At 60.4% G+C, this 54231-nt stretch carries 60 protein-coding genes (2 of these 60 cut by a window edge); 32 read left to right on the forward strand and 28 right to left on the reverse strand.

The window, feature by feature from the left end:
• The 4 genes from rng to tldD form a co-directional block, all read left to right on the forward strand.
• A protein-coding gene (rng, locus tag ACOYXI_RS23660) for a ribonuclease G (RefSeq protein ID WP_007961585.1) crosses the window boundary here: on the forward strand, positions 1 to 24 show its 3' end. The gene continues 1434 nt to the left of window position 1, outside the view; only the last 24 of its 1458 coding nucleotides appear in the window; its start codon lies off the left edge, out of view; its stop codon occupies positions 22 to 24.
• Between the two features lie 75 nt (positions 25 to 99).
• Positions 100 to 3903: a YhdP family protein gene (locus ACOYXI_RS23665; protein WP_461675358.1), complete on the forward strand. Its 3804-nt coding sequence runs from the start codon at positions 100 to 102 to the stop codon at positions 3901 to 3903.
• A 58-nt stretch (positions 3904 to 3961) separates the two neighbouring features.
• Positions 3962 to 4822 (forward strand): carbon-nitrogen hydrolase family protein, encoded by an 861-nt coding sequence (locus ACOYXI_RS23670; protein ID WP_461675359.1) that lies wholly within the window; start codon positions 3962 to 3964, stop codon positions 4820 to 4822.
• Between the two features lie 4 nt (positions 4823 to 4826).
• Positions 4827 to 6269, forward strand: coding sequence for a metalloprotease TldD (tldD, locus tag ACOYXI_RS23675; protein ID WP_461675360.1), 1443 nt, complete (start codon positions 4827 to 4829; stop codon positions 6267 to 6269).
• 51 nt (positions 6270 to 6320) lie between these two features.
• On the opposite strand, the gene yjgA is transcribed toward tldD, so the two are convergent.
• Positions 6321 to 6845: a ribosome biogenesis factor YjgA gene (gene yjgA / locus ACOYXI_RS23680; protein ID WP_252144503.1), complete on the reverse strand. Its 525-nt coding sequence runs from the start codon at positions 6843 to 6845 to the stop codon at positions 6321 to 6323.
• 108 nt (positions 6846 to 6953) lie between these two features.
• On the opposite strand from yjgA, the gene pmbA reads away from it, so the two are divergent.
• The 6 genes from pmbA to ACOYXI_RS23710 all read left to right on the forward strand — a co-directional run bounded on the left by pmbA (position 6954) and on the right by ACOYXI_RS23710 (position 12318).
• Positions 6954 to 8300 carry a metalloprotease PmbA gene (pmbA, locus tag ACOYXI_RS23685; protein ID WP_045122292.1) on the forward strand — a complete coding sequence of 449 codons (1347 nt, stop codon included), beginning with the start codon at positions 6954 to 6956 and terminating at the stop codon, positions 8298 to 8300.
• A 248-nt stretch (positions 8301 to 8548) separates the two neighbouring features.
• On the forward strand, positions 8549 to 8956 hold the full coding sequence (locus ACOYXI_RS23690) for a hypothetical protein (protein WP_027610839.1): 408 nt from the start codon (positions 8549 to 8551) through the stop codon (positions 8954 to 8956).
• Positions 8937 to 10313 (forward strand): class II fumarate hydratase, encoded by a 1377-nt coding sequence (locus ACOYXI_RS23695; protein WP_134785441.1) that lies wholly within the window; start codon positions 8937 to 8939, stop codon positions 10311 to 10313. The genes ACOYXI_RS23690 and ACOYXI_RS23695 overlap by 20 nt, the downstream gene beginning before the upstream one ends.
• A 27-nt stretch (positions 10314 to 10340) precedes the next feature.
• Positions 10341 to 10781, forward strand: a complete 441-nt coding sequence (locus tag ACOYXI_RS23700; protein ID WP_139053851.1) for a hypothetical protein — start codon at positions 10341 to 10343, stop codon at positions 10779 to 10781.
• A gap of 1 nt (position 10782) precedes the next feature.
• Complete coding sequence (locus ACOYXI_RS23705; protein ID WP_115986705.1) at positions 10783 to 11394, forward strand: superoxide dismutase; 612 nt, start codon at positions 10783 to 10785, stop codon at positions 11392 to 11394.
• 30 nt (positions 11395 to 11424) lie between these two features.
• A complete protein-coding gene (locus ACOYXI_RS23710) occupies positions 11425 to 12318 on the forward strand; it encodes a ZIP family metal transporter (RefSeq protein ID WP_225137548.1) in 894 nt (297 codons plus the stop codon).
• 51 nt (positions 12319 to 12369) lie between these two features.
• Here the strand turns inward: ACOYXI_RS23710 and ACOYXI_RS23715 are convergent, their stop codons facing one another.
• The 10 genes from ACOYXI_RS23715 to ACOYXI_RS23760 form a co-directional block, all read right to left on the reverse strand.
• Positions 12370 to 12645, reverse strand: coding sequence for an HPr family phosphocarrier protein (locus ACOYXI_RS23715; protein ID WP_003221684.1), 276 nt, complete (start codon positions 12643 to 12645; stop codon positions 12370 to 12372).
• Between the two features lie 15 nt (positions 12646 to 12660).
• A complete protein-coding gene (rapZ, locus tag ACOYXI_RS23720; protein WP_027610844.1) occupies positions 12661 to 13518 on the reverse strand; it encodes an RNase adapter RapZ in 858 nt (285 codons plus the stop codon).
• Positions 13519 to 13520: 2 nt separating this feature from the next.
• On the reverse strand, positions 13521 to 13985 hold the full coding sequence (ptsN, locus tag ACOYXI_RS23725; RefSeq protein ID WP_027610845.1) for a PTS IIA-like nitrogen regulatory protein PtsN: 465 nt from the start codon (positions 13983 to 13985) through the stop codon (positions 13521 to 13523).
• A 12-nt stretch (positions 13986 to 13997) separates the two neighbouring features.
• Positions 13998 to 14306: a ribosome hibernation-promoting factor, HPF/YfiA family gene (gene hpf, locus ACOYXI_RS23730; RefSeq protein ID WP_025109458.1), complete on the reverse strand. Its 309-nt coding sequence runs from the start codon at positions 14304 to 14306 to the stop codon at positions 13998 to 14000.
• A gap of 73 nt (positions 14307 to 14379) precedes the next feature.
• Entirely contained in the window at positions 14380 to 15873 is a 1494-nt protein-coding gene (locus ACOYXI_RS23735) for an RNA polymerase factor sigma-54 (RefSeq protein WP_027610846.1), read from the reverse strand.
• A 187-nt stretch (positions 15874 to 16060) separates the two neighbouring features.
• Entirely contained in the window at positions 16061 to 16786 is a 726-nt protein-coding gene (gene lptB / locus ACOYXI_RS23740) for an LPS export ABC transporter ATP-binding protein (RefSeq protein WP_007967211.1), read from the reverse strand.
• A complete protein-coding gene (lptA, locus tag ACOYXI_RS23745; RefSeq protein ID WP_096795357.1) occupies positions 16786 to 17331 on the reverse strand; it encodes a lipopolysaccharide transport periplasmic protein LptA in 546 nt (181 codons plus the stop codon). Before lptA ends, lptB begins: the two co-directional genes overlap by 1 nt.
• Complete coding sequence (gene lptC, locus ACOYXI_RS23750) at positions 17318 to 17890, reverse strand: LPS export ABC transporter periplasmic protein LptC (protein WP_027610848.1); 573 nt, start codon at positions 17888 to 17890, stop codon at positions 17318 to 17320. Before lptC ends, lptA begins: the two co-directional genes overlap by 14 nt.
• Positions 17891 to 17898: 8 nt before the next feature.
• The gene (locus ACOYXI_RS23755; protein ID WP_007967216.1) at positions 17899 to 18423 is read right to left on the reverse strand and encodes a KdsC family phosphatase; all 525 of its coding nucleotides are present in this window, start codon (positions 18421 to 18423) and stop codon (positions 17899 to 17901) included.
• Positions 18423 to 19397, reverse strand: coding sequence for a KpsF/GutQ family sugar-phosphate isomerase (locus ACOYXI_RS23760; RefSeq protein ID WP_027610849.1), 975 nt, complete (start codon positions 19395 to 19397; stop codon positions 18423 to 18425). The genes ACOYXI_RS23755 and ACOYXI_RS23760 overlap by 1 nt, the downstream gene beginning before the upstream one ends.
• Before the next feature lie 275 nt (positions 19398 to 19672).
• Between ACOYXI_RS23760 and ACOYXI_RS23765 the strand changes: the two genes are divergently transcribed.
• From ACOYXI_RS23765 to hisC, 10 genes are all read left to right on the forward strand, one after another.
• Positions 19673 to 20482: an ATP-binding cassette domain-containing protein gene (locus ACOYXI_RS23765; protein ID WP_003221703.1), complete on the forward strand. Its 810-nt coding sequence runs from the start codon at positions 19673 to 19675 to the stop codon at positions 20480 to 20482.
• A complete protein-coding gene (mlaE, locus tag ACOYXI_RS23770) occupies positions 20482 to 21279 on the forward strand; it encodes a lipid asymmetry maintenance ABC transporter permease subunit MlaE (RefSeq protein WP_134785443.1) in 798 nt (265 codons plus the stop codon). The genes ACOYXI_RS23765 and mlaE overlap by 1 nt, the downstream gene beginning before the upstream one ends.
• Positions 21279 to 21746 (forward strand): outer membrane lipid asymmetry maintenance protein MlaD, encoded by a 468-nt coding sequence (gene mlaD, locus ACOYXI_RS23775; RefSeq protein ID WP_007967220.1) that lies wholly within the window; start codon positions 21279 to 21281, stop codon positions 21744 to 21746. Before mlaE ends, mlaD begins: the two co-directional genes overlap by 1 nt.
• 11 nt (positions 21747 to 21757) lie before the next feature.
• Complete coding sequence (locus ACOYXI_RS23780; protein ID WP_027610852.1) at positions 21758 to 22411, forward strand: MlaC/ttg2D family ABC transporter substrate-binding protein; 654 nt, start codon at positions 21758 to 21760, stop codon at positions 22409 to 22411.
• Positions 22408 to 22713 (forward strand): STAS domain-containing protein, encoded by a 306-nt coding sequence (locus tag ACOYXI_RS23785; protein WP_027610853.1) that lies wholly within the window; start codon positions 22408 to 22410, stop codon positions 22711 to 22713. Before ACOYXI_RS23780 ends, ACOYXI_RS23785 begins: the two co-directional genes overlap by 4 nt.
• Positions 22714 to 22829: 116 nt before the next feature.
• A complete protein-coding gene (locus tag ACOYXI_RS23790; protein WP_003221710.1) occupies positions 22830 to 23069 on the forward strand; it encodes a BolA family protein in 240 nt (79 codons plus the stop codon).
• 22 nt (positions 23070 to 23091) lie between these two features.
• Positions 23092 to 24357 carry a UDP-N-acetylglucosamine 1-carboxyvinyltransferase gene (gene murA / locus ACOYXI_RS23795; RefSeq protein ID WP_045122295.1) on the forward strand — a complete coding sequence of 422 codons (1266 nt, stop codon included), beginning with the start codon at positions 23092 to 23094 and terminating at the stop codon, positions 24355 to 24357.
• Positions 24358 to 24484: 127 nt separating this feature from the next.
• The gene (gene hisG, locus ACOYXI_RS23800) at positions 24485 to 25120 is read left to right on the forward strand and encodes an ATP phosphoribosyltransferase (RefSeq protein ID WP_007967226.1); all 636 of its coding nucleotides are present in this window, start codon (positions 24485 to 24487) and stop codon (positions 25118 to 25120) included.
• A 125-nt stretch (positions 25121 to 25245) separates the two neighbouring features.
• Positions 25246 to 26571 (forward strand): histidinol dehydrogenase, encoded by a 1326-nt coding sequence (gene hisD, locus ACOYXI_RS23805; RefSeq protein ID WP_027610855.1) that lies wholly within the window; start codon positions 25246 to 25248, stop codon positions 26569 to 26571.
• A gap of 2 nt (positions 26572 to 26573) precedes the next feature.
• A complete protein-coding gene (gene hisC / locus ACOYXI_RS23810; RefSeq protein WP_135294965.1) occupies positions 26574 to 27626 on the forward strand; it encodes a histidinol-phosphate transaminase in 1053 nt (350 codons plus the stop codon).
• A gap of 193 nt (positions 27627 to 27819) precedes the next feature.
• On the opposite strand, the gene ACOYXI_RS23815 is transcribed toward hisC, so the two are convergent.
• The 3 genes from ACOYXI_RS23815 to algW all read right to left on the reverse strand — a co-directional run bounded on the left by ACOYXI_RS23815 (position 27820) and on the right by algW (position 31899).
• Entirely contained in the window at positions 27820 to 28539 is a 720-nt protein-coding gene (locus ACOYXI_RS23815; protein ID WP_461675361.1) for a DUF4198 domain-containing protein, read from the reverse strand.
• A gap of 12 nt (positions 28540 to 28551) precedes the next feature.
• Positions 28552 to 30657: a TonB-dependent siderophore receptor gene (locus ACOYXI_RS23820; protein WP_461675362.1), complete on the reverse strand. Its 2106-nt coding sequence runs from the start codon at positions 30655 to 30657 to the stop codon at positions 28552 to 28554.
• An 87-nt stretch (positions 30658 to 30744) separates the two neighbouring features.
• Complete coding sequence (algW, locus tag ACOYXI_RS23825) at positions 30745 to 31899, reverse strand: Do family serine endopeptidase AlgW (protein ID WP_096795365.1); 1155 nt, start codon at positions 31897 to 31899, stop codon at positions 30745 to 30747.
• A 103-nt stretch (positions 31900 to 32002) separates the two neighbouring features.
• Between algW and ACOYXI_RS23830 the strand changes: the two genes are divergently transcribed.
• The 3 genes from ACOYXI_RS23830 to cysN all read left to right on the forward strand — a co-directional run bounded on the left by ACOYXI_RS23830 (position 32003) and on the right by cysN (position 35836).
• Positions 32003 to 32761, forward strand: coding sequence for a Nif3-like dinuclear metal center hexameric protein (locus ACOYXI_RS23830; RefSeq protein WP_097090396.1), 759 nt, complete (start codon positions 32003 to 32005; stop codon positions 32759 to 32761).
• Positions 32762 to 33010: 249 nt separating this feature from the next.
• Positions 33011 to 33928: a sulfate adenylyltransferase subunit CysD gene (gene cysD / locus ACOYXI_RS23835; protein WP_098967227.1), complete on the forward strand. Its 918-nt coding sequence runs from the start codon at positions 33011 to 33013 to the stop codon at positions 33926 to 33928.
• 9 nt (positions 33929 to 33937) lie between these two features.
• Complete coding sequence (cysN, locus tag ACOYXI_RS23840; RefSeq protein ID WP_098967229.1) at positions 33938 to 35836, forward strand: sulfate adenylyltransferase subunit CysN; 1899 nt, start codon at positions 33938 to 33940, stop codon at positions 35834 to 35836.
• Between the two features lie 785 nt (positions 35837 to 36621).
• Here the strand turns inward: cysN and ACOYXI_RS23845 are convergent.
• The 3 genes from ACOYXI_RS23845 to ACOYXI_RS23855 are packed head-to-tail and all read right to left on the reverse strand — an operon-like array spanning position 36622 to position 40014.
• Positions 36622 to 37527, reverse strand: a complete 906-nt coding sequence (locus ACOYXI_RS23845; protein ID WP_282412728.1) for an acyltransferase — start codon at positions 37525 to 37527, stop codon at positions 36622 to 36624.
• A complete protein-coding gene (pta, locus tag ACOYXI_RS23850) occupies positions 37528 to 39627 on the reverse strand; it encodes a phosphate acetyltransferase (protein ID WP_098967230.1) in 2100 nt (699 codons plus the stop codon).
• Between the two features lie 60 nt (positions 39628 to 39687).
• A complete protein-coding gene (locus tag ACOYXI_RS23855; protein ID WP_461675363.1) occupies positions 39688 to 40014 on the reverse strand; it encodes a DUF3565 domain-containing protein in 327 nt (108 codons plus the stop codon).
• Between ACOYXI_RS23855 and ACOYXI_RS23860 the strand changes: the two genes are divergently transcribed.
• The 3 genes from ACOYXI_RS23860 (at position 39983) to ACOYXI_RS23870 (ending at position 42318) form a co-directional block, all read left to right on the forward strand.
• Entirely contained in the window at positions 39983 to 40468 is a 486-nt protein-coding gene (locus ACOYXI_RS23860) for an FKBP-type peptidyl-prolyl cis-trans isomerase (protein WP_007968032.1), read from the forward strand. The two genes, ACOYXI_RS23855 and ACOYXI_RS23860, sit on opposite strands and share 32 nt — an antisense overlap.
• A gap of 122 nt (positions 40469 to 40590) precedes the next feature.
• Entirely contained in the window at positions 40591 to 41073 is a 483-nt protein-coding gene (locus ACOYXI_RS23865; RefSeq protein ID WP_027610864.1) for a glutathione peroxidase, read from the forward strand.
• A gap of 141 nt (positions 41074 to 41214) precedes the next feature.
• Positions 41215 to 42318 carry an NADH:flavin oxidoreductase gene (locus ACOYXI_RS23870; protein ID WP_461675364.1) on the forward strand — a complete coding sequence of 368 codons (1104 nt, stop codon included), beginning with the start codon at positions 41215 to 41217 and terminating at the stop codon, positions 42316 to 42318.
• A gap of 111 nt (positions 42319 to 42429) precedes the next feature.
• On the opposite strand, the gene ACOYXI_RS23875 is transcribed toward ACOYXI_RS23870, so the two are convergent.
• Complete coding sequence (locus tag ACOYXI_RS23875; RefSeq protein WP_461675579.1) at positions 42430 to 43629, reverse strand: glycosyltransferase family 4 protein; 1200 nt, start codon at positions 43627 to 43629, stop codon at positions 42430 to 42432.
• Between the two features lie 114 nt (positions 43630 to 43743).
• On the opposite strand from ACOYXI_RS23875, the gene ACOYXI_RS23880 reads away from it, so the two are divergent.
• Complete coding sequence (locus ACOYXI_RS23880) at positions 43744 to 44319, forward strand: hypothetical protein (protein ID WP_127646215.1); 576 nt, start codon at positions 43744 to 43746, stop codon at positions 44317 to 44319.
• Positions 44320 to 44347: 28 nt separating this feature from the next.
• Here the strand turns inward: ACOYXI_RS23880 and cysZ are convergent, their stop codons facing one another.
• Positions 44348 to 45103, reverse strand: coding sequence for a sulfate transporter CysZ (gene cysZ / locus ACOYXI_RS23885; protein ID WP_027610866.1), 756 nt, complete (start codon positions 45101 to 45103; stop codon positions 44348 to 44350).
• Positions 45104 to 45414: 311 nt separating this feature from the next.
• Between cysZ and trxB the strand changes: the two genes are divergently transcribed.
• Positions 45415 to 46377, forward strand: a complete 963-nt coding sequence (gene trxB / locus ACOYXI_RS23890) for a thioredoxin-disulfide reductase (RefSeq protein WP_003221727.1) — start codon at positions 45415 to 45417, stop codon at positions 46375 to 46377.
• A gap of 182 nt (positions 46378 to 46559) precedes the next feature.
• On the opposite strand, the gene ACOYXI_RS23895 is transcribed toward trxB, so the two are convergent.
• From ACOYXI_RS23895 to ACOYXI_RS23920, 6 genes are all read right to left on the reverse strand, one after another.
• A complete protein-coding gene (locus ACOYXI_RS23895) occupies positions 46560 to 46898 on the reverse strand; it encodes a HopJ type III effector protein (RefSeq protein ID WP_003221728.1) in 339 nt (112 codons plus the stop codon).
• Positions 46891 to 47187 (reverse strand): DUF1244 domain-containing protein, encoded by a 297-nt coding sequence (locus ACOYXI_RS23900; RefSeq protein ID WP_003221730.1) that lies wholly within the window; start codon positions 47185 to 47187, stop codon positions 46891 to 46893. The genes ACOYXI_RS23895 and ACOYXI_RS23900 overlap by 8 nt, the downstream gene beginning before the upstream one ends.
• 96 nt (positions 47188 to 47283) lie before the next feature.
• The gene (gene folX, locus ACOYXI_RS23905) at positions 47284 to 47655 is read right to left on the reverse strand and encodes a dihydroneopterin triphosphate 2'-epimerase (RefSeq protein WP_007968040.1); all 372 of its coding nucleotides are present in this window, start codon (positions 47653 to 47655) and stop codon (positions 47284 to 47286) included.
• Entirely contained in the window at positions 47656 to 48216 is a 561-nt protein-coding gene (gene folE, locus ACOYXI_RS23910) for a GTP cyclohydrolase I FolE (RefSeq protein WP_097090401.1), read from the reverse strand.
• 21 nt (positions 48217 to 48237) lie between these two features.
• Positions 48238 to 48948, reverse strand: a complete 711-nt coding sequence (folM, locus tag ACOYXI_RS23915) for a dihydromonapterin reductase (RefSeq protein ID WP_461675365.1) — start codon at positions 48946 to 48948, stop codon at positions 48238 to 48240.
• 179 nt (positions 48949 to 49127) lie between these two features.
• Positions 49128 to 49697: an antibiotic biosynthesis monooxygenase gene (locus ACOYXI_RS23920; RefSeq protein WP_461675366.1), complete on the reverse strand. Its 570-nt coding sequence runs from the start codon at positions 49695 to 49697 to the stop codon at positions 49128 to 49130.
• Between the two features lie 212 nt (positions 49698 to 49909).
• Here ACOYXI_RS23920 and ACOYXI_RS23925 point away from each other — a divergent pair, with 212 nt between their 5' ends.
• Positions 49910 to 50869 carry a MerR family transcriptional regulator gene (locus tag ACOYXI_RS23925; protein ID WP_096795375.1) on the forward strand — a complete coding sequence of 320 codons (960 nt, stop codon included), beginning with the start codon at positions 49910 to 49912 and terminating at the stop codon, positions 50867 to 50869.
• Between the two features lie 3 nt (positions 50870 to 50872).
• On the opposite strand, the gene ACOYXI_RS23930 is transcribed toward ACOYXI_RS23925, so the two are convergent.
• Both ACOYXI_RS23930 and ACOYXI_RS23935 read right to left on the reverse strand, forming a co-directional pair.
• Positions 50873 to 51478 carry a hypothetical protein gene (locus ACOYXI_RS23930; RefSeq protein WP_027610872.1) on the reverse strand — a complete coding sequence of 202 codons (606 nt, stop codon included), beginning with the start codon at positions 51476 to 51478 and terminating at the stop codon, positions 50873 to 50875.
• Between the two features lie 55 nt (positions 51479 to 51533).
• Positions 51534 to 52010, reverse strand: coding sequence for a PAS domain-containing protein (locus ACOYXI_RS23935; protein WP_210558909.1), 477 nt, complete (start codon positions 52008 to 52010; stop codon positions 51534 to 51536).
• 152 nt (positions 52011 to 52162) lie between these two features.
• On the opposite strand from ACOYXI_RS23935, the gene ACOYXI_RS23940 reads away from it, so the two are divergent.
• Positions 52163 to 52618 (forward strand): flavodoxin, encoded by a 456-nt coding sequence (locus ACOYXI_RS23940; protein ID WP_461675367.1) that lies wholly within the window; start codon positions 52163 to 52165, stop codon positions 52616 to 52618.
• Here the strand turns inward: ACOYXI_RS23940 and ACOYXI_RS23945 are convergent.
• Positions 52608 to 53495 carry a LysR family transcriptional regulator gene (locus ACOYXI_RS23945; protein WP_134785455.1) on the reverse strand — a complete coding sequence of 296 codons (888 nt, stop codon included), beginning with the start codon at positions 53493 to 53495 and terminating at the stop codon, positions 52608 to 52610. The two genes, ACOYXI_RS23940 and ACOYXI_RS23945, sit on opposite strands and share 11 nt — an antisense overlap.
• Before the next feature lie 92 nt (positions 53496 to 53587).
• On the opposite strand from ACOYXI_RS23945, the gene ACOYXI_RS23950 reads away from it, so the two are divergent.
• Positions 53588 to 53974 carry a CidA/LrgA family protein gene (locus ACOYXI_RS23950; protein ID WP_027610876.1) on the forward strand — a complete coding sequence of 129 codons (387 nt, stop codon included), beginning with the start codon at positions 53588 to 53590 and terminating at the stop codon, positions 53972 to 53974.
• Positions 53964 to 54231, forward strand: the 5' portion of a protein-coding gene (locus tag ACOYXI_RS23955) for an LrgB family protein (RefSeq protein WP_097090405.1). Its footprint extends 419 nt past the window's final position; 268 of the gene's 687 nt are visible here — the first part of the coding sequence; it begins with the start codon at positions 53964 to 53966; its stop codon lies beyond the right edge, outside the window. Before ACOYXI_RS23950 ends, ACOYXI_RS23955 begins: the two co-directional genes overlap by 11 nt.

Below are 54231 nucleotides of genomic sequence, written 5' to 3' on the forward strand. Positions count from 1 at the left end.
CAATATGACGTGGTGCTGCTCTGAACCCCTGCAGCACATTTAATCCACAACGGCTGGCCTCAGCTTTCAGTAGTTTTTTTGCCATGGGAGCCAACTGACATGGAGCGTCTGACACGCATTTTGGCCGCACTGACCCGCTGGGGGCTGGGCCTGTGCGCGTTGGTTCTGGTGTTGATGGCGTTGTACGTCAGCCTCGGTCGGGAACTGACGCCACTGGTGGCGGAATACCGCACCGATATCGAAGACAAGGCCACGGCTGCGCTCGGCATGCCGTTGCAGATCGGCGAACTGGAAGGCAACTGGAGCGGCTTCGCGCCGATTCTGCTGGCCCACGATGTGATGGTCGGTGACGGCGCCAATGCCTTGCGTCTGGATCGGGTGCGCGTGGTGCCTGACCTTTGGGCCAGTCTGCTGGCGCGCGAAGTGCGTATCGCCCATCTGGAATTGAACGGCCTGAAGATCAGTGTCAAAGAAGCACAGGACGGCACCTGGGCGCTGGAAGGCCTGCCGGTGCAGAACGATCAGCCGCTGGATCCCGAGCAATTGTTCCAACGCTCGCAGATGGTTCAGCAACTGTCGGTGCTCGACAGTCAGGTGACCGTGCAGCCGCTGGATCAGGCGCCGATGACCTTTACGTATGTCGGCCTCAATCTGAAAACCGGCAGCAGCCGTCAGCGTCTTGATGCTCGTCTGACCTTGCCCGACGGGCAACCGGTGGCGATGAGCCTGCGTACACGGATTCGCCCCTCTCAATTGCCGGACAGTTCGCTGGAGGGTTATGTCAGCCTGCCGCAAAGCGATTGGTCGAAGTGGCTGCCGGAGCGTTTGACCCAACAGTGGAATTTTTCCGAGATCAAGGCTGGCGGCGAGCTGTGGGTGAACTGGAACGACGGCGCTCTGCAAAGCGCCGCCATCCGTTTGAACGCACCACAGGTGACCGGCGCTTATGCCGAGCGCAAGCCGATCAAGATCAGCAATCTGGCGCTCAACGGCTATTACCAGCGCGATGACGAGGGCGCGATTGTCACTCTCGATTCGCTGGCGATGAACTTCGGCGAGACCCGCTGGGAATCCCATGTGCAGCTCAAGCAGACGGTGGCCACCGATAAAACCGATGAGTTGTGGCACTTGCAGGCCGACCGCCTCGACCTGACACCGATCACGCCGTTGCTCAATGCGCTGGGGCCGTTGCCCGAAAACGTCGCTACGGTCGTCGACCACCTGAAGGTGACGGGTGGACTGCGCAACGTGCTGCTGGATTTTCGTCCCAATGCCACCGACGGCTCGAAATTCGGCTTTGCGGCCAACCTCGATAATGTCGGTTTCGATGCCTATCACGGTGCCCCGGCGGCGCGAAACGTCAGTGGCAGCCTCAGCGGCAACCTCGACGGTGGCGAGTTGCGCCTGGACAGCAAGGATTTCGTCCTGCACCTCGACCCGATCTTCGCCAAGCCATGGCAATACATCCAGGCCAATGCCCGACTGACCTGGAAGCTCGATAAAGAAGGTTTCACCCTGATCGCGCCGTACCTGAAAGTGCTGGGCGAAGAGGGCAAGATTGCCGGCGACTTCCTGATCCGCCTGCACTTCGACCATAGCCAGGAAGACTACATGGACCTGCGCGTCGGGCTGGTCGATGGCGATGGTCGCTACACCGCCAAATACCTGCCCGAAGTCTTGAGCCCGGCCCTCGACGAGTGGCTGCGTACAGCGATCCTCAAGGGCGCCGTGGATCAGGGCTTCTTCCAGTACCAGGGTTCGCTGAGCAAAAACGCCAAGGACGTGGATCGCAGCATCAGCCTGTTCTTCAAGGTGCATGACGCCGAGCTGGCGTTCCAGCCGGGCTGGCCGCACGTGAGCAAGGTCAGCGGCGATGTGTTCATCGAGGACAGCGGCGTGCGCATCGTGGCCGACAAGGGCCAGTTGCTCGACACCCAGGTCAGCGACGTTTTCGTCAACATTCCCCATGTGCCGGCCGGGCAACCTACCCATCTGTTGCTCGACGGCGGATTTGCCGGCGGGCTGGGCGATGGCCTGAAAATTCTCCAGACCGCGCCGATCGGTACCGGCGAAACCTTTGCCGGCTGGGAAGGCGAGGGCGATTTGCAGGGCAAGGTCAAACTCGACATTCCGCTGGAAAAGGGCGATCTGCCGAAGATCCTCGTCGATTTCAAAACCGCCAATGCGCGCCTGAAACTGGCCGAGCCGAAGCTGGAACTGAGCCAGCTCAAGGGCGATTTCCGTTTTGACAGCGCCAAGGGGCTGAGCGGGCAGAACATCGCCGCCAGGGCCTTCGACAAGCCGGTGACCGCGCAGATTTTCGCTGATGGCAGCCCGAACAAGCTCAAGACTCGGGTCGCGGCTTCCGGGCAGGTCGAGGTCAAGAAGCTCACTGACTGGCTGGGCGTGACTCAGCCGTTGCCGGTGTCCGGGACCCTTCCGTATCAGTTGCAGGTCAACCTTGACGGCACTGACAGTCAGCTCACTGTCAGCTCCAGCATGAAAGGTGTGGCAGTGGATCTGCCGGCACCGTTCGGCATGTCGGCCGAGCAGGGGCGTGACACGGTGTTCCGCATGACGCTGCAAGGTGCGGAGCGGCGTTACTGGGTCAACTACGATCAACTGGCGAGCTTCACCTTCGCCGCGCCGCCGAGCAATATCGCCGATGGTCGCGGTGAGCTGTTCCTCGGTACGGGCGACGCCGTACTGCCGGAGGCCAAGGGCTTGCGCATTCGCGGTGTGCTGTCGGAGCTGGACGTCGCGCCGTGGCAGGATCTGGTCAGCAAATACGCCGGCAACGATCCGGGCGGCAGTGCCAAACAATTGCTCAACAGTGCCGACTTCAAGGTGGGCAAGCTCACCGCCTTCGGCACCACGCTGGATCAGGCCGCAGTGCAGGTCAATCGCAAACCTTGGGCGTGGAATCTGGCGCTCGACAGCCAGCAGGCCAAGGGTTCGGCCAGCCTGCCTGATGCCAAGGGCGCACCGATTGGGGTCAATCTGCAATACGTACGTCTGCCGGCGCCGGATCCGACGGTGCAGGCTGACGAGAACTCGCCTGATCCGCTGGTTTCGGTCGACCCGACGAAGATTCCCGCGCTGGATATCACCATCAATCAGTTGTTTCTGGGCCAGGATCTGGTGGGCGGCTGGTCGCTCAAGGTTCGACCGACGGCCAAAGGCATTGCCCTGAACAATCTCGATATGGGCCTCAAGGGCATCCTGTTGCAGGGCAATGGCGGCTGGGAAGGGGCGCCGGGTTCGACCAACAGCTGGTTCAAGGGCCGGATCAGCGGCAAAAACCTTGCCGATGTGCTCAAGGGCTGGGGCTTTGCGCCGAGCGTGACCAGTGAAGAGTTCCACATGGATGTCGATGGCCGCTGGCCGGGCTCGCCGGCATGGCTGGCAACCAAGCGCTTCTCCGGCACGCTGGATGCCTCGCTCAACAAAGGTCAGTTCGTTGAAGTGGAGGGCGGCGCGCAGGCGTTGCGGGTGTTTGGCCTGCTCAACTTCAACTCCATCGGCCGTCGTCTGCGTCTGGACTTCTCCGACTTGTTTGGCAAAGGCTTGAGCTACGATCGGGTCAAGGGCCTGTTGGTGGCTAATAACGGCGTGTATGTCACCCGCGAGCCGATTCGTCTGACCGGTCCTTCGAGCAATCTTGAGCTGGACGGTACGCTGGATCTGGTCGGCGATCAGGTCGACGCCAAATTGCTGGTGACCTTGCCGGTGACCAACAACCTGCCGATTGCCGCGTTGATCGTCGGCGCGCCGGCGGTCGGCGGGGCGCTGTTCCTGATCGACAAGCTGATCGGCGACCGCGTGGCACGCTTCGCCAGCGTCAAGTACACCGTCAAAGGCCCGTGGAAAGAGCCGAAAATCACTTTCGACAAGCCTTTTTGAACAGCCACATCCCAGGCCTATGGAGTAGCATGGCCGCATACCTGTTACGGAGTGCGCCATGTCTTTAGCGGTGATTCAAATGGTCAGCCAGAGTGATGTGCTGGCCAATCTGGCGCAGGCTCGACGCCTGCTCGAACAGGCTGCGGCCGGCGGCGCGAAGCTGGCGGTGCTGCCGGAAAACTTCGCCGCCATGGGCCGTCGCGACATCGCCGACATCGGCCGTGCCGAAGCGCTCGGCGAAGGTCCGATCCTGCCATGGTTGAAACAGACCGCCCGCGACCTCAAGTTATGGATAGTGGCCGGCACCTTGCCGTTGCCGCCGCTCGGGCAACCGGACGCCAAGTCGCATGCCTGTTCGCTGCTGGTCAACGATCAGGGTGAAACCGTGGCGCGGTATGACAAGTTGCACCTGTTCGACGTCGATGTGGCGGACAATCGCGGGCGGTATCGCGAATCCGATGACTATGCTTATGGCAGTAGCGTGGTGGTCGCAGACACGCCGGTTGGCCGAGTCGGCCTGACCGTGTGTTACGACCTGCGCTTTCCGGAGCTGTACAGCGAATTGCGCGCCGCCGGTGCCGAGTTGATTACCGCCCCGTCGGCCTTCACCGCAGTGACCGGTGCGGCGCATTGGGATGTGCTGATTCGCGCCCGGGCCATCGAGACGCAGTGTTATGTATTGGCGGCAGCGCAGGGCGGGACTCACCCGGGACCGCGTGAAACCTTCGGTCATGCGGCGATTGTCGACCCGTGGGGCCGTGTGCTGGCGCATCAGGATCAAGGCGAGGCGGTATTGTTGGCCGCACGCGACAGTGATGAACAAGCGTCTATCAGGGCGCGAATGCCGGTGACGAGTCATCGGCGGTTTTTCTCGCAGGGCGCCCAGCGGCCTGCTTCAGAACATGAATTTAAGGCGTAAACCTATGAGCGAGTTGTTGTCCTCAGTCAGTGATCACCTGTTGGCGCCCGGCGGCGTGACCATCGAGAGCCTGCAAGGTGTGCTCGGCGATCTGGCCGGCCCGGGCATCGATGCTGCCGATCTGTATTTCCAGGGCCAGATCTCTGAGTCGTGGTCGCTGGAAGACGGCATCGTCAAGGAAGGCAGCTTCAACCTCGATCAGGGTGTTGGCGTGCGTGCGCAGTCCGGCGAGAAAACCGGTTTTGCCTACAGCAACGCGATCACCCTCGAAGCCCTGGGCGCTGCGGCTCGTGCCGCGCGTTCGATCTCCCGCGCCGGGCAGAACGGCACGGTGCAGGCGTTCAGCACTCAGGATGTCGCGCAGTTGTATGCGCCGGACAATCCGCTGGAAGTGCTGAGCCGCGCCGAGAAAGTCGAGCTGCTCAAGCGCATCGACGTCGCCACCCGTGCCCTCGATCCACGGATTCAGCAGGTCAGCGTGAGCATGGCCGGGGTCTGGGAACGGATTCTGGTGGCGTCCACCGACGGTGGCCTGGCCGCTGATGTGCGTCCGCTGGTACGTTTCAACGTCAGCGTGATCGTCGAGCAGAATGGCCGTCGCGAGCGCGGCGGACATGGCGGCGGCGGGCGTACCGACTACCGTTATTTCCTCGCCGAAGACCGTGCCATGGGCTATGCCCGTGAAGCACTGCGTCAGGCGCTGGTGAATCTGGAAGCGATTCCGGCACCGGCCGGCACCTTGCCTGTCGTCCTCGGTTCGGGCTGGTCCGGCGTGCTCCTGCACGAAGCGGTTGGTCATGGTCTGGAAGGCGACTTCAACCGCAAGGGCAGTTCGGCCTACAGCGGGCGCATGGGCGAAATGGTTGCCTCCAAGCTCTGCACCATTGTCGATGACGGCACGTTGAGCGGTCGTCGCGGCTCGCTGAGCGTCGACGACGAAGGCACCACGACCGAGTGCACCACGCTGATCGAGAACGGCGTGCTCAAAGGTTACATGCAGGACAAGCTCAATGCGCGTCTGATGGGCGTGGCCCGTACCGGCAACGGTCGTCGCGAGTCCTACGCGCATCTGCCGATGCCGCGCATGACCAACACCTACATGCTCGGAGGCGAGAGCGATCCGGCGGAAATCATCGCCTCGGTGAAGAAGGGCATCTACTGCGCCAACCTTGGCGGCGGTCAGGTCGACATCACCAGCGGCAAGTTCGTGTTCTCCACCAGTGAGGCGTACCTGATCGAGGACGGCAAGATCACCGCGCCGGTCAAGGGCGCGACGTTGATCGGCAACGGCCCCGAGGCGATGAGCCGGGTGTCGATGGTCGGTAACGATCTGGCGCTGGACAGCGGTGTGGGCACGTGCGGCAAGGACGGGCAGTCGGTGCCGGTGGGTGTCGGTCAGCCGACGCTGAAGATCGATGCGATTACCGTGGGTGGCACGGGCGCATAAAAAGAGGTGGAGCTGCGGGTGGCGCGCAGGGCGGCCACCCGATGGCGAGTATCAACGCAGGCCGCGTTGGGTATCGTCCAGCTCACGGATGTACTTGAAGATCTTGCGGCTGGAAGCAGGAGGTTTTTTTTGCGCAACCTCGTGCTGAGCCTGACGGATCAGGGAACGCAGTTGCTGGCGATCGGCGTCCGGGTATTCGACGACGAATTTCTCCAGCACGGCATCGTCACCGGCGATCAGGCGGTCACGCCAGCGTTCGAGGTTGTGGAAACGCTCGTTGTACTGACGGGTGGAGGCATCGAGTTGATCGAGCAGGACCAGAATCGCGTCAGTGTCCTGATCGCGCATCAGTTTGCCGATGAACTGCAGGTGCCGTTTACGCGCGATGTTCGCGGTGTGCTTCGGCGCATCAGCCAGGGCCCGGCGCAAGGCGTCGGTCAATGGCAGTTTTGCCTGCAAGTCGGGCTTGAGTGTTGTAAGGCGCTCGCCAAGGTCAACCAGAGCATGCAGCTCGCGTTTGACCTGAGATTTGCTTTTTTCTCCCGTATCGAGGGAGTCGTCGTAAGAATCAACCATGGTGGCAGTCCGCAAAGAAACGCCGCCATGATAACCAGTCGGGGGCCGCTTGTCCGGCCCGGTCGCTCGATGACCCCAGCCGAAAGCAGAATTTGAGTGGAGATGAGCATGAGTGCAGTTCAAAGCGTCGGCCCGCAAGCATTGCCGGCACTGCAGGAACAGGTCGAGCAGATCATCGCCGAAGCCAAGCGTCAGGGCGCCAGTGCCTGTGAAGTGGCAGTATCGCTGGAGCAGGGTTTGTCGACGTCGGTGCGCCAGCGTGAGGTCGAGACGGTCGAATTCAATCGCGACCAGGGCTTTGGCATCACCCTGTACGTCGGCCAGCGCAAAGGCTCGGCCAGCACGTCCGCCACCGGGCCGGACGCGATTCGTGAAACCGTTGCCGCTGCACTGGCGATCGCCAAACACACCTCTGAAGACGAAGCTTCGGGCCTCGCTGATGCGGCGCTGATGGCCAGGGATCAGCAGGATTTCGATCTGTTTCACGAGTGGGACATCACCCCCGAGCAGGCCATCGAGAAGGCGCTGATCTGTGAAGCGGCCGCGTTCGACGCCGATGCGCGGATCAAGAACGCCGACGGCACCACCCTCAGCACGCATCAGGGCTGCCGTGTGTATGGCAACAGCCACGGTTTCATCGGCGGTTACGCGTCGACCCGGCACAGCCTCAGTTGCGTAATGATCGCCGAGGCCGACGGCCAGATGCAGCGCGATTACTGGTATGACGTCAATCGCCAGGGCAGCCTGCTGGCGGATCCGGTGAGCATCGGCCAGCGTGCCGCGCAACGGGCGGCGAGCCGTCTGGGCGCGCGTCCGGTGCCGACCTGCGAAGTGCCGGTGCTGTTTTCCGCCGAGCTGGCGGGCGGGTTGTTCGGCAGTTTCCTGTCGGCGGTGTCCGGCGGCAGCCTGTACCGCAAATCGTCGTTTCTCGAAGGCACTTTGGGGCAGAAGCTGTTTCCGGAATGGCTGACCATCGACGAGCGTCCGCACCTGATGCGCGCCATGGGCAGTGCGTCCTACGACGGCGATGGTCTGGCCACTTACGCCAAGCCGTTCGTCGAGAAGGGCGAGTTGGTGTCGTACATCCTCGGCACGTACTCCGGGCGCAAACTCGGCATGCCGAGCACCGCCAACGCGGGTGGCGTGCACAACCTGTTCGTCACTCACGGTGACGAAGACCAGGCGGCGCTGTTGAAGCGCATGGGCCGTGGGCTGCTGGTCACCGAATTGATGGGCCATGGCTTGAACATGGTCACCGGCGATTATTCGCGCGGGGCGGCGGGTTTCTGGGTCGAAAACGGCGAAATCCAGTTCGCGGTGCAGGAAGTGACCATCGCCGGCAACATGCGCGACATGTTCAAGCAGATCGTCGCAGTCGGGAATGATCTGGAGCTGCGCAGCAATATTCGCACGGGCTCGGTATTGATCGAGCGGATGACTGTCGCGGGCAGTTAAGCCCCAGCGGTCAGACAAGAAAGGCGCGCCACCTCATCGGGTGGCGCGCCTTTTTTCTTGGCTCCACACAAAACCTTGTGGGAGCGAGCCTGCTCGCGAAAGCGATAGCAGCCTACTGCAGCGGCGACTGACACGACGCCTTCGCGAGCAGGCTCGCTCCTACAACGGAGTCTGTGTAATCAGGCACTCTTGTTTTGGTTCTCATTATCATCTAATAATAAATCTCATCTCCGAACGAGCCCCGGATCATGAGTTCTGCCTTGCACGAGCAGCCGTACCTCGAAAGCTGGCGCTGGATGAGTCGCCAGATCCGTTGCGCGATGGATCCTGACGAACCACGCCTGATCGAACATTACCTGGCCGAAGGCCGTTATCTGGCCTGCTGTACGGCGACTTCCCCGTGGACCATCGCTGAAACCTCCTTCCGTCTGCTGCTCGACACAGCCACCGACATCGCGTTGCCGTGGCACTGGCGCAGCCTGTGTCTCGATCAAGCCTGGCGTCCGTTGCGTGAAATGGAGCGCCTCTCTCTGTGCAACTGTCGGCTCCAGCGCTGGCAGCGCTACACCTGGCAACTGGCGACCTGCGAGTTGCTTCCCTCGATTCCTCTCATTGAATTAGTCCAAGGATTTACCGATGACCAAGACTCGTATTGAGCGCGACAGCATGGGCGAACTACAGGTGCCGGTGGACGCTCTCTATGGCGCGCAGACCCAGCGTGCAGTGGATAACTTCCCGATCAGCGGCAAGCCGATGCCAACGCAATTCATCCGTGCGCTGATCCTCGCCAAAGCCGCCGCCGCGCGGGCCAACGTCGAGCTCAACCAGCTCAGCGCCGGCCAGGGCAAAGCCATCAGCGATGCGGCCCAAGGCCTGCTCGAAGGCGACTTCATGCAGCATTTCCCGGTGGATATCTTCCAGACCGGCTCCGGCACCAGCTCCAACATGAACGCCAACGAAGTGATCGCGACCCTCGCCAGCCGACTGCTTGGCGAGCCGGTCAACCCGAACGATCACGTCAACTGCGGCCAGAGCAGCAACGACATCATTCCGACCACCATCCACGTCAGCGCCGCCCTGGCGTTGCACGAACAACTGCTGCCGGCGCTGTTGCATCTGGTGCAGGTCATCGAAAACAAAGCCGAACAGGTGCACCACCACGTCAAAACCGGCCGCACGCACTTGATGGACGCGATGCCGGTGCGCATGAGTCAGGTGCTCAATGGCTGGGCGCAGCAGCTCAAGGCCAACATCGGTCATCTGCAGGACTTGCTGCCGAGCCTGCAATCGCTGGCGCAGGGCGGTACGGCGGTCGGCACCGGGATCAACGCGCATCCGGAGTTTGCCAAGCGTTTCAGTCGCCAGCTCAGCCAACTGACGAATGTGCAATTAACTCCGGGCAAGGATCTGTTCGCCCTGATCGGCTCGCAGGACACCGCCGTCGCCGTCTCCGGTCAGCTCAAGGCTACCGCCGTGTCGCTGATGAAAATCGCCAACGACCTGCGCTGGATGAACTCTGGTCCGCTCGCCGGCCTTGGCGAGATCGAGCTGGAAGCCCTGCAACCGGGTTCGTCGATCATGCCGGGCAAGGTTAATCCGGTGATTCCGGAAGCTACTGCGATGGTCGCTGCGCAAGTGATCGGCAACGATTCGGTGATCACCATCGCCGGCCAGTCGGGCAACTTCGAGCTGAACGTGATGCTGCCGATCATCGCCCAGAACCTGCTGAGCAGCATCGAACTGCTGGCCAATGCCAGTCGTCTGCTCGGCGACAAGGCCATCGCCAGCTTCAAGGTCAACGAGTCGCGGCTCAAAGAAGCGCTGTCGCGTAATCCGATCCTAGTCACGGCGCTCAACCCGATCATCGGCTATCAGAAAGCCGCCGAAATCGCCAAGCAGGCCTACAAGCAGGGCCGCCCGGTGATCGACGTCGCGCTGGAACACACCGATCTGTCGCGCAGCCACCTGGAAGAGTTGCTCAACCCCGAGAAACTCACCGCCGGCGGCGTGTAAACCCCGCAACCGCTTTGGAGGCTCACCATGGAGCACTGGAAACGCACGATCGAACGGGCCAATCGCTGCTTCATGCTCGGCGAGCTGATCGACGCCCGCGAGGCTTACCTGCAAGCCCTGGCCCTGGCGCAAGTGCTATTCGAACGCTGGGCCGATGCCGACGAAGCGGTGGCGGCCTGCGTCGTCTCCCACCACAACCTGGCGGATCTGCACCTGCGCCTGAATCAACCGGAGGAGAGCGCCGAGTACCTCTGCGCGATTCATCAACGGCTGTTGCAGACCATGCAGGACGAGCGCCTGCGTCCGGCCCTGCGGGAAGCGGCGTTGCGCCAGAGCAGCAAGACCTACGTCGAACTGCTGAATTTCATCAGCGAACACGGCGAATACCCGCGCACCCAGCGCCTGCTGCACCCGGACACCGGCAATGCACGCCGCGCCTCAGTCTCACATCACCATGGAGTCCACTGAAATGGCTTTTACCTTGCCTGCCTTGCCTTACGCCTACGATGCCCTGGAACCGCACATCGATGCGCAAACCATGGAGATCCACTACACCAAGCACCACCAGACCTACATCAACAACCTCAATGCCGCCGTCGAAGGCACTGAGTACGCCGAATGGCCGGTGGAAAAACTGGTCGCCAGCGTTCAGCAGTTGCCGGAAAAACTCCGCGCGGCGGTGATCAATCAGGGTGGCGGGCATGCCAACCATTCGCTGTTCTGGGAAGTCATGGTGCCCAACGGCGGTGGTAAGCCGGACGGCGCGCTGGCCAAGGCCATCGAGGCGCAACTGGGCGGCCTCGACAGCTTCAAGGAAGCCTTCACCAAAGCCGCGTTGACCCGTTTCGGCAGCGGCTGGGCCTGGCTCAGCGTGACCCCGGAGAAAAAACTGGTCGTGGAAAGTAGCGGCAATCAGGACAGCCCGTTGATGAACGGCAACACGCCGATTCTCGGTCTGGATGTTTGGGAACACGCCTATTACCTGCGTTATCAGAACCGTCGCCCGGAATACATCAACGCGTTCTACAACGTGATCAATTGGCCGGAAGTTGCTGCGCGCTACCAGGCTGCACTGGTTTAAGTCTTCTATAAAAACAATCCAGGGCTGACTATGGGCACTGAAACACTGGCGATTGGCGGTGGGCGCATGTTTCGTTACGCGGTCGGGTCGCTGTTGCTGCTGGCGGGCATGACCCTGCTGGCCGTGCACGGGCTGGAATGGCTGGATCTGCAGCCGCGATTGTCACGCGCATTGCAGGGCGGCGCGATCTGCGCCCTCGGCACGGCGCTCGGCGCGGTGCCGGTGCTGGTGATCCGGCGTATGCCGCAGAGGCTCAGCGATACGCTACTGGGTTTCGGCGCCGGCGTGATGCTGGCGGCGACTGCGTTTTCGCTGATCGTGCCGGGCATCGCTGCTGCCGAAAGTCTGGGCCTGACACCGTTGGCCGCCAGCGGGCTGATTTGCTTCGGCATCATGCTCGGTGCATTCGGTTTGTATCTGGTGGATCTGAAACTGTCCGGCGCCTCACCGGAAATGCTCGTCGGTACCCCCGAGCACCCGGTGATTCCGCCGCGCATCTGGCTGTTCGTCTTCGCCATCATTGCTCACAACATCCCGGAAGGCATGGCGGTGGGGGTGTCCGCTGGCGGCGGCATGCCGGATGCCGACAGTCTGGCGATGGGCATCGCCTTGCAGGATGTGCCAGAGGGATTGGTGATTGCGCTGGTACTGGCGGGGGCGGGAATGTCGCGGGTCAGGGCGTTCTTGATCGGTGCGGCTTCAGGGTTGGTCGAGCCGGTGTTTGCACTGCTCTGTGCCTGGCTGGTCAGTCTGGCGGAGCTGTTATTGCCGTTGGGGCTGGCGCTGGCGGCGGGGGCTATGTTGCTGGTGGTGACGCACGAAGTCATTCCGGAATCGCGCCGCAATGGTCATGACAAGCTGGCCAGTCTTGGCTTGCTGATCGGGTTTTGTCTGATGATGGTGATGGATACGGCGTTGGGTTGAATATCAAAAGATCGCAGCCTGCGATCTTTTGATCTTTTGATCTTTAAACGATCAACCACCCTCATCGAAGTAGTTGTTGATCAACGCCACCAGCGCATCCAGCGCTTCCTGTTCCTGATGGCCTTCGGTGCTCAGATAGATCTTCGTACCCTTGCCGGCGGCGAGCATCATCATCGCCATGATGCTTTTGCCATCCACTGTGGTTTCTGGCGTGCGACCCACTCTGATCGTGCAATCCGGGAACTGGCCCGCCACCCCGACGAACTTGGCCGACGCTCGGGCGTGCAGGCCCAGTTTATTGATGATTTCGATTTCCAGAGCAGGCATCGCGGTGTGAATCCTTTAAGTGAGGTCGCGGTGGCGAACCTGGACGTTCTTCAGGGTTTTCTGCAGGGCCTGACCCAGACGTTCGGTCAGGTAAACGGAGCGGTGATGCCCGCCGGTGCAGCCAATGGCAATGGTGACATAGGCGCGATTACTCGCGGCAAAGCGTGGCAGCCATTTGTACAGGTAGCCGTAGATGTCTTGAAACATCTCCTCAACCTCCGGTTGTGCAGCCAGGTACTCGGCGACCGGTGCGTCGAGACCCGATTGTGCACGCAGTTCCGGTTTCCAGTAAGGATTGGGCAGGCAGCGCACATCGAACACCAGATCCGCGTCCACCGGCATGCCGCGCTTGAAGCCGAACGACTCGACCAGAAACGCCGTGCCCGGTTCCGGCTGGTTCAGCAGTCGCAGCTTGATGGTGTCACGCAACTGGTACAGATTCAGATTGGTGGTGTTGACCTTGAGGTCGGCCAGGTCGGCGATCGGGCCGAGCAGGGCGGTTTCATCTTCGATCGCTTCGGCCAGCGAGCGGTTGGCAGTGCTCAACGGATGGCGCCGGCGGGTTTCCGAGAAGCGCTTGAGCAGGGTTTCTTCGTCGGCATCCAGATACAACACATCGCACTGGATGTGCCGGGCACGGACTTCTTCAAGCAGTTCGGGGAAACGCGACAGGTGGCTCGGCAGATTGCGTGCATCGATCGACACGGCCACCAGCGGCTGGGCCAGTTCGGTGTGAATCAGGGCGCGTTCGGCGAGTTCCGGCAGCAGACCGGCCGGCAGGTTGTCGATGCAGTAGTAGCCGTTGTCCTCAAGGACATTCAGGGCGGTACTTTTACCCGAGCCGGAGCGGCCGCTGACGATGATCAAACGCATGATTAATGACCGTTCTGCTCGCTCAGGACGACCTGATACAAGGCTTCGTTGCTCGGTGCGCTGCGCAGTTTTTCGCGCACTTCCTTGCGATCGAGCATGCTGGCGATCTGGCGCAGTAATTCCAGGTGGGCATCGGTGGCCGCTTCCGGGACCAGCAGTACAAACAGCAGGTCGACCGGTGCGCCGTCGATGGCATCGAAATCGATGGGGGCATCAAGGTGCATCAACGCGCTGATAGGCGCTTCGCAGCCTTTGAGGCGACAGTGGGGAATGGCGATGCCGTTGCCGAAACCGGTGGATCCGAGTTTCTCACGGGCTACCAGGCTCTCGAAAACATCCTGCATGGCCAGATCCGGCACTTCTTTATGGATGAGGTTGGCAATCTGTTCGAGGGCTTTCTTTTTACTGCCGCCCGGCACGTTCACCAGGGAACGGCCGGGGGTCAGGATACTTTCAAGTCGGATCATGGGTTGGGAGTGTTAACGACCTGTCGCGCCCTGAAGGAGGCTCTGGGTCTTTTCCTTATGCTTTTTGAGTTGGCGATCCAGCTTGTCGGTCAGTGAGTCGATCGCAGCGTACATGTCAGTATCTTCTGCGTTAGCGACCACTTCGCTGCCGGGTATATGCAAGGTGGCTTCGATTTTCTGCTTGAGCTTTTCGACGCACATCGTGACTTGCACGTTGGTGATCTTGTCGAAATGGCGCTCCAATCGTTCGAGTTTCTCGTTGATGTAGGTGCGCAGAGGTTCGGTCACTTCCAGTTGGTGTCCACTGATGTTGACTTGCATACAGCTTCTCCTTCGTTGCCAGTGCATAAAGCGGCAGGCCGAAGAGCCTGCCACTGGAACGCTGTAACGTGGCTTACATCAACCGCTTGCGTTCGCTCGAAGGCGCGATCCCGAGGGATTCGCGGTACTTGGCGACGGTGCGGCGAGCCACCTGAATGCCTTGTGCCTCCAGTAAACCAGCGATCTTGCTGTCACTCAACGGCTTTTTCTGATTTTCCGCCGCAACCAGTTTTTTGATGATCGCGCGGATCGCCGTCGACGAGCATTCACCGCCTTCGGAGGTGCTGACGTGGCTGGAGAAAAAGTATTTCAGTTCATAAATACCGCGCGGGGTATGCATGAATTTCTGCGTGGTGACCCGGGAAATCGTCGATTCGTGCATGCCGACCGCCTCGGCGATGTCATGCAGGACCAACGGCTTCATGGCTTCATCGCCATACTCCAGGAAGCCGCGCTGATGCTCGACGATCTGGGTGGCCACCTTCATCAGGGTTTCGTTGCGGCTTTGCAGGCTCTTGATGAACCAGCGTGCCTCTTGCAACTGGTTGCGCATGAAGGTGTTGTCGGCGCTGGTGTCGGCGCGACGGACGAAACCGGCGTACTGCGCGTTAACCCGCAGACGGGGCACTGACTCCTGATTCAGCTCGACCAGCCAGCGTTCGTTATCCTTGCGCACAATGACGTCGGGCACCACGTACTCGGCTTCGGTCGATTCGATCTGCGAGCCCGGACGCGGATTGAGGCTTTGCACCAGTTCGATGACCTGACGCAACTCGTCTTCCTTGAGCTTCATACGCCGCATCAACTGGCTGTAGTCGCGACTGCCGAGCAGATCGATGTAATCGCTGACCAGACGTTTGGCTTCGTTGAGCCACGGGGTCTTGGCCGGGAGCTGACGCAGTTGCAGCAGCAGGCATTCGCCGAGGTTGCGCGCGCCGATACCGGCCGGTTCGAACTGCTGAATGCGGTGCAGAACGGCTTCGATCTCGTCCAGCTCGATGTCGAGCTCCGGATCAAAGGCGTCGAGAATTTCTTCGAGGGTTTCGTCCAGGTAGCCCTGATTGTTGATGCAATCGATCAGGGTCACGGCGATCAGGCGGTCGGTGTCGGACATCGGCGCCAGGTTCAATTGCCACAGCAGATGGCTTTGCAGGCTTTCGCCGGCGGACGTGCGGGTGGTGAAGTCCCACTCGTCGTCATCGCTGCTGGGCAGGCTGCTGGCGCTGGTCTGGTAGACGTCTTCCCAGGCGGTATCAACGGGCAGTTCGTTAGGAATGCGCTCGTTCCATTCGCCATCTTCCAGATTGTCCACCGTCGGGGCGGCTTCCTGATAGGACGGTTCCTGAATGTCGGTGTTGGGTTTTTGTTCGGCGTTGTCGGCCAAAGGATCGGTATTGTCGAAGTCGTCGCCTTCTTCCTGGCGTTCGAGCATCGGATTGGATTCCAGGGCCTCCTGGATTTCCTGTTGCAGGTCCAGGGTCGACAATTGGAGCAGGCGGATGGCCTGTTGCAGCTGCGGTGTCATCGTCAGCTGCTGGCCCATTCTCAAGACTAGCGATGGTTTCATGGCAGGGGCTTAACACCTTATTCGCCGGCGCGCATGCGCCATCCACTACAGGGCGCCGGAGCGCCAAACTTAAGCAAATTATATGCCTGAAACTGTCGTGTTTGCCTAGAGCGCTGTAACAATAAAAGCGTATAAAAAGCCTGCTTCATCGATACAGCACCCGGAGGCTGGCCAAGTGCCTTGGTGCTTACAGGCGGAACTCGTGGCCCAGGTACACTTCCTTCACCAGATCGTTGGCAAGGATGGTCGCCGCATCGCCTTCCGCGATCAGTTGACCGTCGTTGACGATGTAGGCGGTTTCGCAGATATCCAGGGTCTCACGCACGTTGTGGTCGGTGATAAGAACACCGATGCCCTTGGCCTTGAGGTGATGGATGATCTGCTTGATGTCGCCGACCGAAATCGGGTCGACACCGGCGAACGGCTCGTCGAGCAGGATGAATTTCGGTGCGGTCGCCAGGGCGCGGGCGATTTCCACCCGGCGGCGTTCACCACCGGACAGGCTCATGCCGAGGTTGTCGCGGATGTGGCTGATGTGGAATTCCTGCAGTAGGCTTTCCAGTTCCTTGCGACGACCGGCCTTGTCGAGTTCCGTGCGGGTTTCGAGGATGGCCATGATGTTATCGGCCACCGACAGTTTGCGGAAGATCGACGCTTCTTGCGGCAGATAGCCGATACCGGCCTTGGCGCGGCCGTGCATCGGCTGATGGCTGACGTCCAGATCATCGATCAGCACGCGACCCTGATCGGCCTGCACAAGGCCGACGATCATGTAGAAACAGGTGGTCTTGCCGGCACCGTTCGGGCCGAGCAGGCCAACGATCTGGCCGCTGTCGATCGACAGGCTGACGTCGCGCACAACCTGGCGGCTTTTATAGGCCTTGGCCAGGTGTTGAGCTTTCAGAGTTGCCATTACTGGGTTTTCTCGTCGGTTTTCTTCTTCGGCTGGATCACCATGTCGATACGCGGACGCGCTTCGGTGACTTTGCTGCCGGTAGCGCGACCGGCACTGGCCAGTTTCTTCACCGTGTCATAGACGATTTTCTCGCCCTGAGTGGTGTTGTTGTCCTTGTCGACAACCTTGGCCTTGTCGATCAGCACGACGCGGTTTTGCGCGGCGTGGTACTGAATCGTCACGCCCCAGCCCTGAACAGGCTTGGCGTCACCCTGGGTTTGCAGTTGCTCGAAGTAGGCAAGGTTGCCCACCGAGGTCACCACGTCGATATCGCCGGTCGGAGTACGGGTGATGGTCACCGTATTGCCCTTAACGATCATCGAGCCCTGGGTGATGATCACATCACCTTTATAGGTGGCGATGCCGTTCTTGTCGTCCAGCTGGGCGTCGTCGGCCTGAATGCGGATAGGTTGCTGCTGATCGTTCGGCAGAGCCCAGGCGCTCACGCTTCCCAGTGCTGCGCCCAGACTGAGCAAAATAGGGAGGGTTTTAACGAGCCTCATACTGTCCTCTTACGTTCGATTGCAGGTGTATCCTGCTTTCCTTCAAATACGCCTTCATTCCCACGCCAGTCGATACACCGCCAGCGCCGTCGATTCTAACGGGTTGCTCGGTCTGCGCATATTGCTGCTGAGGGAACACCGTCATGCGTGTGCTGGTGATCAGGGTGTCGCGTTTCTTTTCATCGGTGCGCTTGATGCGTACCGAGTCGATCAATTCTACCTGCGTTCCGTCCGGATTCACTTCGCCGCGTTCGCTGGTCACGTGCCACGGAAACTCGGTGCCGCGATACATGTTGAGGTCGGGTTTGGTAACCAGAGTCACATCCGTCGCTTTCAGGTGTTCGGCCTTGTCCGACGTCATTTCGTACTGCACTTTGCCGTCCGGCAGATATTGCAGGGTATGCGTATTGGTGGCGTACCAGTCGATGGCAGTGTCTTCGACCTTGGCCACAGGCTTGTCGAGGAAACGTTCCGGACTGATGTTCCAGTAGCCGACCGCCGCAAACATCGCAGCGATGCAGCCGAACAGCAGGAAGTTGCGAAATTTTTTGCTAAACATGATTTGGCTCACAGGTACGCGGCGTTGGCCGCATCGAGGCGGCCCTGGGCGCGCAGGATCAATTCGCAGAATTCGCGGGCGGCACCTTCGCCACCGCGGGCCCGAGTGACGCCATGGGCGTGTTCGCGCACGAAGTCGGCAGCATTGGCAACGGCCATGCCCAGCCCTACGCGGCGGATCACCGGCAAGTCAGGCAGGTCGTCACCCAGGTAGGCGACCTGTTCATAGCTTAGGCCCAGTTGCGCCAGCAGGCCGTCCAGAACCACCAATTTGTCTTCGCGACCCTGAAACAGGTGCGGGATACCGAGGTTCTTCGCCCGGCGTTCAACCACCGGGGTCTTGCGGCCACTGATGATGGCAGTCTCGACACCGGCATTCATCAGCATTTTGATGCCCTGGCCATCGAGGGTGTTGAAGGTCTTGAATTCGCTGCCGTCTTCGAGGAAGTACAGGCGCCCGTCGGTGAGGACGCCGTCGACGTCGAACACCGCCAGTTTGATCGCTTTGCCGCGTTGCAGCAGATCGGTGGTCATTACATCACTCCTGCACGCAGCAGATCGGAGAGGTTGAAGGCGCCGATCGGGCGATCTTCTTCGTCCACGACAACCAGTGCGTTGATTCGGTGGTCTTCCATGATTTTCAGGGCTTCGGCGGCGAGCATCTCGGGCCGTGCGGTCTTGCCGTGTGCGGTCATGACCTGGTCGATGGTGGCGCTGCGGATGTCGATGCTGCGGTCCAGCGTGCGGCGCAAATCGCCGTCGGTGAAGATTCCGGCCAGTTTGCCATCGGCTTCAACGATCGCGGTCATGCCCAGACCCTTGCGGGTCATTTCCATGAGCGCGTCCTTGAGCAGGGTGCCGCGCTGCACTTGCGGCAGCTCTTGCCCGGCATGCATGACGTTTTCCACTTTCAGCAGCAGGCGTCGACCCAGAGCGCCGCCCGGGTGTGAAAAGGCAAAATCTTCGGCGGTGAAACCACGCGCTTCCAGCAGCGCCACGGCCAGGGCATCGCCCATGACCAGCGCGGCGGTGGTCGAGGAAGTCGGTGCCAGGTTCAGCGGGCAGGCTTCGTGTTCGACATGAACGTTGAGATTGACTTCGGCAGCTTTGGCCAGCGGCGACTGCGGATTGCCGGTGAGGCTGATCAACTGGATGCCGAGGCGCTTGATCAATGGCAGCAGGGTGACGATTTCGTTGGTCGAGCCGGAGTTGGAGAGGGCGAGGATCACGTCGTCGCGGGTGATCATGCCCATGTCGCCATGGCTGGCTTCGGCCGGGTGGACGAAAAATGCCGGGGTGCCGGTGCTGGCCAGGGTCGCGGCAATCTTGTTGCCGACGTGCCCGGATTTGCCCATGCCGACCACGACCACACGGCCTTTGCTGGCCAGAATCATCTCGCAAGCGCGTACGAAATCGGCGTCGATATGGGGCAACAAGCCTTGTACGGCTTCCACTTCGAGGCGGATGGTGCGTTGTGCCGATTGAATCAGGTCGCTGGATTGGCTCATGTCAGAAATCGTATAGCCCGATGAAAAGGCGGCGATTATAGCGGTTATGTTGAAAAGCCTCACGCAAGTTCGTCGTGCTTTGTCATTCCTCGTAACCAAAACCCTGAAAAAGCGCGGCCGCGCCTGTCATATCGCTGAACACAGGGGGGCATGGGCCTTGGGCGCTTGGCCTTTGCAGTGATATAGTTCGCCGCCAGTTCGGCCTGCCCGGGAGGTATGTGCTTTCTGCGGAAAGCCAGGCGTCCGAGTGAGAGGCTGCATCGCAAGGAGTTTAGATGAGTGCCGATAACGCCTACGCGGTCGAGCTGAAGGGAGTCTCCTTCAAGCGCGGTGCGCGCAGCATTTTCAATAACGTCGATATTCGCATCCCGCGTGGCAAGGTTACCGGCATCATGGGACCTTCCGGGTGCGGCAAGACCACTTTGTTGCGCTTGATGGGTGCGCAGTTGCGTCCATCCAGCGGCGAAGTCTGGGTCAACGGCCAGAACCTGCCGACGCTGTCGCGCAGTGATCTGTTCGATGCGCGCAAGCACATGGGCGTGCTGTTTCAGAGCGGCGCGCTGTTCACCGATCTCGATGTCTTCGAGAACGTCGCTTTCCCCCTGCGCGTTCATACCCAATTGCCGGATGAAATGATCCGCGACATCGTCCTGCTCAAATTGCAGGCGGTCGGTTTGCGCGGTGCCATCGAGCTGATGCCCGACGAGCTGTCCGGCGGCATGAAGCGTCGGGTCGCCCTGGCCCGGGCGATTGCGCTCGATCCGCAGATTCTCATGTATGACGAGCCTTTCGTCGGTCAGGATCCGATCGCCATGGGCGTGCTGGTACGCCTGATCCGTCTGCTCAACGATGCGCTGGGGATCACCAGCATCGTGGTCTCCCACGATCTGGCCGAAACCGCGAGCATCGCTGACTATATCTATGTAGTGGGTGATGGTCAGGTGCTGGGGCAGGGCACGCCGGACGAATTGATGAATTCGGATGAACCGCGTATTCGCCAGTTCATGACCGGCAACCCCGATGGCCCGGTGCCGTATCATTTTCCAGCGACGGATTACCGCGCAGATCTTCTGGGGAAGCGCTGATGCGCAAAATTTCATTAATAGAACGCGTACGCCGGTTCGGCGAGGCGGCGATCGACGCCGTCGCGGTGTTTGGCCGCGCGACCCTGTTCCTGTTTCACGCCCTGCTCGGTCGTGGCGGTATCAGCGGCGGTTTCGGCCTGCTGGTCAAGCAGTTGCATTCGGTCGGCGTGATGTCGCTGGTGATCATCGTCGTGTCGGGGATTTTCATCGGCATGGTGCTGGCGCTGCAGGGCTTCAGTATTCTGTCGAGCTACGGTTCGGAGCAGGCGGTGGGGCAGATGGTCGCCCTGACGTTGCTGCGTGAACTGGGGCCAGTCGTGACGGCGTTGCTGTTTGCCGGGCGTGCCGGTTCGGCGCTGACCGCAGAAATTGGCAACATGAAGTCCACCGAACAGCTTTCCAGCCTGGAAATGATCGGTGTCGATCCGCTCAAATACATTATTGCCCCGCGTCTGTGGGCCGGTTTCATTTCCCTGCCGGTGCTGGCGATGATTTTCAGCGTGGTGGGAATCTGGGGCGGTTCGTGGGTGGCTGTCGACTGGCTTGGCGTGTATGAAGGCTCCTACTGGGCGAACATGCAGAACAGCGTGAACTTCACCAGCGATGTGCTCAACGGCGTCATCAAAAGTATCGTTTTCGCCTTCGTCGTGACCTGGATCGCCGTTTTCCAAGGCTATGACTGTGAGCCCACTTCCGAGGGCATCAGTCGCGCCACCACCAAGACCGTGGTATTCGCCTCGCTGGCGGTACTGGGCCTGGACTTTATTCTGACCGCTTTGATGTTTGGAGATTTCTGATGCAAAACCGCACCCTGGAAATCGGTGTCGGCCTGTTCCTGCTGGCAGGGATCCTGGCTTTGTTGCTACTGGCTCTGCGGGTCAGTGGCCTGTCTCCGACTTCGACCACCGACACCTATAAACTGTATGCCTACTTCGACAACATCGCCGGTTTGACGGTCAGAGCCAAAGTGACCATGGCTGGCGTAACCATCGGCAAGGTCACGGCCATCGATCTGGATCGCGACAGCTTCACCGGTCGGGTAACCCTGCAAGTGGATAAAAAGGTCGACAACCTGCCGACCGACTCCACAGCGTCTATCCTGACCGCTGGCCTGTTGGGCGAGAAGTACATCGGTATCAGCGTGGGCGGGGAAGACACCCGTCTGAAGGATGGTGGAACCATCCACGACACGCAGTCGTCTCTGGTACTGGAAGACCTGATCGGTAAATTCCTGCTCAATACCGTTAGCAAAGACGCCAAATGAGGAGCTTTTGAATGATCTCTACCTTGCGACGTGGCCTGTTGGTGTTGCTTGCGGCACTGCCGATGCTGGCTAGCGCTGCGCCCGGACAGTCGGCGCACGACCTGATTCAGGACACCACGAACCGGATGCTGGCCGACTTGTCGGCCAATAAAGAGAAGTACAAGAAGGATCCGCAGGACTTCTACACGGCGCTGAACACCATCGTCGGACCTGTGGTGGATGCCGAAGGCATTTCCAAGAGCATCATGACGGTCAAGTATTCGCGCAAGGCCACGCCGGCGCAGATGCAGACCTTCCAGGAAAACTTCAAGCGCGGCCTGTTCCAGTTCTATGGCAACGCTTTGCTCGAGTACAACAACCAGGGCATCACCGTTGATCCGGCCAAGGATGAGTCCGGCGATCGCACCAGCGTCGGCATGACCGTCAAGGGCAACAACGGCGCGATCTACCCTGTGCAGTACACGCTGGAGAAGATCAATGGCGAGTGGAAACTGCGCAATGTGATCATCAACGGCATCAACATCGGCAAGCTGTTCCGTGATCAGTTCGCCGACGCGATGCAGCGCAATGGCAACGATCTGGACAAGACCATCAACAATTGGGCTGGCGAAGTGGCCAAGGCCAAGGAAACCACCGAGAAAGCTGCCGAGAAGCCAGCGCAATGAATGAGGCGGCAGTTCGTATGAGTGACGTCGACGAGCTATTGCTCAGTGGAGTACTGGATTACCGCACAGGTCCCGACCTGCGCAAGGAAGGCCAGGCGCTGATCAAGTCCAGCAAGGCGGCATCGCTGGTCATCGATTGCTCGGCAGTGAAGAAGTCCAGCAGCGTCGGCTTGTCCTTGCTGCTGTGCTTCATGCGCGATGCCCAGGCGGCCGGCAAGGCCGTCAGCATCCGTGCGATGCCGGAAGACATGCGCGAAATCGCTCAGGTCAGTGAACTGACCGAGTTGCTGGCGCACCCCTGAACCCGCATCGATAAACAAGCCCCCCGTCAGAGTCCTGCCAATGCGGGGTTCGCAGGCGCGGGGCTTTTTTGTATGATGTCCGACCCGTGCGCACAGGGCGCCGATTGAGGTTGAGCATGCAGGCCGTAGAAGTGAAGAGCTTCCTTGAAGGGAAGCTGCCAGGAACGCAGGTGGAAGTTGAAGGCGAAGGCTGCAACTTTCAGCTGAACGTGATTAGCGATGAACTGGCGGCGTTAAGCCCGGTCAAGCGTCAGCAGAGCATCTATGCCCATTTGAACCCGTGGATCGCCGATGGCAGCATCCATGCGGTCACTATGAAATTTTTCAGCCGCGCGGCCTGGGCCGAGCGCACCTGAGCCCAAGGGCGTCGAGATTCTTATGGATAAATTGATTATTACCGGTGGCGTTCGTCTTGATGGCGAAATCCGTATCTCCGGGGCGAAGAACTCCGCCCTGCCGATTCTGGCTGCCACCCTGCTGTGCGATGGCCCGGTGACCGTTGGCAACCTGCCGCACCTGCACGACATCACCACCATGATCGAGCTGTTCGGTCGCATGGGCATCGAGCCGGTGATCGACGAGAAACTCAGCGTCGAAATCGACCCACGCACCATCAAGACCCTGATCGCGCCGTACGAACTGGTGAAAACCATGCGTGCCTCGATCCTGGTATTGGGCCCGATGGTTGCGCGTTTCGGTGAAGCCGAAGTCGCCCTGCCTGGCGGTTGCGCCATCGGTTCGCGTCCGGTTGACCTGCACATCCGTGGCCTCGAAGCCATGGGCGCGGTGATCGACGTCGAAGGCGGCTACATCAAGGCCAAGGCGCCTGAAGGCGGCCTGCGCGGCGCCAGCTTCTTCTTCGATACCGTCAGTGTGACCGGTACCGAAAACATCATGATGGCAGCTGCCCTGGCCAAGGGCCGCAGCGTCCTGCAGAACGCCGCGCGCGAGCCGGAAGTGGTTGACCTGGCGAACTTCCTCAACGCCATGGGCGCCAAGGTTTCCGGCGCCGGCACCGACACCATCACCATCGATGGCGTCGAGCGTCTGGGTTCGTGCTTCTACAAGGTCATGCCTGACCGTATCGAAACCGGCACCTACCTGGTGGCCGCTGCGGTCACCGGTGGCCGCGTGAAGGTCAAGGACACCGATCCGACCATCCTCGAAGCCGTTCTGGAAAAGCTCCGTGAAGCCGGCGCTGAAGTAACCAGCGGTGAAGACTGGATCGAGCTGAACATGCACGGCAAGCGCCCGAAAGCGGTCAACGTGCGCACCGCGCCGTACCCGGCGTTCCCGACCGACATGCAGGCCCAGTTCATCTCGCTCAACGCCATTGCCGAAGGCACAGGCGCAGTGATCGAGACGATCTTCGAAAACCGTTTCATGCACGTTTACGAACTGCACCGCATGGGCGCCAAGATCCAGGTCGAAGGCAACACCGCGATCGTCACCGGTACTGAAGTCCTGAAGGGCGCGCCAGTGATGGCCACTGACCTGCGTGCTTCGGCCAGCCTGGTGATCTCGGCACTGGTTGCCGAAGGCGACACCCTGATCGATCGCATCTACCACATAGACCGTGGTTACGAGTGCATCGAAGAAAAACTGCAGATGCTGGGCGCCAAGATCCGTCGCGTTCCGGGCTGATTGCTGCATGCGGACACAGGGACGTGTCCACTGAATTTGTTTCGAGTCGAGCCGGTATCCGGCTCGATGTGTGTCCGGCGCCGATTGCGACCGGGCATGAGTACCTTGATAAGGACTGACGTTTCCCATGTTGACCATCGCACTGTCCAAGGGCCGCATCCTTGACGACACCCTGCCGCTTCTCGCTGAAGCGGGCATCGTGCCGACCGAGAATCCGGACAAGAGCCGCAAGCTGATCATCCCCACCACTCAGGATGACGTACGTCTGTTGATCGTGCGTGCCACCGACGTGCCGACCTATGTCGAGCATGGCGCGGCCGACCTCGGCGTCGCCGGTAAAGACGTGCTGATGGAATACACCGGTCAGGGCCTTTACGAGCCGCTGGATCTGCAGATTGCCCAGTGCAAGCTGATGACCGCCGGCAAGATCGGCGCGGCCGAGCCCAAGGGCCGTCTGCGCGTGGCGACCAAGTTCGTCAACGTCGCCAAGCGTTACTACGCCGAACAGGGGCGTCAGGTCGACATCATCAAGCTCTACGGTTCGATGGAGCTGGCGCCGCTGATCGGTCTGGCCGACAAGATCATCGACGTGGTCGACACCGGCAACACCCTGCGCGCCAATGGCCTGGAACCTCAGGAACTGATCGCCACGATCAGCTCGCGCCTGGTGGTCAACAAGGCTTCGATGAAGATGCAACACGCCCGAATCCAGGCGTTGATCGATACCCTGCGCAACGCAGTGGAATCGCGACACCGCGGCTGATGTACCTGCGCGACCCCTGGTCGCGCCGTCTATCCGCCTCATAGCCAGAATTCTCAGGTGCCCAAGCGGATCGAATGATAGTTTCGGGCGCCTGAGTTTTTCGCCATTCCTATGAGGCTCTCGCTATGACCGCACCGACTGCAATTCGCCGACTCAACGCTGCTGACCCGGATTTCGCGCATCATCTGGATCATCTGCTGAGCTGGGAAAGTGTGTCTGACGACTCGGTCAATCAGCGCGTGCTGGACATCATCAAGGCTGTGCGCGAGCGCGGTGACGCGGCGCTGGTCGAATTCACCCAGAAGTTCGACGGCCTCGAAGTGGCGTCGATGGCTGACCTGATTCTGCCGCGCGAGCGCCTGGAGCTGGCCCTGACTCGCATCACTGTGGCGCAGCGCGAAGCGCTGGAAAAAGCCGCGGCGCGGGTGCGCAGCTACCACGAAAAACAGAAACAGGACTCCTGGAGCTACACCGAGGCCGACGGCACCGTGCTCGGGCAGAAGGTCACACCATTGGATCGCGCCGGCCTGTACGTGCCGGGCGGCAAGGCGTCGTACCCGTCTTCGGTGTTGATGAACGCGATTCCGGCCAAGGTCGCCGGCGTGACCGAAGTGGTCATGGTCGTGCCGACCCCACGCGGTGAGCTCAATGAGCTAGTGCTGGCGGCGGCGTGCATTGCCGGCGTTGACCGGGTGTTCACCATCGGCGGCGCACAAGCGGTTGCCGCGCTGGCTTACGGCACCGAAAGCGTGCCACAGGTGGACAAGGTGGTCGGCCCGGGCAACATCTATGTGGCCACCGCCAAGCGTCACGTGTTCGGTCAGGTCGGCATCGACATGATCGCCGGCCCGTCGGAAATCCTTGTGGTGTGCGACGGCCAGACCGATCCGGACTGGATCGCCATGGACCTGTTCTCCCAGGCCGAGCACGACGAAGACGCGCAGGCAATTCTAGTCAGCCCGGACGCCGAATTCCTCGACAAGGTCGCTGCGAGCATCGACAAACTGCTGCCGACCATGGACCGCGCAACCATCATCGAAACCTCGATCAATGGTCGCGGTGCACTGATTCATGTGCGCGACATGGCGCAAGCCATCGAAGTCGCCAACCGTATCGCCCCGGAACACTTGGAGCTGTCGGTCGCTGATCCACAAGCGTGGTTGCCGCAGATCCGTCACGCCGGCGCGATCTTCATGGGCCGCCACACCTCCGAAGCGCTGGGCGACTACTGCGCTGGCCCGAACCACGTGCTGCCGACCTCCGGCACTGCGCGGTTCTCCTCGCCGCTGGGTGTGTACGACTTCCAGAAACGTTCGTCGATCATCTTCTGCTCCGAGGCCGGTGCTTCCGAGCTGGGCAAGACCGCTTCGGTGCTGGCCCGTGGCGAATCCCTGAGTGCGCACGCACGCAGCGCCGAATACCGCATCAAAGCTGAGCAGAAGGGGAACTGATCATGAGTAAATTCTGGAGTCCGTTCGTCAAGGATCTGGTGCCGTATGTGCCGGGCGAACAGCCAAAGCTGACCAAACTGGTCAAGCTCAACACCAACGAAAACCCCTATGGCCCGTCGCCAAAAGCCCTGGCGGCGATGCAGACCGAACTGAACGACAACCTGCGTCTGTACCCGGACCCGAACAGCGATCTGCTGAAAAACGCCGTCGCTAACTACTACGGCGTGCAGAGCAATCAAGTGTTCCTCGGCAACGGTTCGGACGAAGTGCTGGCGCACATCTTTCACGGTCTGCTGCAACACGAGCAGCCGCTGCTGTTCCCGGACATCAGCTACAGCTTCTATCCGGTGTATTGCGGTCTGTACGGCATCCAGTTCGATGCCGTGCCGCTGGACGCGCAGTTCCAGATCAACCCGGCGGACTACGCCAAGCGGAATGGCGGGATCATCTTCCCCAACCCGAATGCACCGACCGGTTGCCTTTTGGCGCTGGAGGCGGTCGAGCAGATCCTCAAGGCCAGCCCGGATTCGGTGGTTGTGGTGGACGAGGCTTATATCGACTTCGGCGGCGAAACCGCGATCAGTCTGGTGGATCGTTATCCGAACCTGCTGGTGACCCAGACCCTGTCCAAGTCGCGCTCGCTGGCCGGGCTGCGCGTTGGTCTGGCGGTGGGTCATCCGGATCTGATCGAAGCGCTGGAGCGGATCAAGAACAGCTTCAACTCCTATCCGCTGGATCGCCTGGCGATTGTCGGGGCGGCGGCAGCGTTCGAGGATCGCGAGTATTTCGACAAGACCTGCCGTCTGGTGATCGAGAGCCGTGAATGGGTGATCGCGCAATTGCAGGCCAAGGGCTTTGAGGTGCTGCCGTCGGCGGCGAACTTCATCTTCGCCCGGCACCCGCAACACGATGCAGCGGGGCTGGCGGCCAAGCTGCGCGAGCAGGGTGTGATCGTGCGTCACTTCAAGCAGGAGCGGATTGCCCAGTTCCTGCGGATTTCGATCGGTACGCCGGAGCAGAACCAGGCGCTGATCGACGGCCTCGGCGACCTCTAAAAGCCAAAGCCCCTCACCCTAGCCCTCTCCCAGAGGGAGAGGGGACTGATTGGGGGATATTGCAGAGTTTCGCCGACGTGAGAGTGCTGTACTGAATCCATAATCGACTCGGATTTTCAGGTCGATGTACTTCGCAAGACAGCTCGGTCTGCTCCCTCTCCCTCAGGGAGAGGGCTGGGGTGAGGGTGCGCTTTTACTCGTGATGCGGTTCGCCAAGGAACGTCAGCGAACTGAATAGCCCGCGACTGTTCACATCAGCGCTGTCCTTCACCGGCACTTCCACCTGCGCCGCAATCACATTCAATCCTTCATTACGCACCAGCACTTGCGCGCGTCCGTCCTTGTCCGTTTCAGTGCTCAGGGTGTTCGGTGCATTGCGATAGTCGCCAATCAGCTTCACGCCCGCTGCCGGCTTGCCATCGAGCAACACCCGTACCGGCAATGATTTGCCCGGGCCGACGGTCAGCTGGTCGACCTCCGGCAAAATCAGCAACTTGATCTGCTCAAGCCTGGGCAACTTTGCTCCTGGCTGATAAATCGCCAGGCTGTACTTGAACGTCTCGGTGGCTTCGACAGCGCCCGGCACTTTGCTGCGGCCTTCGTTGATCCATTTTCTGTCGGCGGTTTGCGACCACATGCCGTTGTTCAGTGCGACGGCCATGACCGCCGGTGTTTTTAGCGGCTTCAGGCGCGCGTGATCGGGCAGGCGTTCGACGCTGACCGGGATCATTTTGCCGCTTGTGTCATAGGCCCAGGCGCCGCTGATTTTCTGCGCCTTGAAGGCATTGTCTTCGGCGCCATGGCCGTAGATCACTTCGATATTGCCGCGCCGTTGTTCGGTCCACAGGCCGTGGGCCGAGGCCTGAGTGGCGAACAGGGCGGCGATGATCAGCAGGGTTTTGCGGCATTGCATAGTGACGTCCTTTTACAGGTTGAGTGTCAGGCTGACGGTGAAATTGCGCGGCTCGCCGGGGTTGACCCAGTAATTGCTGTAGGAGCGCTCGTAGTATTTTTCGTCGAAGAGGTTGTTGAGGTTCAGGCCAACCGTGACGTTGTCGCTGGCCTTGTAATGGGCCAGCAGATCGACGGTGTGATAGGCCGGCATTTCAAAATCACCGCCGGCTTCACCGGAGCGATCGCCGACATAGGTGAACGCCGCGCCGACGTCCGAGCCGCGCAAATGGCCGTCCTGAAATTCGTACACACCGAGCAGGCTGCCACTGCGCTTGGCCACGCCGAGGATGCGGCTGCCGGTCGGGATTGCTGCGTCGCCCTTGGTCACTTCAGCGTCGATGTAAGCGAAGGCACCCATCACCCGCACGGCATCGGTCACTTGCCCGGTCACTTGCCAGTCGAAACCGCGACTGCGCGCCTTGCCCATCGCGCGGCTGGTATCGGTGTTCGGATCTAGGGCGAGGACGTTTTCCTTGTCGATGTGGAAGAAGGCGAGGGTGCTGCTCAGGCGCTCGTCGAACAGTTCGTTCTTGATGCCGATTTCGTAACCGATGCCCTCTTCGGGATCGAAGGATTTGCCGGAGGCGTCGAGGCCGTTATTCGGTTTGAACGAGGTCGAGGTGTTGGCGAACAGGCCGGTGTTCGGCGTCAACTGATAGAGCAGGCCGGCGCGTTGGGTGAGGGCGTCGTGAGTCTGCTGGCTTTTGGCATCGCGGGTGTGATCGTCGATGCGTTGATCAAAGTGTTCGAAGCGTGCGCCGATCATCCCGCGCAGTTTGTCGGTGAAGATGATTTGATCCTGCAGGTTCAGTGCGTGGCTTTCGACGTGTTCGAAGAAGTCAGTACCCGAGCGTGGGCCGTTGGGTTTCGGTTGGCCGTAGATCGGCTTGTAGATGTCGATGGCGTAGGGACCGCCAGCGATGGTAGTGACGCGTTCGTTCTTGCGGAAGTTCTCGTATTCGGTGCCGATCAGCAGTTCGTGCTGCCATGGGCCGAGGTCGAACAGACCGCGCAGCTCCAATTGGGTGATGCTGTCGTGCCAGTTAGTGTCCCGTTCGCGGTAGCGTCGGTTGATCGTGTGACCATCGGCGTTCAGCGCACGACTTTCAGACGCGTCGCCCCACAGTTTGCCTTCCTTGTAGTGGCTGGCCAGACGCAGTTTCCAGCTGTCGTTGAGGTGATGTTCGAGGGTGGCCTGGAGCAGGTTGTTGTGGTTGTCGATGTTGCCGTCGTTCGGTTCACCGAGGAAGGTCGAGCGCGAAACGCCGCTCCATTTGTTGTTCGGCGCGACGATTCCTCGGTCGAACGTGGAGTTGTGCCGGACGATTTCGCTTTCCACCAACAACGAAGTGTCCGGGCTCAGTTGCCAACTGATCGAAGGTGCGACGAAGACCCGCTGGCTGTCGACGTGATCACGGAAGCTGTGGTTGTCTTCGACCGCGAGGTTGATCCGCGAGAGCACGTCCCCCTGCTCGTCGAGCGGCGTATTGACGTCCAGTGCCGTGCGATAACGATCCCAGCTGCCAGCGCTGGTCTGCAGGGTGGTGAACGCTTCGGGCTGCGGCTTTTTGGTGACGATGTTCACCGTGCCGCCAGGATCTCCACGGCCATACAGGCTCGCGGCCGGACCTTTGAGGACTTCGATGCGCTCCACATTGGCCGCGTCCGGCGTGCTCGGGTAGCCGCGATTGGCGCTGAAACCATCCTTGTAGAACTCTGAGGTGGTGAAGCCGCGTACGCTGTATTCGTACAGCGTCAGGCCGCCAAAATTGTTCTGCTTCGACACGCCGCCGGCAAATTCCAGTGCGCGTTCGACATTGTGGCTGCCCAGATCCTTGAGCACGCTGGCCGGCACCACGCTGATCGCTTGGGGAATGTCGCGGATGGCGGTGTCGGTTTTGGTTGCACTGGCGGAGCGCGTCGCGCGGTAGCCGCTGACCGGCCCGCTGGGGGATTCATAATCGGAAGTGACGCTGATGGCGTCGAGTTCGAGGGGTTGCGGATCTTCGGCGAAGACCGGATCGCCCAGCAGGCCCAGGGTCAGGCCAAGCAGTGAAGCCTTTTTTCGAGACGACATGTTATGTTGTTCCAATTGTTAAATTGAAACAATATAACATGCCTGTTGAGAGTGTCTTTCATTCGCGCACTCGGCGCGAATAAAGTTTTATTCTTCTTCTTTCACCGGTGCAGGCGGCGGACGCAGGCCGATTTCAGCGGTGAGCTTCAGTTCTTTGCCGTTGCGCATGACCTGAATGGTCACTTTGTCAGTCGGCTTGATCCGCGCCACCTGGTTCATGGACTTGCGGCCATCACCGGCCGGTTCGCCGTCGATACTCAGAATCACGTCACCCAGTTGCAGGCCGGCCTTCTGTGCCGGGCCATCGCGGAAGATCCCCGCCACGACAATCCCCGGACGCCCGGACAGGCCAAACGACTCGGCCAGTTCCTGGGTCAGCGGCTGCACTTCAATACCGAGCCAGCCACGAATCACCTGACCGTGCTCGATGATCGACTTCATTACCTCCATCGCCAGTTTCACCGGGATCGCAAAACCGATGCCCTGCGAGCCGCCGGACTTGGAGAAGATCGCCGTGTTGATGCCGGTGAGGTTGCCGTTGGCATCGACCAGCGCGCCGCCGGAGTTGCCCGGGTTGATCGCCGCGTCGGTCTGGATGAAGTCTTCGTAGTTGTTCAGGCCCAACTGGTTACGCCCGGTGGCACTGATGATGCCCATGGTCACGGTCTGGCCGACGCCGAACGGGTTGCCGATGGCCAGCGCGACATCGCCGATGCGGATGCTGTCGGAGCGGCCGACGGTGATCGCCGGCAGGTTTTTCAGGTCGATCTTCAGCACCGCGAGGTCGGTTTCCGGATCGCTGCCGATCACCCGGGCGAGGGTTTCGCGACCGTCCTTGAGCGCCACCACGATCTGGTCGGCGCCGGTGGTCACGTGGTTATTGGTCAGAATGTAGCCTTCCGGGCTCATGATCACCCCGGAACCGAGGCTCGATTCCATGCGTTTCTGCTTCGGCGAGTTGTCACCGAAGAAGCGCCGGAACTGCGGGTCTTCAAACAGCGGGTGCGCCGGTTTGTTGATGACCTTGGTGGTGTAAAGGTTGACCACCGACGGTGCGGCGATGGTCACCGCGTCGGCATAGGACACCGGCCCCTGCTGCACGCTGGTGGTTTGCGGGGCCTGTTGCAGGTTGACGTCGAGGCTCGGCAGCCCGACCCACTGCGGGTAACGCTGAATAATCAACAGAGCGATAAGCACACCGGCCAACAGCGGCCAGCCGAAAAAACGCAGCGCCTTGAGCATTAAGCACGTCCTGGAAAAGTTGCAGGCGGGGTCAGACCGCCCATAATGTCGCGCATTATACGAGGCCGCGCGCGCCTCTGAACGGGATTTTCAGGAGTCTTTCATGGCCGTCGCCCTCAGCACCCTCGTCGAAGAAGCCGACCGTTACCTTGGCAGTGCAAAAATCGCTGATTATTGCCCCAACGGCCTGCAGGTCGAAGGCCGTCCGCAAGTGATGCGCATCGTCAGTGGCGTCACCGCCAGTCAGGCGCTGCTTGACGCGGCGGTGGAGGCCGAGGCCGATCTGATACTGGTGCATCACGGCTATTTCTGGAAAGGCGAGAACCCGTGCATCACCGGCATGAAGCAGCGGCGCTTGAAGACTTTGCTCAAGCACGACATCAGTCTGCTCGCCTATCACTTGCCGCTGGATCTGCATCCGGAGGTCGGCAACAACGTGCAACTGGCGCGTCAGCTGGACATTACCGTTGAAGGGCCACTGGATCCGGACAACCTTAAAATTGTCGGACTGGTCGGGTCGTTGAATGAGCCGATGACTGCGCGTGATTTCGCCCGCAAGGTTAAAGACGTCATGGGCCGCGAGCCGCTGCTGGTCGAGGGCAGTGGGATGATTCGTCGGGTCGGCTGGTGCACCGGTGGCGGGCAGGGCTATATCGATCAGGGCGTGGCGGCGGGTGTCGATCTGTTCCTCAGTGGTGAAGCCTCCGAGCAGACCTTCCACAGCGCGCGGGAAAACGACATCAGCTTCATCGCCGCCGGCCACCACGCCACCGAGCGCTATGGCGTGCAGGCGTTGGGTGACTACCTGGCAAAACGTTTCGCCCTCGAACACATCTTCATCGATTGCCCGAACCCGATCTGAATCCACCGCATTTCGCCTGTAGGAGTGAGCCTGCTCGCGATAGCTTTGTCACATTCAACATAGCGGCGACTGATACACCGCTATCGCGAGCAGGCTCACTCCTACAAGGGGTGGGTGCCCAAACGGGTGGGCATATTCATATGCCCTTTCGATCTAGTAGGCGTCCTGATTAGAAGAGGTCGCTGTGCTAGGATTCCCCGCTCGAACACGGCCCGCTGGCCGTTCATAAGAAAGCTTTCGTGAGTAGCCATGGTCGACAAACTGACGCATCTGAAACAGCTGGAGGCGGAAAGCATCCACATCATCCGCGAGGTGGCCGCTGAGTTCGACAACCCGGTGATGCTGTACTCCATCGGTAAAGACTCCGCCGTGATGCTGCATCTGGCACGCAAGGCGTTCTTCCCGGGCAAACTGCCGTTTCCGGTGATGCACGTCGACACTCGCTGGAAATTCCAGGAGATGTACAAGTTCCGCGACAAGATGGTCGAAGAGCTGGGCCTGGACCTGATCACCCACATCAACCCCGATGGCGTGGCGCAGAACATCAACCCGTTCACCCACGGCAGCGCCAAACACACCGACATCATGAAGACCGAGGGCCTGAAACAGGCGCTCGACAAGCATGGTTTCGACGCCGCGTTCGGCGGTGCCCGTCGCGATGAAGAGAAGTCCCGTGCCAAAGAGCGCGTGTACTCGTTCCGCGACAGCAAGCACCGCTGGGACCCGAAAAACCAGCGCCCTGAGCTGTGGAACGTCTACAACGGCAAGGTCAACAAGGGCGAATCCATCCGCGTGTTCCCGTTGTCGAACTGGACCGAGCTGGACATCTGGCAATACATCTACCTCGAAGGCATCCCGATCGTGCCGCTGTACTTCGCCGCCGAGCGCGAAGTGATCGAGAAGAACGGCACGCTGATCATGATCGACGACGACCGTATCCTCGAACACCTGTCCGACGAGGACAAGGCACGCATCGTCAAAAAGAAAGTGCGTTTCCGTACCCTTGGCTGCTACCCGTTGACGGGCGCGGTGGAGTCCGAGGCCGAAAGCCTCACGGACATCATTCAGGAAATGCTCCTGACGCGAACTTCCGAGCGCCAGGGCCGGGTCATCGACCACGATGGCGCAGGCTCGATGGAAGACAAGAAACGTCAGGGTTATTTCTAAGGGGTTGTCATGTCGCACGCATCTGATTTGATCAGCGAGGACATCCTCGCCTACCTGGGCCAGCACGAACGTAAAGAGCTGCTGCGCTTTTTGACCTGCGGTAACGTCGATGACGGCAAGAGCACCCTGATCGGGCGCCTGCTGCACGACTCCAAGATGATCTACGAAGATCACCTGGAAGCTATCACTCGCGATTCGAAGAAAGTCGGCACCACCGGTGACGACATCGACCTGGCGTTGCTGGTGGACGGCCTGCAGGCCGAGCGTGAGCAGGGCATCACCATCGATGTCGCCTACCGCTATTTCTCCACCGCCAAACGCAAATTCATCATCGCCGACACCCCTGGCCATGAGCAGTACACCCGCAACATGGCCACCGGTGCGTCCACCTGTGACCTGGCGATCATCCTGGTCGACGCCCGTTACGGGGTGCAGACCCAGACCCGTCGCCACAGCTTCATCGCCTCGTTGCTGGGCATCAAGCACATCGTCGTTGCTATCAACAAGATGGACCTGAAAGACTTCGATGAAGGCGTGTTCGAGTCGATCAAGGCCGACTACCTGAAGTTCGCCGAAGGCTTGAAGATGAAGCCTACCAGCATGCACTTCGTGCCGATGTCTGCCCTCAAGGGCGACAACGTGGTGAACAAGTCCGAGCGCTCGCCTTGGTACAAAGGCCAGTCGCTGATGGAAATCCTCGAGACCGTGGAAGTGGCGGGCGACCGCAACTTCACCGATTTGCGTTTCCCGGTGCAGTACGTCAACCGTCCGAACCTGAACTTCCGTGGTTTCGCTGGCACCCTCGCCAGCGGCATCGTGCACAAGGGCGACGAAGTGGTGGTTCTGCCGTCGGGCAAGAGCAGCCGCGTCAAATCCATCGTCACCTTCGAAGGTGAGCTGGAGCAGGCCGGCCCGGGTCAAGCGGTGACGCTGACCATGGAAGACGAAATCGACATCTCCCGTGGCGACCTGCTGGTGCATGCCGACAACGTGCCGCCGGTCACCGACAGCTTCGAAGCGATGCTGGTGTGGATGGCTGAAGAGCCGATGCTGCCGGGCAAGAAATACGACATCAAGCGCGCCACCAGTTACGTGCCGGGCTCGATTGCCAGCATCGTCAACAAGGTCGACGTCAACACCCTCGAAGAAGGCCCGGCGAGCGCGTTGCAGCTCAACGAAATCGGCAAGGTGAAGATCGCGCTCGACGCGCCGATCGCCCTCGACGGTTACGACAGCAACCGCACCACCGGCGCGTTCATCGTCATCGACCGTTTGACCAACGGCACCGTCGGCGCCGGCATGATCGTCGCTCAGCCAGTGGCTCACGGGACTGCCTCGCACCACGGCAAACTGGCTCACGTTGCCACTGAGGAACGTGCTCAGCGCTTTGGCCAGCAACCGGCTACTGTGTTGTTCAGCGGTCTGTCGGGCGCGGGCAAGAGCACGCTGGCCTACGCGGTCGAGCGCAAGCTGTTCGACATGGGCCGTGCGGTGTTTGTGCTGGATGGTCAGAATCTGCGTCACGACCTGAACAAAGGGCTGCCGCAGGATCGTGCCGGTCGTACCGAGAACTGGCGGCGTGCTGCGCACGTGGCGCGTCAATTCAACGAGGCCGGTCTGTTGACCCTGGCGGCGTTTGTTGCGCCGAGTGCTGAAGGTCGTGAGCAGGCCAAGGATCTGATCGGCAAGGAGCGTCTGCTCACGGTTTATGTGCAGGCTTCGCCGGCGGTGTGTGCCGAGCGTGATCCGCAAGGGCTGTATGCTGCGGGTGGCGATAATATTCCGGGTGAGTCGTTCCCGTATGACGTGCCGCTGAATGCTGATCTGGTGATCGACACGCAGTCGCTGTCGTTGGAAGAGAGCGTCAAGCAGGTGTTGGATCTGCTGCGCAAGCGTGGCGCGATTTAAGCTTTAGCCGGAAATGAAAGGCCCGCGGATGAGTGATCATCGGCGGGTTTTTTATTGGGGGGCATTTGGTTTTCGGCGGTGGCGGCTTTTGGGCTGACCATGCTCTTGGGGTTTTGGGGGTATATCCGTTGCTGCGGTAACGGCTGATTATGGTTCCGCCCTTACGGCGGGTCACTTTTTACAAACGCCTAAAAAGTAACCCAAAACGCTTGCTCCTGCGTTCGGCCCGCTCGCTGGGGCTCGGGGTCCCTTCGCTGCGGGATTGATCCGGGGGGCAGCGCCTACGGTTTGCTTCGCTGCACCTCCTCTCGCTGTGTTTGGCTTCGCCAAACGGTCGCTGCGCTCCCACCCCCGGATCAATCCCTACGCTCAGCCTTCCGACGTCGCCCGTGGATCAAGATCAAGAGCTTTCGGCGAGCTGATACTCGGCCATTTGAGTGGTGAAAAGCGTGCGCCTGGCTTTAGCTTTTCCTGTGGGAGCTGGCTTGCCAGCGATGGCGGCCTGACAGCCGACCAATCTCTACCTGAATACACCGGTTTCAAACTGTGGGAGCGAGCTTGCTCGCGAAGGTGGTCTGACAGCCGACTAATCTCTACCTGAATACACCGTGTGCAAACTGTGGGAGCGGGCTTGCTCGCGAAGGCGGCCTCACAGCCGACCAAGCTCTAACTGAATGCACTCCATCCAACTGTAGGAGTGAGCCTGCTCGCGATAGCGGTATGTCGTTCAACATTGGGAGTGGCTGTTCCACCGCTATCGCGAGCAGGCTTGCTCCTACAGGGGATTAGCGTTTGTCTGCGAATTCGCGGTGCATCTGTTCCAGCAGCGCATCCTTGTCCTGCCACAGCTGGTTGATCCAGCCCTGGAATTGCAGGCGATATTCGCCGTCCTGGTCGTAGTTCTTGCCGATGAAGGCCGGCGGGATTTTCAGTTCTTCAAAGTGCACCACCACGTCTTTCACGTTGCCGCACAGCAGATCCCAGAAACCCGGACGCCCGCCCGGATAGTGGATGGTCACGTTGACGATCGACTCCAGTTGCTCACCCATCGCGTCCAGCACGAAGGCGATGCCGCCAGCCTTGGGTTTGAGCAGGTATTTGAACGGGGACTGCTGTTGCGCATGTTTGCCTTCGGTGAAGCGCGTGCCTTCGACGAAGTTGAAAATCCCCACCGGGTTGTTGCGGAATTTCGCGCAGGTCTTGCGCGTGGTTTCCAGGTCTTTGCCTTTCTTCTCTGGATGCTTTTCCAGGTACGCCTTGGAGTAGCGCTTCATGAACGGGAAGCCCAGCGCCCACCAGGCCAGACCGATCACCGGAACCCAGATCAGCTCCTGCTTGAGGAAGAATTTCAGCGGCTGGATGCGCCGGTTGAGTACGTATTGCAGCACCAGGATGTCGACCCAGCTCTGGTGGTTGCTGGTGATCAGGTATGAGTGTTGGTAGTCCAGACCTTGCAGGCCGCTGATGTGCCAGCGGGTGCGGCGCACCAGGTTCATCCAGCCTTTGTTGTTGCTGATCCAGGCTTCGTGGGTGTGGCTCATCAGCCACAGTGAGGCGCGGCGGGCGAGGTCGAAGGGCAGCACTTTGATCAGCGCCACGCAGAACAGGAACGAGCACAGCAGAATCGTATTGAGTGCCAACAGCAGCGCGGCGATCACGCCGCGAATCGGGGCGGGCAGGAAGTCCAGCATTTACACATCCATAGGTCGGTTGGCGGCTTGAATCGCGGTCAGGGCGATGGTGTAGACGATGTCGTCGACCTGCGCGCCGCGCGGCAGATCGTTCACCGGTTTGCGCAGGCCTTGCAGCATCGGGCCGAGGCTGACGCAGTCGGCGCTGCGCTGCACGGCTTTGTGGGTGGTGTTGCCGGTGTTCAGGTCGGGGAACACGAACACCGTGGCGCGACCGGCCACCTGGCTGTTCGGCGCCAGTTGCCGGGCAACGTCTGCGTTGGCAGCGGCGTCGTATTGCAGCGGGCCGTCGATCAGCAGCGAGTGCTGTTGCTCGTGGGCGAGCAGGGTGGCTTCGCGGACTTTCTCGACTTCTTCACCGCTGGCCGATTCGCCGCTGGAGTAACTGATCATCGCCACGCGCGGGGTGATGCCGAAGGCTGCGGCCGAATCAGCGCTTTGCAGGGCGATCTCCGCCAGTTCGGCGGCGCTCGGGTGTGGGTTCATCACGCAGTCGCCATAGACCAGCACTTCTTCGGGGAACAGCATGAAGAACACCGACGACACCAGCGTGCAGCCCGGTGCGGTCTTGATCAGTTGCAGGGCCGGGCGGATGGTGTTGGCGGTGGTGTTGATCACACCGGAGACCAGGCCGTCGACCTCATCCAGCGCGAGCATCATGGTGCCGATCACCACGGTGTCTTCCAGTTGCTGTTCGGCCATCGGCGCGTTGAGGCTTTTGCTTTTGCGCAGGGCGACCATCGGCTCGATGTAGCGCTCGCGGATCAGATCCGGATCGAGGATCTCCAGCCCCGGCGGCAACTCGATACCTTGCGCACGGGCCACGGCTTCGACGTCTTCGGGTTTGGCCAGCAACACGCAACGGGCGATGCCGCGCTCCTGGCAGATTGCTGCCGCTTGCACGGTGAGCGGCTCGCTGCCTTCGGGCAGGACGATACGTTTGTTCGCCGACTGCGCCCGTTGAATCAGTTGATAGCGGAATACCGCGGGTGACAGGCGCATTTCCCGCGGCGTGCCGCAGCGTTGATGCAGCCATTTCGCGTCGAGATGGCTGGCGACGAAGTCAGTGATGATCTCCGCACGCTCGCGGTCATCGATGGGGATTTCCTTGTTCAGGCCATTGAGCAGGTTGGCGGTGTCGTAGGAGCCAGTGCTCACCGACAGCACCGGCAGACCGGCCTGCAACGCGCCACGGCATAGGTCCATGATGCGTGGATCGGGCAGGGTGTCGCTGGTCAGCAACAGCCCGGCCAGCGGTACGCCATTGAGTGCCGCGAGGCTGACCGCGAGGATGATGTCGTCGCGATCACCCGGGGTCACCACCAGTACGCCGGGCTTGAGCAGCTCCACGGTGTTGCGCATGGTCCGTGCACAGATGATGATTTTGGTCATGCGCCGGGTTTCGTAATCGCCGGCGTTGAGCACCTGCGCGCCCATCAGGTCGGCGACGTCACGGGTGCGCGGTGCGTTGAGTTCGGGCTGGAACGGAATGCAACCGAGCAGGCGGAAATCACCGCTGCGCAACAACGGCGAATGCTCTTTGAGGCGCGTGGCGAAGGCGTCCATGCTCTCCTCGGTCTTGACCTTGTTGAGGATTACGCCGAGGACTTTTGGATCTTTCGGGCCGCCGAACAATTGCGCCTGCAATTCCACGCGACCGGAGAGTTCGGCAAGCACTTCGTTTTCCGGGGCCGAGACCAGAATCACCTCGGCATCCAGGCTTTTCGCCAAGTGCAAATTGACCCGCGCGGCGTAGCTGGCGCTGCGGGTCGGCACCATGCCTTCGACTACCAGCACATCTTTGCCGATAGCAGCTTGCTGATAGAGGGCGATGATTTCTTCGAGCAACTCATCGAGCTGACCGTCGCCGAGCATCCGCTCGACATGGGCCAGGCCCAGTGGCTGCGGCGGTTTCAGGCCGTGGGTGCGCGCCACCAGTTCGGTGGAGCGCTCAGGGCCGGTGTCGCCCGGATGCGGCTGGGCAATCGGTTTGAAGAAGCCGACTTTCAGTCCGGCCCGCTCCAGGGTACGCACCAGCCCGAGGCTGATGGAGGTCAGACCCACGCCAAAATCGGTGGGCGCGATAAAAAAAGTTTGCATGCGGATTCTCTAAAGGTGCATGGCAATGGTGGCGATCTATACGTGACCGCCTACCGCAATTCAGTCGCCAAGGTTATCGCTAACCGAGCCTTGTGCGCACCAACCGCAGTCAAAGGGTTGGCCTATTTTTTCAATACGTTGCGCCGGGTCCAGGACCCATGGCCGCGATTGCCACGGCGGCTGGTGACGCAGGTGCTGGGTGTGGCCACAGGAAAGCTCGGCCACCCAGTGACCGTCTTCATCCTGATGGAAGCCGGTGATCGTCGAATCCCGTTTGTCCGGGTTGTGTTCGCTTTCGCGCGATTGCTTCGCTAAACTTGGCCTTTCTATATTCTTCTGCAAAAGGTCTCGCCCCATGCTGATCGCCGCCAATAAGGCTGTCTCCATCGACTATACCCTGACCAACGACGCTGGTGAGGTCATCGACAGCTCCGCCGGCGGCGCTCCGCTGGTCTACCTGCAAGGCGCAGGCAACATCATCCCGGGCCTGGAAAAAGCTCTGGAAGGCAAAGCTGTTGGTGACGAGCTGGAAGTGTCCGTTGAGCCGGAAGACGCTTACGGCGAATATGCTGCCGAGCTGGTCAGCACCCTGAGCCGCAGCATGTTCGAAGGCGTTGACGAGCTGGAAGTCGGCATGCAGTTCCACGCTTCGGCGCCGGATGGCCAGATGCAGATCGTGACCATCCGTGACCTGGACGGCGACGACGTCACCGTCGACGGCAACCACCCACTGGCCGGTCAGCGCCTGAACTTCAAAGTGAAGGTCGTTGCTATCCGTGACGCCAGCCAGGAAGAAGTCGCTCATGGCCACGTCCATGGCGAAGGTGGCCATCACCACTGATTTTCTGCGCTAAGCTTCGAGTACTGGAGAGGCGCCTGCGGGCGCCTTTTTAGTCCGCGGCTGTCCTTGGTGCTCTCGCCAAGTGGCTGTTTCGAGTAGAACACGGGAATCTGGAGTCCGTCATGAGTGCTTTTCACGACCTTAAGTTGACAGCCCTGGATGGTCAGGAGCTACCGCTGGCGCCTTTCAAAGGCCAAGTCGTGCTGGTGGTCAACGTCGCCTCCAAATGCGGCTTGACCCCACAGTACGCGGCGCTGGAAAACCTCTACCAGCAATTCAAGGGCAAGGGCTTCAGTGTGCTGGGCCTGCCGTGCAACCAGTTTGCCGGTCAGGAGCCAGGTACCGAACAGCAAATCCAGGAGTTCTGCAGCCTGAACTATGGCGTGACGTTCCCGTTGTCGAGCAAGCTTGAAGTCAACGGCCATGATCGTCATCAGCTATACCGCTTGCTGGCGGGCGAGGGCGCGGAGTTTCCGGGGGATATCACCTGGAACTTCGAGAAATTCCTGCTCGGCAAGGATGGCCGGGTATTGGCGCGATTCTCGCCGCGCACGCCGCCGGATGATCCGACCATTGTCCACGCGATTGAAAAAGCGCTGGGCTGAAACACAAAAATCGCAGCCATCGAGCTGCGATTTTTTTTGCCTGACTTTTGACCCTTAATCATTCAAATCAATAGTGCTGTTAAAAGGCGCTGACTGTTCATATTATCGCCGTCATAAAGTCATTCCCTGTGGAGCCTTCCAATGCCGGTGCAAGCCCTGTTCAAACCGTTCCACCTCGGTGCCCTCGAACTGCCGACCCGCGTGGTGATGGCGCCGATGACCCGCTCGTTTTCCCCGGGTGGCGTACCCAATTCCAAAGTGATCGAGTACTACCGTCGCCGCGCTGCGGCCGGTGTTGGCCTGATCATCACCGAAGGCACCACTGTCGGTCACAAGGCTTCCAACGGTTACCCGAATGTGCCGCAGTTCTTCGGCGAAGCGCCACTGGCCGGCTGGAAAAAAGTCGTCGACGCGGTGCATGCCGAGGGCGGCAAGATTGTTCCGCAACTGTGGCATGTCGGCAGCGTGCGCCGCATCGGCACCGAGCCGGACGCCAGCGTCCCGGCTTACGGCCCGACGGAAAAACTCAAGGATGGCCAGGTCGTGGTGCACGGCATGACCAAACAGGACATTCAAGACGTGATCGGTGCTTTCGCCCAAGCGGCGAAGGATGCGCAAGGCATCGGCATGGACGGCGTGGAAATCCACGGCGCCCACGGCTATCTGATCGACCAGTTCTTCTGGGAAGGCAGCAACCAGCGTACCGACGAATACGGCGGCAGCCTGGCCAACCGTTCGCGCTTCGCCATCGAGCTGATTCAAGCGGTGCGTGCGGCAGTCGGTGAAGGCTTCCCGATCATCTTCCGTTTTTCGCAGTGGAAGCAGCAGGATTACACCGCGCGTCTGGTGCAGACCCCGGAGGCGCTGGGCGAATTCCTCAAGCCGTTGGCCGACGCCGGGGTGGACATTTTCCACTGCTCGACGCGGCGTTTCTGGGAGCCTGAATTTGACGGTTCCGAGCTGAACCTGGCCGGCTGGACGCGCAAACTGACCGGCAAACCGACCATCACCGTAGGCAGCGTCGGCCTGGACGGCGAGTTCCTGCAGTTCATGGTCAACACCGACAAGGTCGCACAACCGGCAAGCCTGGAGAAACTGCTGGAGCGTCTGAACAACGACGAGTTCGATCTGGTGGCAGTGGGCCGTGCGCTGCTGGTGGATCCGGACTGGGCGCTGAAAGTCCGTGAAGGGCGTGAGCAGGACATTCTTCCGTTCAGCCGTGAGGCGTTGATGACGCTGGTTTAAACTTCGCCTTTAACGCCCTCTTCGCGAGCAAGCTCGCTCCCACATTTTGAAATGCATTCCAAATGTGGGAGCGAGCTTGCTCGCGAAGAGGGCATCAGAGTCGACGATGATCTAAGGCAATGTCTGCGCATTCGGCAACACCTGCTCCCGTACACACGCCCCACGCAAATGCTTTTCAAATTGCTCGATGATCGCCGCCCACCCCTGACGACTGGCATGCTGGCGCGCATTCAGGCGCACGCAACGCAAGGTCTCCTCCTCCTCCAGCAACCACGCCGCCGCATCGCAGAACGCTTGTTCATCACCGGGCATCGCCAACACGCCGTTGTAACCGTGGCGAATGTGCTGCGCTGCCGCAGCCTGATCGTACGCCACCACCCCCAGCCCTGACGCCAGTGCTTCCAGCACCACATTGCCGAAGGTTTCGGTCATGCTCGGGAACAGGAAGATATCGCCGGACGCATAGTGCGCCGCCAGTGCTTCGCCGCGTTGTGAACCACAGAAGATCGCCTCGGGCAGCTCCTTTTCCAGCGCAGGCCGTTGCGGCCCGTCGCCGACCACGATCAGCTTCAGCTTGCGCTGTGGATAAGTGCCGCACAGGGTGTCGAAGCAGCGCTTGAGCAGGCCGAGGTTCTTCTCCGGGGCCAGACGTCCGACGTGAATCACCGCGATGTCCTGCTCGGACAAACCCCATTGTTCACGCAAGCCGTTCAGGCGCTTGGCCGGGTGAAACAACTGGCTGTCCACGCCGCGAGAGAGCAGGGCGAGGCGGTCGAAATGCCGACGCTCCAGTTCCAGGCGCTGACTGACGCTCGGCACCAGGGTCATTGCCGAGCGATTGTGAAACCAGCGCAGATAATGGGTCAGCAAGCGCGTCAGCAAACTCAGTCCGTACTGGTGGGTGTATTGCTGGAAATTGGTGTGAAAACCGCTGACCACCGAGATCCCCAGGCGTCGCGCCGCACGCAACGCCGACAAACCGAGCGGGCCTTCGGTGGCGATGTACAAAACGTCCGGGCGATGACGCTTCCAGCGCCGCAGCAGCTTGTGCATCGACGACTGTCCCCATTGCAGCCCGGGATAACCCGGCAACGGCCAGCCTCGACACAACAGCAAGGCATCGTCCTCGACGCGCTGCGGATCGCCCGCCTGGCGCGGTCGCACCAGTTCCACCTGATGCCCACGCGCGCGCAAGCCATCGCACAAGCGACCAAGGGTATTGGCCACCCCGTTGATTTCCGGTGGGAAGGTTTCGCTGATCAGGGTGATATGCAGAGCTGTCGTCATGACCTCAGTGTCGATTGAGGCGATGTCGTCATTGTGTCGAGTTGATGATCGATTGATGACAGCTGCTTACCGTGTGCCTAAACCTTTTGCCTGCCCGGTCGTTAGCCTTGACTTGAACTCTTTCCAGGAAATATGGCTGTGTCCGAGAATGCTTATGCACCGCCTGAGGCGGAACTGTTGGTTGCGGATGAACAAACACCAGAGTTTTATGTTGTTGCACGGTGGAAGTTCATTCTGCTGGCGATCCTCAGTTTTGGCCTGTATTTCTACTTCTGGATTTACAAAAACTGGAGTCAGTACAAGCGCAGTACTCGACAGGAGCTATGGCCGTGGGCGCGAGCGTTTTTCTATTTGTTTTTCGTGCATCAGCTTTATCGGCAGGCCAAAAAACGAATCCATGACAGAGGTGGAAAGTCCGATTGGGATCTTGAGCAATGGGCAACAGTCTTTGTTGTACTGACCGTAGTCGCGCACATATTCGAAAAGCTTCCCAGGCAGATTCCAGAGCTGAGTTTTCTTGGCCTTGTCGCCTTGATCATGCTGCCGATAAGAGTTTATGTCGCAAGCCAAGGGCAACAACTGATCAATTTGGCCGCCAGCGATCCTCAAGGCCTGAGTAACAATCGCCTCAACGCCTGGAACTTGCTGATTATCTTGCCAGGCGCTGCGGCGTGGGTATTGGTAGGGCTGCTTCTAGGCGGCGTTTACCCCTGAGTTGCCAGAAGGATTGATGCCTGGAGGCTCAGACTTTTTCCTGAGCCAGCATCTCGGCACCGCGCTCACGCACCCAGAACAACGTCGCTCCCGCTACCGCCGCCGGCATCATCAGAATGTTCACCACCGGAATCAGCAGCGCCAGATAGACGATCCCGCCAAAACTCATGCTCTGCCAGCGTTTCTGCCGCAGCCAGGCGAGCATCTCGTTCCAGCCCAATTTGTGGTTGTCTGCCGGGTAGTCGATGTACTGGATCGCCATCATCCACACGCCGAACAGCAGCCATAGCGGGGCGGCGACGATGTTCACCACCGGGATGAACGAGAGGATGAACAGGCCGATCGCCCGCGGCAGGAAATAGCCGAGTTTGCGCATTTCCCGGGCTAGGGTGCGCGGGATCATCGCAATCAGTTCGCCCCAGCTGAAGGCCGGGAAATCATCGGTGCCGCGTACCACCACTTCGACTTTTTCCGCGAGGAAGCCGTTGAACGGCGCAGCGATCACGTTGGCGAGCATGGTGAAGGTGAAGAACACCATCAACGCCACCAGCACCACGAACAGCGGCCAGAGGATGTAGCTGAGGAAACTCAGCCAGTCGGGCAGCGACGGCATCAGGCTGTCGACCCACAGGCTGAACTGATGGCCGGCCAGATAGATCAATCCGACGAACAGCACCAGGTTGATCGCCAGCGGCAGCAACACGAACAGGCGCAGGCCCGGGCTGAGAACCAGTTTGAGGCCTTCGCGCAGGTATTGCGGGCCGGACAGAACAGGGGCGGGCATAAGGTGCTCCGAGCAAGGGAAAACGCGCCGACCTTACCGACTTTGCAACAGGTGCGAAAGCGCGGCAGAGCGATCGACATTCACTGTAACAAAGACGTCGATCTGGTCGGAGTCTGCGTATAGAGACCACCTATGAGCTGGATTGTTAATCCGTATTTCCTTAATCTTGCCCCCCTCGATACGCTGCACCCAACTTTTTACAGGACTGTCGAGCTCATGCCTTCCCCAAGGTTATCCACAGTCCTTTTTTATTCCCGCCGGCAGTCCGGCGTTCCGCGCCAGTGTTTCGGCCCGGTCAACAGGAGCAGGTCATGTCTGAAGTCCGTCATTCGCGAGTGATTATTCTCGGTTCCGGCCCTGCCGGTTACAGCGCTGCGGTCTACGCCGCCCGTGCCAACCTCAAGCCACTGCTGATCACCGGCATGCAGGCCGGCGGTCAATTGACCACCACCACCGAAGTCGACAACTGGCCGGGCGACGTGCACGGCCTGACCGGTCCGGCCCTGATGGAGCGGATGCGCGAGCACGCCGAGCGTTTTGAAACCGAGATCGTTTTCGATCACATCAACGCCGTGGACTTCGCTGCCAAGCCGTACACCCTGACCGGCGACAGCGCGACTTACACCTGCGACGCCCTGATCATCGCTACCGGTGCCAGCGCTCGCTACCTGGGCCTGCCGTCGGAAGAAGCGTTCATGGGCAAAGGCGTTTCGGCCTGCGCGACCTGCGACGGTTTCTTCTACCGCAACAAGCCAGTGGCGGTGGTCGGTGGCGGCAACACCGCTGTTGAAGAGGCACTGTACCTGGCCAACATCGCCAGCACCGTGACTCTGATCCACCGTCGCGAAACCTTCCGCGCCGAGAAGATCCTGATCGACAAGCTCAACGCCCGCGTGGCCGAAGGCAAGATCATCCTCAAGTTGAACGCCAACCTCGACGAAGTGCTGGGCGACAACATGGGTGTGACCGGTGCGCGTCTGAAGAACAACGACGGCAGCTTCGACGAGATCAAAGTCGACGGCGTGTTCATCGCCATTGGCCACACCCCGAACACTTCGCTGTTCGAAGGCCAGTTGACCCTGAAAGACGGTTATCTGGTAGTGCAGGGCGGCCGTGACGGCAACGCCACTGCCACCAGCGTCGAAGGTATCTTCGCTGCCGGCGACGTGGCTGACCATGTTTACCGTCAGGCCATCACCTCGGCCGGCGCCGGCTGCATGGCGGCACTGGACACCGAGCGTTACCTGGACGGTCTGCAGAACGCTTCGTTCTAAATCGCAGACACAAAAAAACCGGCTTCGGCCGGTTTTTTTATGCCCGTATTTCCGCTACATCGCATAACCCTGTGGGAGCGGGCTTGCTCGCGAAAGCGGTGTGTCAGACAAAGAAAAGTCGCCTGGCACGGCGCCTTCGCGAGCAAGCCCGCTCCCACAGGGAATGGGGTTGGCTATGGAAATCAGCGACGGGTCAGGGGCTGCGTTTCGAACTTCACACCCGCCAGCCCGTGCTTGATCAGCGCGCGGATATTGCCGTGGTCGCTGCCCTCAGGCGTCGCCACCACCGAGCGGTAATGCTCGCCGAATGCCAGCAGCGCTTCTTCATCGCTCAAGCCTTCCAGTAGCGCCAGACCCAGGGTCTTGCACGAACCTTCGTTCTGCCCGGCGGCGTTTTCCACGCCACCGTTGTTGAACGCCTGAGGCTGGTAGTCGTAACCGGCGGCGATGAAAGCCAGGGTGTCGGCGAAAGCGTGTTCGCCGCTCTTGAGGCTGGCGCGCAGGGTGTTCAGATCACTCATTGGGTTTTCCTTTGGCGAACGCCGCCTGTTGTTCGGCGCTGGCTTCTTGCTGGTATTGGGCTTTCCACTCGGCGTAAGGCATGCCGTAAACCACTTCACGGGCGTCGTCGAGGCTGACCTCGATCTGCTGTTCATCGGCGGCAGCCTTGTACCATTTGGACAGGCAGTTGCGGCAGAATCCGGCGAGGTTCATCAGGTCGATGTTCTGCACGTCCTTACGGCTGTCCAGGTGGGCGACCAGCCGGCGGAAGGCGGCGGCTTCGAGTTCGAGGCGTTGTTGCTCGGTCATGGGAGTCTCTGCGAGACAGCTTCAAGCGACGAGCTTCAAGCTGCAAGATGGGTGGCGTTGATACGAAGTTTACAACTTGCCGCTTGAAGCTTGAAGCTAGCGGCTCGCTGCAAGCGTTATTGACACCGACTCGGCAAAACGCAGCGCATGCGGCTTGTCGACTTCGACTTCGGCGTACAGCACTGCAGCATGAGTCATCACCAGATCCAGCAGTTCCTGGGTCAGGCGTTCGAGCAGCGCAAACCGATTGCCCTCGACGTGGGCGATGATCGCCTTGGTGATGGTGCGGTAATTCAGCGCGTGATCGATGTCGTTGTCGCGCACCGCTTCCTGCGCCGCGTACAGGATCGTGAGATTGATCAGCACATCCTGCTTGTTGAGGATCTCGTCCTCGTTGATCCCGATAAAGGTGCGCAAGCGCAGATCCTTGACCCGGATGCGCGCCATTCCCGGTTGAAGTTGTGACATTTACTTGCTCCGTCCAATCAATTGCAGGAACTCCTGGCGGGTGTTGCTCGAGTCGCGAAAGGCGCCAAGCATGACCGAGGTGTTCATGGTCGAATTCTGTTTCTCGACACCGCGCATCATCATGCACATGTGCCGGGCCTCGATGACCACCGCGACGCCGGCGGCATCAGTGACTTGCTGCACCGCATCGGCAATCTGCCGGGTGAGGTTCTCCTGAATCTGCAGGCGCCGGGCGAACATGTCCACCAGCCGCGCGATCTTCGACAGGCCCAGCACCTTGCCTGTCGGAATATAAGCCACATGGGCCTTGCCGATGAAGGGCAGCAGGTGATGTTCGCACAACGAGTAGAGCTCGATGTCGGCGACGATGATCATCTCGTCGCTGTCGGAGGCAAACAGCGCGCCGTTGACGATCTGATCCACACTCTGTTCATAGCCGTGACACAGGTATTGCATGGCCTTGGCCGCGCGCACCGGGGTATCGAGCAGACCTTCGCGGTCGGGGTCTTCGCCGAGGCCGATGAGGATCTCGCGGTAATTCTCGGGCAGGGAACGGGTCATGGGAGATCCTCGCGCAGCAGCTTATTTGACGTGCCGTCCGCCGTTGACGGTCAGGGTTGTGCCGGTGACATAGGGGTTGTCGAGCAGATAGCGCAGGCTCTGGTAGATCACTTCGCTGCCGGGCTCGATGCCCAGCGCGGATTTGGCCAGCGCCCTGGCGCGGTACGCCGCGTCGTCGTCGGGATTGAACAATAGCAGGGCCGGCGCGATGCCGTTGACTTTGATTGCCGGCGCGTAGCGCGCGGCGAAGGACAGGGTCAGGCTGTCGAGCCCGGCTTTGCTGGCGCAATAACCGATGTGTTTGCTGCTGCCCTTGCGCGTGACGTCGTCGCTGATGTGGATGATGTCGGCCGGGGTCGAGCCTTTGAGCAGGTCGGCGCAGTGCAGGTTGATTAGATACGGCGCGAGCATGTGCACGTTGAGCATGCGCGAGAAGGCCTCGGCTTCACTGCCCGGGGTTTCCGCCAGCCATTCGGAGGCGTTGTGGACGATGGCGCGCAGGCAGTCGGTGTGGGTTTTCAGTTCATCGATGAAGGCGAGGATGGCGGCTTCGCTGGAGAAGTCCGCGAACACCGCGACAGCGCCCAGATCACGCAGGGCTTGTACGCCCGGACGTTCGCTACGGTAGGTGAAGATGACCCGATGGCCGTCTTCAAGCAAACGCTGTGCGCAGTGCAGACCGACACGCTGGCCGGCACCGGTGATGAGGATCGGGGCGGAGGATTTGGACATGAACGGCTCGCGTCGCGGTGGGAGTAAAAACTATAACAGTGACGCGGGGTGCCCACCTATCGCAAGACGGGTGCTGTGCTTTTGTGGGAGCCGGGCTTGCTCGCGAAGGCGGTGTGCCAGGCACGGATGCATCAACTGACATGACGCTTTCGCGAGCAAGCCCGCTCCCACATGGGCTCTCAACGGTTTTGAGTCACCGGTTCAACAGGCAGTCGAGGTGCCGGGACGCTGTTCAGCCAACCCGCCAGCAACCGCGTCGACAGTGGAATAAAGAAATACACCATCAAGGGCGTCAGGCACGCCGTACTGACCAATACCCGTGGCAGCAGGCTCATCTCGCCGAGCAGCGGTCCGAGGACAAAGTTGAACAGCAGCGACACCGGGAAGAACGCCAGCCAGATCGCCACGGCCTGTTTCCAGCGTGGTGGCCGTTGACCGGCAGCGCCGAACCAGCCTTCGATGCCGCTGACCCGATGCTCCTTGGGATGCTCGAACAGATGGCTGCCCCGCGCCAGCCACGCGGTACGCGAGACCGAGTGCTCCCAGGCGTGCAGGGTCTGCTCGTCGACGAAGCGGAAAATGATCTGGAATTCGTTGTCACCGGGTGGCGGAGCGAGCACGCCGGAACCCAGGTAACCGGGAAAGTCAGTGGCCAGTTGTTCGCCTTCGCGCAGCCAGGCAATCAGGTCCTGATAGCGGCCGTCGGCGACGCGACGCGCAACCATCAGCGTGACGGGGGAAGTAGACATTGTGTATCTCCATATTTCGAGTGCGGCGCTCCGGGTAGGAGGTTTCGCATTGCGCAAACCGGGGTAGGGGTCTGCGCTTTTCAACAAGCAAGGATTATTCCCGATTTTGATGACAGTTTCAGAGACTTTCGTCTCTGTTTATTGGGTTGAACCGACAGAGGGCATCGGATGTAGAATGGGATCCAAATTTACCGAGCGGACACATCAGCACCATGGCTGTTATCACGGACGCTAACCCTGCCTCGCAGGCCTCTGTCGCACTTGAGCGCGAAGAGTTGTTCCCTATTCGGGAGGTGTCGCGGCTGACCGGCGTCAACCCGGTAACGCTGCGTGCATGGGAGCGCCGCTACGGTCTGATCCAGCCGACGCGCACCGAAAGCGGGCACCGGTTGTATTCGATGACCGAAATCGAGCGCGTGCGCAGCATTGTCGACTGGATTGATCGCGGCGTTGCCGTGAGCAAGGTCGGCAAGATCCTGGCGAGGACCGAGCCGCTGAAAGCCTTGGCCCATATCATCCCCGATGATCTGGTCCAGGCCGATTACGCGCAATGGCAGCAGCAGGTGCAATTGGCCGTCAGTTCGTTCGACGACCGCGCGCTGGATCAGGTTTACAACCAGATCTTCTCGTCCTACTCGCTGCCGGTAGTGTTTCAGAACATTCTCATGCCTTTGTGGCTGCAGATGTTGCAGCGCCAGGATGCCTTCGGGCAGACCAGCGAGTGGCTGTTTTTCGACGGGTTCCTGCGGGCGCGGGTGTTGCAGCGGATCGTCGCGCTGCGCGGCACCCAGCCGCGCAAAGTGATTGTCAGTGCGCTCGCCGGTCAGTGTCGTGAACTCGAGCTACTGGTTGCCGCGTTGTTTCTCAGTGGCAATGATGCGGGCGTGCGGGTGCTGACCACCGGCCAGCCATTCGATGAGTTGGCGCTGGTGTGCGAGCGGATCAAGCCGCAGGCGCTGGTGCTGTTTTCCAACCACGCCCCCACCGCGGATTTGCCGCGCCGTCTGAATCGACTGGCCTTGAGTCTCGACTGTCAGGTAATGCTCGCCGGCGACGCTGCCGATCTGGCACAGGACAGTCTGGCCGGATCGTCGATCGGTTGTCTGGGCAATGAAGGAGCGACGATGCGTCAGCGCATGACGCAATTTCTCGCAGGTACGCTGGATACCTGAATATCAGGTGTGCAGGGCGGGATGGGTCAGGCGATGTTGTTGCAGGATGAACTGGCGCAGCCGTTCGGTTTCATCGGCGTCGGTCTGGCTCAGCTCGTAGGCGTAGAAGCCGTGCTCGGTTTCGCGCTCGAAGTTGCCGCGCAGGGAAATCCGCTCGTAACCTGAAGGGCTGAACCACAGCGCGAAATGCTTGGGCGGTTTGGTCTTGTTGCGCATTTCCAGCAGCACGCCTTTGTGCGACACCTCGTGCACCCACATCATGCCCGGTTGGCCTTTGGCATTTTCCAGCGCGACCGGCTCTTCGAGAGTCAGGCGCCATGGGCGAATCATCGGCCCGTCTTCGTAAATGCTCGGCACGCCCAGGCGCAGGTGCAACGCGTGGAATTCGTCTTCCACCAGGTGCAGCGGAAAGGTCATTTGCTGATTTTCGAAATTGGCCTGAATGGTCACTTGCTCGTGAGCCGCCAGGCGCGTGAGCAGGTCACGGATCTGCGAACCTCCATTGACCAACAGGCTCGACGTCGCATCCCGCACATTGAGCTGCGGGTTGTGCTGCATGGTCTGGATGAAATCCAGCTCATCCTGGGTCAGGAGTGCGTCGCGTTGCATGGCCTGGCTCGAAAGAAATAGTTACAAAGTCATTGGTGATTGTAGTTACTGACACTTAGTTCGCAGTTTTGTTTACGCCGTTCGTCGCTTTCAACGCTGCCAGTTCCGCTTTCAGCGCTGCGACCTCAGCCTCGAGCTGAATTACGCGTTGCTGCGCCTTGACCTGAACCGTGACATCTTTCTGCACACCGACGAAATAAGTCTGGCCGTCATCAGCGTTTTTCACCGTCGAAAGCGACAGTTCGTTCCAGAACGGGGTGCCATCCTTGCGGTAGTTGCGCAGGATTTCCCGGCACGCCCCGCCGTTGTGCAAGGTGTCGCGAATCAGCGACAGACCGGCTTGATCGCGGTCTCCTGACTGCAGAAAGCGGCAGTCCTGATAAAGTATCTCTTCGCTGCTGTAACCGGTCAGGCGTTCGAAGGCCGGGTTCACGTAAATCAGGATGTTGTCCTGCTCGCCTTCCTTTTCGGCCACCACGATTCCATCGTTCGACGCGTTGATCACCATTTGCAGCAGACTGGCGTTGATCATCAATGAATCCTTTCAGTGTCGATAATGGCTGGCATTCTAGAAGTTCCAACGCCGCTGTCTACTGGCTATCACGGCGAATCGGGGCTGGATCGCGGCTTTTGCGTCGGACTGCTACTATCGCCGCTCTTTTTTTCAGCTTCAGGATCAGATTGATGAAAGTCGCCATCCTCTCCGGCTCGGTTTACGGCACGGCCGAAGAAGTCGCCCGTCACGCGCAGAACCTGCTGAAAGACGCCGGTTTTGAAACCTTCTACAACCCGCGCGCCAGCCTGGCGGATATCCAGGCGTTCGCACCTGACGCGTTTCTCGCGGTGACGTCTACCACTGGTATGGGCGAGTTGCCGGATAACCTGCAGCCGTTGTATTCGGCGATTCGCGACCAGTTGCCAGCCGCGTGGCGCGGTTTGCCGGGCGCGGTGATCGGCTTGGGTGATGCCAGTTACGGCGACACGTTCTGTGGCGGCGGCGAACTGATGCGTGAATTGTTCGCCGAACTGAGCGTGCGCGAAGTGCAGGAGATGCTGCGTCTGGACGCCAGCGAAAGTGTGACCCCGGAAACCGACGCCGAGCCATGGCTGGCGCAATTGATCGACACGCTCAAGGGCTGATCGCGCGCTCACGCAGCAGAGCCAGCCAGGCCTGCGCGGCTTTCGACAGATAGGCGCCCTGACGCCAGATGAAGGCGATGTCCCAGCGCAAATAATCTGGCGCGCGCAAGGTCAGGCGCACCACGCCCGGACGCTCCAGTGCCCGGGCCACCACGCTGGGCAGCAGCACCACGCCTTGCCCGGCGGCCACCAGTGCCACGAGAAAATCCGCCTGCCCGCTGCGCCCGCCTTCTTTCGGGGTAAAGCCCAGTTGCTGGCAGGCCTGCAGTAAACGGTCATTGAGCACGAAGCTGCGCTGATACAACAGGAACGGCGTGTCGGCCAATTCCTCAAGGCCAATCTCGCCGCGCCCCGCCAACGGATGATCCACCGGCAATAACGCATCGAGTTTCTCATCGCAGAACGGCTGGAAATCGAACTGCGGATCTTTCGGCAGCAGGCTCCCGCCTAACTCCAGTTCGCCGCTGAGCACCGCTTGCTCGACATTGCGGCTGCCACCCTCAAGCAATTGAATGCTGATGTTCGGATAGCGCCGGCGATACTCGGCGAACAACCCGGCGAACAGCGCATCACTACCCAACAGCGGCAGACCGAGGCGCAATTCGCCGCGCGCCAGTTGGCTCAGATCATCCAGTTCGCTGAGCAATTCATTGCGCAGGCGCAACATGCCCTCGGCGCGCTGCAGCACCACGCTGCCCGCGGCGGTCAGGCGCAATTGCGAGCCGAGTCGTTCGAGCAACGGCGTGCCGAGGCTCTGCTCCAGTTGCGCGACTTGCTTGCTCACTGCCGATTGGCTGATGTGCAGGGTTTTCGCCGCTTGGGTGAAGCCGCCCTGATGCATGACTTCGACAAAACTGCGCAGCTGTTTGAATTCCATCATCCGATTCCATTGTGGAATAGGGCTGAGTCTAACAATTCGCTTCTGGGATGACAGGCCGCTTCGTAAAATAAGCCAGTAAGGAGCCCATCATGAACGCCGCATCCCTCAAATACCTGTCCCGTCTATTCGCAGAACTGGCCGTGTTGCTCGGTCTCTACCTGCTCGGCTGCCAGATCGCCGCGTGGCTGGCCTGGCCGATTCCCGGCGGCGTGATCGGCATGGCCCTGTTGCTGCTGGCATTCGCGTTTGGCTGGGTCAAACCGGCGGCGCTGCAACTGGGGGCCGGATTGCTGATGGCCGAGATGCTGCTGTTCTTTATTCCGGCGCTGATGAGTCTGCTCGACTACGGCGCGCTGTTGCGCGATGACGGCTGGCGGATTTTGCTGGTGATCGGCGCCAGCACCCTGATGGTGATGCTGGTGACAGCCTTCACCGTGGAGCTGGCCGTGCGCCTGAGGCGGTCCCATGAAGCTTGAATGGATGCCGATGTTCTGGCTCGCCTTTACGCTGTTGGCGTACCTGTTCAGTCGCTGGATTTACCGGCGCACCGGGCGTTATTTGCTGTCGCCGTTGATCCTGGTGCCGGCGCTGTTGCTTGCGCTCGCGGTGCCGTTGCACACCGCCTATGCCGAATACGCCAGCAATACCCATTGGTTGATGCTGGTGCTCGGGCCGGTGACGGTGGCCTTCGCCGTACCGATCTGGCAGCAGCGGCGTCTGCTGGTGCGGCACT

It is taken from the genome of Pseudomonas sp. G3-19 (assembly GCF_054855875.1).

Excerpts from the sequence above, each read along its gene's own strand:
- ACOYXI_RS23665 (WP_461675358.1), top strand. The coding sequence starts at position 100 with ATGGAGCGTCTGACACGCATTTTGGCCGCACTGACCCGCTGGGGGCTG.
- ACOYXI_RS23670 (WP_461675359.1), top strand. The coding sequence starts at position 3,962 with ATGTCTTTAGCGGTGATTCAAATGGTCAGCCAGAGTGATGTGCTGGCC.
- tldD (WP_461675360.1), top strand. The coding sequence starts at position 4,827 with ATGAGCGAGTTGTTGTCCTCAGTCAGTGATCACCTGTTGGCGCCCGGC.
- yjgA (WP_252144503.1), bottom strand. The coding sequence starts at position 6,845 with ATGGTTGATTCTTACGACGACTCCCTCGATACGGGAGAAAAAAGCAAA.
- pmbA (WP_045122292.1), top strand. The coding sequence starts at position 6,954 with ATGAGTGCAGTTCAAAGCGTCGGCCCGCAAGCATTGCCGGCACTGCAG.
- ACOYXI_RS23690 (WP_027610839.1), top strand. The coding sequence starts at position 8,549 with ATGAGTTCTGCCTTGCACGAGCAGCCGTACCTCGAAAGCTGGCGCTGG.
- ACOYXI_RS23695 (WP_134785441.1), top strand. The coding sequence starts at position 8,937 with ATGACCAAGACTCGTATTGAGCGCGACAGCATGGGCGAACTACAGGTG.
- ACOYXI_RS23700 (WP_139053851.1), top strand. The coding sequence starts at position 10,341 with ATGGAGCACTGGAAACGCACGATCGAACGGGCCAATCGCTGCTTCATG.
- ACOYXI_RS23705 (WP_115986705.1), top strand. The coding sequence starts at position 10,783 with ATGGCTTTTACCTTGCCTGCCTTGCCTTACGCCTACGATGCCCTGGAA.
- ACOYXI_RS23710 (WP_225137548.1), top strand. The coding sequence starts at position 11,425 with ATGGGCACTGAAACACTGGCGATTGGCGGTGGGCGCATGTTTCGTTAC.
- ACOYXI_RS23715 (WP_003221684.1), bottom strand. The coding sequence starts at position 12,645 with ATGCCTGCTCTGGAAATCGAAATCATCAATAAACTGGGCCTGCACGCC.
- rapZ (WP_027610844.1), bottom strand. The coding sequence starts at position 13,518 with ATGCGTTTGATCATCGTCAGCGGCCGCTCCGGCTCGGGTAAAAGTACC.
- ptsN (WP_027610845.1), bottom strand. The coding sequence starts at position 13,985 with ATGATCCGACTTGAAAGTATCCTGACCCCCGGCCGTTCCCTGGTGAAC.
- hpf (WP_025109458.1), bottom strand. The coding sequence starts at position 14,306 with ATGCAAGTCAACATCAGTGGACACCAACTGGAAGTGACCGAACCTCTG.
- ACOYXI_RS23735 (WP_027610846.1), bottom strand. The coding sequence starts at position 15,873 with ATGAAACCATCGCTAGTCTTGAGAATGGGCCAGCAGCTGACGATGACA.
- lptB (WP_007967211.1), bottom strand. The coding sequence starts at position 16,786 with ATGGCAACTCTGAAAGCTCAACACCTGGCCAAGGCCTATAAAAGCCGC.
- lptA (WP_096795357.1), bottom strand. The coding sequence starts at position 17,331 with ATGAGGCTCGTTAAAACCCTCCCTATTTTGCTCAGTCTGGGCGCAGCA.
- lptC (WP_027610848.1), bottom strand. The coding sequence starts at position 17,890 with ATGTTTAGCAAAAAATTTCGCAACTTCCTGCTGTTCGGCTGCATCGCT.
- ACOYXI_RS23755 (WP_007967216.1), bottom strand. The coding sequence starts at position 18,423 with ATGACCACCGATCTGCTGCAACGCGGCAAAGCGATCAAACTGGCGGTG.
- ACOYXI_RS23760 (WP_027610849.1), bottom strand. The coding sequence starts at position 19,397 with ATGAGCCAATCCAGCGACCTGATTCAATCGGCACAACGCACCATCCGC.
- ACOYXI_RS23765 (WP_003221703.1), top strand. The coding sequence starts at position 19,673 with ATGAGTGCCGATAACGCCTACGCGGTCGAGCTGAAGGGAGTCTCCTTC.
- mlaE (WP_134785443.1), top strand. The coding sequence starts at position 20,482 with ATGCGCAAAATTTCATTAATAGAACGCGTACGCCGGTTCGGCGAGGCG.
- mlaD (WP_007967220.1), top strand. The coding sequence starts at position 21,279 with ATGCAAAACCGCACCCTGGAAATCGGTGTCGGCCTGTTCCTGCTGGCA.
- ACOYXI_RS23780 (WP_027610852.1), top strand. The coding sequence starts at position 21,758 with ATGATCTCTACCTTGCGACGTGGCCTGTTGGTGTTGCTTGCGGCACTG.
- ACOYXI_RS23785 (WP_027610853.1), top strand. The coding sequence starts at position 22,408 with ATGAATGAGGCGGCAGTTCGTATGAGTGACGTCGACGAGCTATTGCTC.
- ACOYXI_RS23790 (WP_003221710.1), top strand. The coding sequence starts at position 22,830 with ATGCAGGCCGTAGAAGTGAAGAGCTTCCTTGAAGGGAAGCTGCCAGGA.
- murA (WP_045122295.1), top strand. The coding sequence starts at position 23,092 with ATGGATAAATTGATTATTACCGGTGGCGTTCGTCTTGATGGCGAAATC.
- hisG (WP_007967226.1), top strand. The coding sequence starts at position 24,485 with ATGTTGACCATCGCACTGTCCAAGGGCCGCATCCTTGACGACACCCTG.
- hisD (WP_027610855.1), top strand. The coding sequence starts at position 25,246 with ATGACCGCACCGACTGCAATTCGCCGACTCAACGCTGCTGACCCGGAT.
- hisC (WP_135294965.1), top strand. The coding sequence starts at position 26,574 with ATGAGTAAATTCTGGAGTCCGTTCGTCAAGGATCTGGTGCCGTATGTG.
- ACOYXI_RS23815 (WP_461675361.1), bottom strand. The coding sequence starts at position 28,539 with ATGCAATGCCGCAAAACCCTGCTGATCATCGCCGCCCTGTTCGCCACT.
- ACOYXI_RS23820 (WP_461675362.1), bottom strand. The coding sequence starts at position 30,657 with ATGTCGTCTCGAAAAAAGGCTTCACTGCTTGGCCTGACCCTGGGCCTG.
- algW (WP_096795365.1), bottom strand. The coding sequence starts at position 31,899 with ATGCTCAAGGCGCTGCGTTTTTTCGGCTGGCCGCTGTTGGCCGGTGTG.
- ACOYXI_RS23830 (WP_097090396.1), top strand. The coding sequence starts at position 32,003 with ATGGCCGTCGCCCTCAGCACCCTCGTCGAAGAAGCCGACCGTTACCTT.
- cysD (WP_098967227.1), top strand. The coding sequence starts at position 33,011 with ATGGTCGACAAACTGACGCATCTGAAACAGCTGGAGGCGGAAAGCATC.
- cysN (WP_098967229.1), top strand. The coding sequence starts at position 33,938 with ATGTCGCACGCATCTGATTTGATCAGCGAGGACATCCTCGCCTACCTG.
- ACOYXI_RS23845 (WP_282412728.1), bottom strand. The coding sequence starts at position 37,527 with ATGCTGGACTTCCTGCCCGCCCCGATTCGCGGCGTGATCGCCGCGCTG.
- pta (WP_098967230.1), bottom strand. The coding sequence starts at position 39,627 with ATGCAAACTTTTTTTATCGCGCCCACCGATTTTGGCGTGGGTCTGACC.
- ACOYXI_RS23860 (WP_007968032.1), top strand. The coding sequence starts at position 39,983 with ATGCTGATCGCCGCCAATAAGGCTGTCTCCATCGACTATACCCTGACC.
- ACOYXI_RS23855 (WP_461675363.1), bottom strand. The coding sequence starts at position 40,014 with ATGGAGACAGCCTTATTGGCGGCGATCAGCATGGGGCGAGACCTTTTG.
- ACOYXI_RS23865 (WP_027610864.1), top strand. The coding sequence starts at position 40,591 with ATGAGTGCTTTTCACGACCTTAAGTTGACAGCCCTGGATGGTCAGGAG.
- ACOYXI_RS23870 (WP_461675364.1), top strand. The coding sequence starts at position 41,215 with ATGCCGGTGCAAGCCCTGTTCAAACCGTTCCACCTCGGTGCCCTCGAA.
- cysZ (WP_027610866.1), bottom strand. The coding sequence starts at position 45,103 with ATGCCCGCCCCTGTTCTGTCCGGCCCGCAATACCTGCGCGAAGGCCTC.
- trxB (WP_003221727.1), top strand. The coding sequence starts at position 45,415 with ATGTCTGAAGTCCGTCATTCGCGAGTGATTATTCTCGGTTCCGGCCCT.
- ACOYXI_RS23895 (WP_003221728.1), bottom strand. The coding sequence starts at position 46,898 with ATGAGTGATCTGAACACCCTGCGCGCCAGCCTCAAGAGCGGCGAACAC.
- ACOYXI_RS23900 (WP_003221730.1), bottom strand. The coding sequence starts at position 47,187 with ATGACCGAGCAACAACGCCTCGAACTCGAAGCCGCCGCCTTCCGCCGG.
- folX (WP_007968040.1), bottom strand. The coding sequence starts at position 47,655 with ATGTCACAACTTCAACCGGGAATGGCGCGCATCCGGGTCAAGGATCTG.
- folE (WP_097090401.1), bottom strand. The coding sequence starts at position 48,216 with ATGACCCGTTCCCTGCCCGAGAATTACCGCGAGATCCTCATCGGCCTC.
- folM (WP_461675365.1), bottom strand. The coding sequence starts at position 48,948 with ATGTCCAAATCCTCCGCCCCGATCCTCATCACCGGTGCCGGCCAGCGT.
- ACOYXI_RS23920 (WP_461675366.1), bottom strand. The coding sequence starts at position 49,697 with ATGTCTACTTCCCCCGTCACGCTGATGGTTGCGCGTCGCGTCGCCGAC.
- ACOYXI_RS23925 (WP_096795375.1), top strand. The coding sequence starts at position 49,910 with ATGGCTGTTATCACGGACGCTAACCCTGCCTCGCAGGCCTCTGTCGCA.
- ACOYXI_RS23930 (WP_027610872.1), bottom strand. The coding sequence starts at position 51,478 with ATGCAACGCGACGCACTCCTGACCCAGGATGAGCTGGATTTCATCCAG.
- ACOYXI_RS23935 (WP_210558909.1), bottom strand. The coding sequence starts at position 52,010 with ATGATCAACGCCAGTCTGCTGCAAATGGTGATCAACGCGTCGAACGAT.
- ACOYXI_RS23940 (WP_461675367.1), top strand. The coding sequence starts at position 52,163 with ATGAAAGTCGCCATCCTCTCCGGCTCGGTTTACGGCACGGCCGAAGAA.
- ACOYXI_RS23945 (WP_134785455.1), bottom strand. The coding sequence starts at position 53,495 with ATGGAATTCAAACAGCTGCGCAGTTTTGTCGAAGTCATGCATCAGGGC.
- ACOYXI_RS23950 (WP_027610876.1), top strand. The coding sequence starts at position 53,588 with ATGAACGCCGCATCCCTCAAATACCTGTCCCGTCTATTCGCAGAACTG.